General features: G+C 65.9%; 54 protein-coding genes (1 of these 54 cut by a window edge). 44 read left to right on the plus strand and 10 right to left on the minus strand.

From position 1 onward, the window contains the following. Positions 1-71 precede the first annotated feature (71 nt). The 3 genes from F8O07_RS04825 to F8O07_RS04835 are packed head-to-tail and all read right to left on the minus strand — an operon-like array spanning position 72 to position 2,459. Positions 72-725 (minus strand): trimeric intracellular cation channel family protein, encoded by a 654-nt coding sequence (locus F8O07_RS04825; protein ID WP_158030985.1) that lies wholly within the window; start codon positions 723-725, stop codon positions 72-74. A gap of 1 nt (position 726) precedes the next feature. Next, positions 727-1,173 (minus strand): Fe-S cluster assembly sulfur transfer protein SufU, encoded by a 447-nt coding sequence (gene sufU / locus F8O07_RS04830; protein ID WP_158030986.1) that lies wholly within the window; start codon positions 1,171-1,173, stop codon positions 727-729. Then, positions 1,170-2,459 (minus strand): aminotransferase class V-fold PLP-dependent enzyme, encoded by a 1,290-nt coding sequence (locus tag F8O07_RS04835; protein ID WP_158030987.1) that lies wholly within the window; start codon positions 2,457-2,459, stop codon positions 1,170-1,172. Before F8O07_RS04835 ends, sufU begins: the two co-directional genes overlap by 4 nt. Before the next feature lie 177 nt (positions 2,460-2,636). Between F8O07_RS04835 and F8O07_RS04840 the strand changes: the two genes are divergently transcribed. The 3 genes from F8O07_RS04840 (at position 2,637) to F8O07_RS04850 (ending at position 5,384) form a co-directional block, all read left to right on the plus strand. After that, positions 2,637-3,536 carry a MetQ/NlpA family ABC transporter substrate-binding protein gene (locus F8O07_RS04840; protein ID WP_225732843.1) on the plus strand — a complete coding sequence of 300 codons (900 nt, stop codon included), beginning with the start codon at positions 2,637-2,639 and terminating at the stop codon, positions 3,534-3,536. 149 nt (positions 3,537-3,685) lie between these two features. Beyond that, complete coding sequence (locus tag F8O07_RS04845; RefSeq protein ID WP_158030989.1) at positions 3,686-4,717, plus strand: methionine ABC transporter ATP-binding protein; 1,032 nt, start codon at positions 3,686-3,688, stop codon at positions 4,715-4,717. A 1-nt stretch (position 4,718) separates the two neighbouring features. Next, positions 4,719-5,384 (plus strand): methionine ABC transporter permease, encoded by a 666-nt coding sequence (locus F8O07_RS04850; RefSeq protein WP_158030990.1) that lies wholly within the window; start codon positions 4,719-4,721, stop codon positions 5,382-5,384. 93 nt (positions 5,385-5,477) lie between these two features. Here F8O07_RS04850 and F8O07_RS04855 read toward each other — a convergent pair whose 3' ends face one another. Continuing rightward, positions 5,478-5,936, minus strand: a complete 459-nt coding sequence (locus F8O07_RS04855; protein ID WP_192496641.1) for a Rho termination factor N-terminal domain-containing protein — start codon at positions 5,934-5,936, stop codon at positions 5,478-5,480. A 44-nt stretch (positions 5,937-5,980) separates the two neighbouring features. On the opposite strand from F8O07_RS04855, the gene F8O07_RS04860 reads away from it, so the two are divergent. The 3 genes from F8O07_RS04860 (at position 5,981) to F8O07_RS04870 (ending at position 9,237) form a co-directional block, all read left to right on the plus strand. Continuing rightward, entirely contained in the window at positions 5,981-6,289 is a 309-nt protein-coding gene (locus F8O07_RS04860; protein ID WP_158030992.1) for a chorismate mutase, read from the plus strand. Between the two features lie 10 nt (positions 6,290-6,299). Further along, a complete protein-coding gene (gene cls, locus F8O07_RS04865; protein WP_225733185.1) occupies positions 6,300-7,775 on the plus strand; it encodes a cardiolipin synthase in 1,476 nt (491 codons plus the stop codon). Between the two features lie 127 nt (positions 7,776-7,902). Continuing rightward, positions 7,903-9,237 (plus strand): cation:dicarboxylate symporter family transporter, encoded by a 1,335-nt coding sequence (locus F8O07_RS04870; protein ID WP_158030993.1) that lies wholly within the window; start codon positions 7,903-7,905, stop codon positions 9,235-9,237. Positions 9,238-9,402: 165 nt separating this feature from the next. Here the strand turns inward: F8O07_RS04870 and poxB are convergent, their stop codons facing one another. Next, positions 9,403-11,130, minus strand: a complete 1,728-nt coding sequence (poxB, locus tag F8O07_RS04875) for a ubiquinone-dependent pyruvate dehydrogenase (protein WP_158030994.1) — start codon at positions 11,128-11,130, stop codon at positions 9,403-9,405. 251 nt (positions 11,131-11,381) lie between these two features. On the opposite strand from poxB, the gene F8O07_RS04880 reads away from it, so the two are divergent. The 6 genes from F8O07_RS04880 (at position 11,382) to F8O07_RS04905 (ending at position 17,541) form a co-directional block, all read left to right on the plus strand. Continuing rightward, positions 11,382-12,401 carry a TerC/Alx family metal homeostasis membrane protein gene (locus tag F8O07_RS04880; RefSeq protein ID WP_158030995.1) on the plus strand — a complete coding sequence of 340 codons (1,020 nt, stop codon included), beginning with the start codon at positions 11,382-11,384 and terminating at the stop codon, positions 12,399-12,401. A 171-nt stretch (positions 12,402-12,572) separates the two neighbouring features. After that, the gene (gene leuC, locus F8O07_RS04885) at positions 12,573-14,117 is read left to right on the plus strand and encodes a 3-isopropylmalate dehydratase large subunit (RefSeq protein WP_158030996.1); all 1,545 of its coding nucleotides are present in this window, start codon (positions 12,573-12,575) and stop codon (positions 14,115-14,117) included. Position 14,118: 1 nt separating this feature from the next. Continuing rightward, positions 14,119-14,718: a 3-isopropylmalate dehydratase small subunit gene (leuD, locus tag F8O07_RS04890; protein ID WP_158030997.1), complete on the plus strand. Its 600-nt coding sequence runs from the start codon at positions 14,119-14,121 to the stop codon at positions 14,716-14,718. Beyond that, a complete protein-coding gene (locus tag F8O07_RS04895; RefSeq protein ID WP_192496642.1) occupies positions 14,715-15,419 on the plus strand; it encodes a lysophospholipid acyltransferase family protein in 705 nt (234 codons plus the stop codon). The genes leuD and F8O07_RS04895 overlap by 4 nt, the downstream gene beginning before the upstream one ends. Next, positions 15,416-16,444: an NAD(P)H-dependent glycerol-3-phosphate dehydrogenase gene (locus F8O07_RS04900; RefSeq protein WP_192496643.1), complete on the plus strand. Its 1,029-nt coding sequence runs from the start codon at positions 15,416-15,418 to the stop codon at positions 16,442-16,444. Before F8O07_RS04895 ends, F8O07_RS04900 begins: the two co-directional genes overlap by 4 nt. Next, positions 16,441-17,541, plus strand: coding sequence for a D-alanine--D-alanine ligase family protein (locus F8O07_RS04905; protein ID WP_192496644.1), 1,101 nt, complete (start codon positions 16,441-16,443; stop codon positions 17,539-17,541). The genes F8O07_RS04900 and F8O07_RS04905 overlap by 4 nt, the downstream gene beginning before the upstream one ends. Positions 17,542-17,545: 4 nt before the next feature. Here F8O07_RS04905 and F8O07_RS04910 read toward each other — a convergent pair whose 3' ends face one another. Both F8O07_RS04910 and F8O07_RS04915 read right to left on the minus strand, forming a co-directional pair. Then, positions 17,546-17,989 (minus strand): DUF3515 family protein, encoded by a 444-nt coding sequence (locus tag F8O07_RS04910; protein ID WP_158031000.1) that lies wholly within the window; start codon positions 17,987-17,989, stop codon positions 17,546-17,548. 106 nt (positions 17,990-18,095) lie between these two features. Continuing rightward, complete coding sequence (locus F8O07_RS04915; RefSeq protein ID WP_158031001.1) at positions 18,096-18,686, minus strand: RsmD family RNA methyltransferase; 591 nt, start codon at positions 18,684-18,686, stop codon at positions 18,096-18,098. A 50-nt stretch (positions 18,687-18,736) separates the two neighbouring features. Between F8O07_RS04915 and F8O07_RS04920 the strand changes: the two genes are divergently transcribed. The 12 genes from F8O07_RS04920 to ftsY all read left to right on the plus strand — a co-directional run bounded on the left by F8O07_RS04920 (position 18,737) and on the right by ftsY (position 37,849). Next, a complete protein-coding gene (locus F8O07_RS04920) occupies positions 18,737-20,983 on the plus strand; it encodes an ATP-dependent DNA helicase RecG (protein ID WP_158031002.1) in 2,247 nt (748 codons plus the stop codon). 100 nt (positions 20,984-21,083) lie between these two features. Continuing rightward, on the plus strand, positions 21,084-21,575 hold the full coding sequence (gene coaD / locus F8O07_RS04925) for a pantetheine-phosphate adenylyltransferase (RefSeq protein WP_158031003.1): 492 nt from the start codon (positions 21,084-21,086) through the stop codon (positions 21,573-21,575). A 67-nt stretch (positions 21,576-21,642) separates the two neighbouring features. Next, positions 21,643-22,896 carry a DNA polymerase IV gene (gene dinB / locus F8O07_RS04930; protein WP_158031004.1) on the plus strand — a complete coding sequence of 418 codons (1,254 nt, stop codon included), beginning with the start codon at positions 21,643-21,645 and terminating at the stop codon, positions 22,894-22,896. A 239-nt stretch (positions 22,897-23,135) separates the two neighbouring features. After that, positions 23,136-25,157 carry an acetate--CoA ligase gene (gene acs, locus F8O07_RS04935; RefSeq protein ID WP_158031005.1) on the plus strand — a complete coding sequence of 674 codons (2,022 nt, stop codon included), beginning with the start codon at positions 23,136-23,138 and terminating at the stop codon, positions 25,155-25,157. Positions 25,158-25,201: 44 nt separating this feature from the next. Continuing rightward, complete coding sequence (locus F8O07_RS04940) at positions 25,202-25,762, plus strand: YceD family protein (protein WP_158031006.1); 561 nt, start codon at positions 25,202-25,204, stop codon at positions 25,760-25,762. Between the two features lie 6 nt (positions 25,763-25,768). Continuing rightward, positions 25,769-25,972 (plus strand): 50S ribosomal protein L32, encoded by a 204-nt coding sequence (gene rpmF / locus F8O07_RS04945; protein ID WP_158031007.1) that lies wholly within the window; start codon positions 25,769-25,771, stop codon positions 25,970-25,972. A gap of 18 nt (positions 25,973-25,990) precedes the next feature. Beyond that, positions 25,991-26,698, plus strand: coding sequence for a ribonuclease III (gene rnc / locus F8O07_RS04950; protein ID WP_158031008.1), 708 nt, complete (start codon positions 25,991-25,993; stop codon positions 26,696-26,698). Then, the gene (gene mutM, locus F8O07_RS04955; protein ID WP_158031009.1) at positions 26,691-27,596 is read left to right on the plus strand and encodes a bifunctional DNA-formamidopyrimidine glycosylase/DNA-(apurinic or apyrimidinic site) lyase; all 906 of its coding nucleotides are present in this window, start codon (positions 26,691-26,693) and stop codon (positions 27,594-27,596) included. Before rnc ends, mutM begins: the two co-directional genes overlap by 8 nt. A 136-nt stretch (positions 27,597-27,732) precedes the next feature. Continuing rightward, entirely contained in the window at positions 27,733-28,203 is a 471-nt protein-coding gene (locus F8O07_RS04960) for an NUDIX hydrolase (RefSeq protein ID WP_158031010.1), read from the plus strand. Between the two features lie 164 nt (positions 28,204-28,367). Further along, positions 28,368-33,143, plus strand: a complete 4,776-nt coding sequence (locus F8O07_RS04965; RefSeq protein WP_158031011.1) for an FtsK/SpoIIIE domain-containing protein — start codon at positions 28,368-28,370, stop codon at positions 33,141-33,143. Positions 33,144-33,278: 135 nt separating this feature from the next. Then, a complete protein-coding gene (smc, locus tag F8O07_RS04970; protein ID WP_158031012.1) occupies positions 33,279-36,956 on the plus strand; it encodes a chromosome segregation protein SMC in 3,678 nt (1,225 codons plus the stop codon). After that, positions 36,953-37,849: a signal recognition particle-docking protein FtsY gene (gene ftsY / locus F8O07_RS04975; RefSeq protein WP_158031013.1), complete on the plus strand. Its 897-nt coding sequence runs from the start codon at positions 36,953-36,955 to the stop codon at positions 37,847-37,849. Before smc ends, ftsY begins: the two co-directional genes overlap by 4 nt. Positions 37,850-37,894: 45 nt before the next feature. On the opposite strand, the gene F8O07_RS04980 is transcribed toward ftsY, so the two are convergent. Further along, on the minus strand, positions 37,895-38,779 hold the full coding sequence (locus F8O07_RS04980) for an A/G-specific adenine glycosylase (RefSeq protein WP_158031014.1): 885 nt from the start codon (positions 38,777-38,779) through the stop codon (positions 37,895-37,897). A gap of 204 nt (positions 38,780-38,983) precedes the next feature. On the opposite strand from F8O07_RS04980, the gene F8O07_RS04985 reads away from it, so the two are divergent. The 3 genes from F8O07_RS04985 (at position 38,984) to ffh (ending at position 42,867) form a co-directional block, all read left to right on the plus strand. Further along, positions 38,984-39,955 (plus strand): bile acid:sodium symporter family protein, encoded by a 972-nt coding sequence (locus tag F8O07_RS04985; RefSeq protein WP_158042676.1) that lies wholly within the window; start codon positions 38,984-38,986, stop codon positions 39,953-39,955. A 93-nt stretch (positions 39,956-40,048) separates the two neighbouring features. Next, entirely contained in the window at positions 40,049-41,116 is a 1,068-nt protein-coding gene (locus F8O07_RS04990) for a 6-phosphofructokinase (RefSeq protein WP_225732841.1), read from the plus strand. Between the two features lie 116 nt (positions 41,117-41,232). Next, on the plus strand, positions 41,233-42,867 hold the full coding sequence (gene ffh, locus F8O07_RS04995) for a signal recognition particle protein (protein WP_158031016.1): 1,635 nt from the start codon (positions 41,233-41,235) through the stop codon (positions 42,865-42,867). A gap of 66 nt (positions 42,868-42,933) precedes the next feature. On the opposite strand, the gene F8O07_RS05000 is transcribed toward ffh, so the two are convergent. Continuing rightward, the gene (locus tag F8O07_RS05000) at positions 42,934-44,070 is read right to left on the minus strand and encodes a glutamate--cysteine ligase (RefSeq protein WP_158031017.1); all 1,137 of its coding nucleotides are present in this window, start codon (positions 44,068-44,070) and stop codon (positions 42,934-42,936) included. Between the two features lie 217 nt (positions 44,071-44,287). On the opposite strand from F8O07_RS05000, the gene rpsP reads away from it, so the two are divergent. From rpsP to F8O07_RS05060, 12 genes are all read left to right on the plus strand, one after another. After that, positions 44,288-44,704, plus strand: coding sequence for a 30S ribosomal protein S16 (gene rpsP / locus F8O07_RS05005; RefSeq protein ID WP_158031018.1), 417 nt, complete (start codon positions 44,288-44,290; stop codon positions 44,702-44,704). Positions 44,705-44,706: 2 nt separating this feature from the next. After that, entirely contained in the window at positions 44,707-44,943 is a 237-nt protein-coding gene (locus tag F8O07_RS05010; protein ID WP_158031019.1) for an RNA-binding protein, read from the plus strand. A 3-nt stretch (positions 44,944-44,946) separates the two neighbouring features. Then, positions 44,947-45,657, plus strand: coding sequence for a ribosome maturation factor RimM (rimM, locus tag F8O07_RS05015; RefSeq protein WP_158031020.1), 711 nt, complete (start codon positions 44,947-44,949; stop codon positions 45,655-45,657). 20 nt (positions 45,658-45,677) lie between these two features. Continuing rightward, positions 45,678-46,361, plus strand: a complete 684-nt coding sequence (gene trmD, locus F8O07_RS05020) for a tRNA (guanosine(37)-N1)-methyltransferase TrmD (protein WP_158031801.1) — start codon at positions 45,678-45,680, stop codon at positions 46,359-46,361. A 228-nt stretch (positions 46,362-46,589) separates the two neighbouring features. Continuing rightward, positions 46,590-46,934, plus strand: a complete 345-nt coding sequence (gene rplS / locus F8O07_RS05025) for a 50S ribosomal protein L19 (RefSeq protein WP_158031021.1) — start codon at positions 46,590-46,592, stop codon at positions 46,932-46,934. A gap of 113 nt (positions 46,935-47,047) precedes the next feature. After that, positions 47,048-47,803, plus strand: coding sequence for a signal peptidase I (gene lepB / locus F8O07_RS05030; RefSeq protein ID WP_225732840.1), 756 nt, complete (start codon positions 47,048-47,050; stop codon positions 47,801-47,803). Further along, complete coding sequence (locus F8O07_RS05035; protein WP_158031022.1) at positions 47,803-48,483, plus strand: ribonuclease HII; 681 nt, start codon at positions 47,803-47,805, stop codon at positions 48,481-48,483. Before lepB ends, F8O07_RS05035 begins: the two co-directional genes overlap by 1 nt. Positions 48,484-48,496: 13 nt before the next feature. Next, positions 48,497-48,823 carry a DUF2469 family protein gene (locus tag F8O07_RS05040; RefSeq protein ID WP_158031023.1) on the plus strand — a complete coding sequence of 109 codons (327 nt, stop codon included), beginning with the start codon at positions 48,497-48,499 and terminating at the stop codon, positions 48,821-48,823. A gap of 159 nt (positions 48,824-48,982) precedes the next feature. Continuing rightward, positions 48,983-49,393, plus strand: a complete 411-nt coding sequence (locus tag F8O07_RS05045; RefSeq protein WP_158031024.1) for a YraN family protein — start codon at positions 48,983-48,985, stop codon at positions 49,391-49,393. Continuing rightward, positions 49,390-50,973, plus strand: a complete 1,584-nt coding sequence (locus tag F8O07_RS05050) for a YifB family Mg chelatase-like AAA ATPase (protein ID WP_158031025.1) — start codon at positions 49,390-49,392, stop codon at positions 50,971-50,973. Before F8O07_RS05045 ends, F8O07_RS05050 begins: the two co-directional genes overlap by 4 nt. After that, the gene (gene dprA, locus F8O07_RS05055; protein WP_158031026.1) at positions 50,963-52,198 is read left to right on the plus strand and encodes a DNA-processing protein DprA; all 1,236 of its coding nucleotides are present in this window, start codon (positions 50,963-50,965) and stop codon (positions 52,196-52,198) included. Before F8O07_RS05050 ends, dprA begins: the two co-directional genes overlap by 11 nt. A 20-nt stretch (positions 52,199-52,218) precedes the next feature. Continuing rightward, positions 52,219-53,145, plus strand: a complete 927-nt coding sequence (locus F8O07_RS05060) for a tyrosine recombinase XerC (protein WP_158031027.1) — start codon at positions 52,219-52,221, stop codon at positions 53,143-53,145. 99 nt (positions 53,146-53,244) lie between these two features. On the opposite strand, the gene F8O07_RS05065 is transcribed toward F8O07_RS05060, so the two are convergent. Further along, on the minus strand, positions 53,245-53,793 hold the full coding sequence (locus F8O07_RS05065) for a M23 family metallopeptidase (RefSeq protein ID WP_192496645.1): 549 nt from the start codon (positions 53,791-53,793) through the stop codon (positions 53,245-53,247). A gap of 411 nt (positions 53,794-54,204) precedes the next feature. Here F8O07_RS05065 and rpsB point away from each other — a divergent pair, with 411 nt between their 5' ends. From rpsB to F8O07_RS05090, 5 genes are all read left to right on the plus strand, one after another. After that, complete coding sequence (gene rpsB, locus F8O07_RS05070) at positions 54,205-55,047, plus strand: 30S ribosomal protein S2 (RefSeq protein WP_158031029.1); 843 nt, start codon at positions 54,205-54,207, stop codon at positions 55,045-55,047. Between the two features lie 44 nt (positions 55,048-55,091). Then, positions 55,092-55,919, plus strand: coding sequence for a translation elongation factor Ts (tsf, locus tag F8O07_RS05075; RefSeq protein WP_158031030.1), 828 nt, complete (start codon positions 55,092-55,094; stop codon positions 55,917-55,919). A gap of 200 nt (positions 55,920-56,119) precedes the next feature. Next, entirely contained in the window at positions 56,120-56,833 is a 714-nt protein-coding gene (gene pyrH / locus F8O07_RS05080; protein WP_158031031.1) for a UMP kinase, read from the plus strand. 40 nt (positions 56,834-56,873) lie between these two features. Next, positions 56,874-57,428, plus strand: a complete 555-nt coding sequence (gene frr, locus F8O07_RS05085; RefSeq protein WP_158031032.1) for a ribosome recycling factor — start codon at positions 56,874-56,876, stop codon at positions 57,426-57,428. Between the two features lie 28 nt (positions 57,429-57,456). Then, positions 57,457-57,671, plus strand: partial view of a phosphatidate cytidylyltransferase gene (locus F8O07_RS05090; RefSeq protein WP_192496646.1) — the start only. It continues 688 nt past the right edge of the window; the window shows 215 of its 903 coding nt (coding positions 1-215); it begins with the start codon at positions 57,457-57,459; its stop codon lies beyond the right edge, outside the window.

Consider the following 57,671-nt stretch of genomic DNA (forward strand, 5'->3'; position numbering starts at 1 on the left):
CCCCCCCCCGGCCCCGCGGGGTGTGCCGGGGGCGGCCCGTTTTTTTCCCCCGGGGCCCCCGCCTCTCTGCGTCAGAGCTCGTCGGCGATACCGGAGTTCGGCTGCACGCGCAGGCGTGCCTTGGGCAGGTGCCAGCCACGCCAGATCGCGAGCACACGGATCGTGGCGATGGTCAGCACGGCGACCACCGTCGCAGTGAGGTCTCCGATGCCAGCCACGTGCAGCACCCAGTACATAACCGCACCGGCGAACGAGGCGGCTGCGTAGATCTCTCGCACGAGCAGCGTCGGGGGAGACTGCGCGACCAGCAGATCTCGAATGATCTCGCCCGTCACCCCGGTGAGCACAGCCAGGATGAAGACGGCCAGCGGCGTCGCATCCGCCGCGATCGCGGCCTTGGCCCCGATGACCGACACGATCGCCAGACCGGCGATGTCGGTCAGTTCGAGCAGCCAGCGGGGAATGACGACGAAGCGGACGAGGACGAATGCCGCGATGGCGACGGAGAGCACCGTGGCCAGAATGACGGGATCGTGCATCCAGTAGACCGGAGTGTTGCCGAGCAGCGTCTCACGGAGCGTGCCGCCACCGACGGCGCAGAGCAGCCCGACCAGCAGTGCACCGAAGAAGTCGAGGTGCGCACGCGCAGCAGCGAGCACGCCGCTGACTGCAAACGAGCTGATGCCGATCAGATAGACGATGCGAATGATCGCGTCCGCATCCATCTCAGTGCTCCGACTTGCGCAGGGCGTCCTCCAACGCGACCCAGCTGAGCATCGCGCACTTCACACGCATCACATATCGGCTGACGCCGCCGAGAGCGACCGCGTCTCCGAAACGCTCGACATCCGGTTCACGCTGACCACGAGAGTGCATGACGTCGCGGAACTCGCCGATCAGCTCGAGGGCCTCGGCGCGCGACTTGCCCTGCAGCAGATCGGTCAGCAGCGATGCGCTCGCCATCGAGATGGAGCAGCCGTCACCCTGCCAGCCGATCGACTCGATGCGGTCGTCGGCGTCTAACCGCACGCCGAGTGTGATCTCGTCGCCGCATGTGGGGTTGACCTGGTGGGAATGCCCCGTCCAAGTGCCGTCGGCATATGTGCCGTCTCCTCGGCGCTCCCGCGACTCCTCGATGATGACGGTCTGGTAGAGATCCTGCAGGCCGCTCAACGGTCTGCTCCGAAGAAACCGCGAACGTCTGAGAGCCCGTTGAGGAAGGCGTCGACTTCGGCCTCGGTGGTGTACAGGTAGACGCTCGCCCGCGTGGAGGCGGTGACGCCGTAGCGTCGATGCACCGGCTGGGCGCAGTGATGGCCCACGCGAACGGCGATCCCGCGATCGTCGAGGAACTGCCCGACATCGTGTGCGTGCACACCGTCGACATCGACCGACACCATGCCTGCACGGTTGATGCCGGCGGCAGGACCGAGCAGACGCACGCCCGGAATCTGCGAGACGCCTTCGGCGAGACGCTGACCGAGCGCATGCTCATGCGCGGCGATGCGGTCGAGACCGATGTGCGACAGGTAGTCAGCGGCGGCACCGAAGCCGACGGCTTGGGCGACCATCTGCGTTCCCGCTTCGAAGCGCGTCGGCGCAGGCATGAAATCGGTATGCTCCATGGTCACCGTCGTGATCATCGACCCGCCGGTGATGAACGGCGGCAGCGCGTTGAGCAGCTCGCTGCGACCGTACAGCGCGCCGACTCCTGTCGGCCCGAGCATCTTGTGCCCGCTGAAGGCGGCGAAGTCGACGCCGAGTGTGTGCAGATCGAGGGGAAGGTGCGGCACCGACTGGCAGGCGTCGAGCACGGTATAGGCGCCGGCGGCCTGTGCCAGCTCGACGAGGCGGCCGACCTGGTTGATGGTGCCGAGCACGTTGGAGACGTGAGTGAACGCCAGCACCCGGGTGTGCTCTCCGATCAGGCTCTCGGCTGCATCCATGTCGAGTGCGCCGTTGTCTGACAACGGGATGTAGCGCAGCGTGGCGCCGGTGTGCGCGGCCACCTCCTGCCAAGGCACCAGATTGGCATGATGCTCCATCTCAGTGACGACGATCTCGTCACCGGGCCGCAGCACGAACCGCTGCGCGGCCTGGCCTCCGCGACCCGCCGTGGCATTGACGAACCCGTAGGCGACGGCGTTCAACGCCTCTGTGGCGTTCTTCGTCCATGCGATCTCGTCGTCGTCTGCACCGACGAACGACGCAACCTTGTGCCGCGCCTCTTCGAAGAGCTCGGTGGCCTCGCCGGCGAGAGTGTGCGCCGCACGGTGCACTGCGGCATTGCGCATCTCATCGAACTCCTGCACGGCGTCGAGCACGCTGATCGGCCGCTGCGCTGTGGCGCCCGAGTCGAGATAGATCAGCTGGTGATCGCCGATGCGTCGCTCGAGCAGGGGAAAATCGTTGCGAATTCTCTCAACCTCGTCTGGGGGGAGAGTCTCGACTGATGACATGCAGAATCCTTCGCTTCAAGTGCTCATCCAAGGATAAGACGGTCGTCAGCCAGACGAAAGGGCACGCGCGACTGCCCGCACGGTGACGAATTGTTTCACAAATCGTCACCGGAATTTTGACCCCTCCAGACCGCCCGCCACACTTGAGGCGTTGTACTCACGATGAAAGGCAGCACCTTGAGAATCTCGAAGAAGAAACTGTTCGGACTGGCTGTGACCATTCCCCTGGTCGGGGCACTGCTCACCGGCTGCGCGGGCGGCTCGGATGCTGCGAAGGGCAGCGAGTCGAACCCGGTGAAGATCGGCGTGGTCGGCAAGAGCGACCCGCAATGGGCGGCCTTCGAGAAGGCTGCCAGCAGCGAAGGCATCCACGTCGACATCGTCGACTTCACCGAGTACACCCAGCCGAACCCGGCACTCGCGGAGAAAGAGCTCGACCTCAACGAGTTCCAGCACATCATCTACCTGGCCAACTACAACGTGAAGAACGACCAAGACCTGACACCGATCGGCGCGACGGCGATCTACCCGCTCGGGCTCTACTCGAAGACGCACGAAAGCATCGACCAGATCCCAGAAGGCGGCACTGTCGCTGTGCCGAACGACGAGACCAACCGTGCTCGTGCTTTGGGCGTGCTGGTCGATGCAGGCTTGATCAAGTTGAAAGGGGAGTGGACTGCCGTCACCGATACCCGCGATGTCGACACCGACGCGTCGAAGGTGAAAGTGACCGAACTCTCCGCAGACCAGACGGCGAACGGTCTGCAGGATCTCGACGGTGCGGTCGTCAACAACGACTTCTTGAAGAACGCCGATCTCGTCGGCAAAGAGCCCCTCGCGCAGTCGAAGCCAGATGCCGAGAGCGCCAAGCCGTACATCAACATCTTCGTCTCCCGTGCCGAAGACAAAGACAACGAGACCTACCTGAAGCTCGTGAGGATCTTCCAGGAGAACACCGACGTGCAGGCTGCACTGCAGGAGGCATCCGGCAACACCGCGACGCCGCTGACCACCTCGGCACCCGAACTGCAGGATCTGCTCAAGACCACGCAGGATCAGATCACGAACAAGGCCTGATCTGCACCAGTCGGCGAAGACCGGAAGGGGCGGAACTCGGTTCCGACCTTCCGGTCTTTCCGAGCTCGGCGACTCCCGAACGACGGGACGAGCACACAGCACATCGGGTATCTCGGGAGGAGAACCCAAATGCCGGAAGGACAGCAAGCATGGCACTGATCACTCTGAACGGGGTGTCGAAGGCCTACCCGGCGCCGAAGCGTGGCGCCGAACCGATTCTGGCCGTCGACGATGTGAGTCTCGAGGTCGAAGAGGGCAGCATCACCGCCGTCATCGGCTACTCCGGCGCCGGCAAGAGCACGCTCGCTCGCCTGATCAACGCGCTCGAACCGGCCACGTCGGGCCGTATCGTGGTCGACGGACGCGAGATCACGGCACTGAGCGAGCGAGATCTCAGACGGGCCCGGCTCGACATCGGCATGATCTTCCAGCAGTTCAACCTGCTCGAATCGAAGACCGTCGCGAAGAACGTGGAGTTTCCGCTGCGAGTCGCCGGGCGTGATCGTGGCGAACGTCGGGCACGGGTCCAGGAGCTGCTCGACTTCGTCGGTCTGAGCGATCGCAGCCGCAACTATCCCGAGCAGCTCTCCGGCGGGCAGAAGCAGCGCGTCGGCATCGCCCGTGCGCTCGCGACCTCACCCCGCATCCTGCTCGCCGACGAGGCGACGAGCGCGCTCGACCCCGAGACGACCCAAGAGGTGCTCGCCCTGCTGAGCCGGGTCAATCGCGAGTTCGGCGTCACGATCGTCATCATCACGCATGAGATGGACGTCGTGCGCAGCATCGCCGACCACGTGGTCGTGATGGAGCACGGGCGCGTCGTCGAGCAGGGCGAGGTCTACGACACGTTCTCGAACCCGAAGCAGAACGTCACGCGCAGATTCGTGCGCACCCTGGTGAGCCCGACCCCGCCCGAGACAGAGATGCAGGAGCTCCGCGCTCTGCACCCCGGCCGCCTGCTCAGCGTACGGGTGCTCGACGGCGACACCGCTCAGAAGGGTCTCGAACATGCCGCAGCAGACCGCGACGGCCTCGATCTCGAGCTGATCTACGGCGGGGTCAGCACGATCCAGGGCCGAGGCTTCGGCTACCTGCTCTATGAGGTCACCGGCTCGACGCCGGTGGTCGCCGAATTCATCGCCGCTGCCGTCGACGACGCCAACATCGAAGAGGTTGCCTGACATGAAGCCCATCGACTGGAACCAGACCATTCCAGATCTCATCGCGGCGACCGGCGAGACGCTCTACATGGTCGTCATCGCCGTCGGGCTCGGCGGCGTCTTCGGCCTGGTGCTCGGCCTCGTGCTGTACCTGACACGCAAAGGCAACCTGCTGGCCAACCGGTTCGTGTTTCAGATCATCAACGTGCTGGTGAACTTCTTCCGCCCGATTCCATTCGTCATCTTCATCGCCGCGGTGCAGCCGCTCGCCCGCTCGGTCGTGGGCATCGGCATCGGCATCCAAGCGGCGACGTTCACCATGGTGCTCGCGGCGACCTTCGGCATCGCGCGTCTGGTCGAGCAGAACCTGGTCACCGTCAACCCCGGTGTGATCGAAGCTGCCCGGGCGATGGGGGCCGGCCTGCCGCGCATCATCTTCCAAGTGCTGATCCCCGAGGGGCTGGGCGCTCTGATCCTCGGTTACACCTTCGCCTTCGTTGCGATCATCGACATGTCTGCGGTGGCCGGCGTCGTGGGGGCCGGCGGCCTCGGGAACTATGCGATCCAGTACGGGTACCGACAGGCGAACCCCGTGATCACCTGGACGACCGTCGTGATCATTGTGATCATCGTGCAGGTGGTGCAGGGGCTGGGCAACTGGCTCTCACGGCGACGACTTCGGCGTTAAACGGCAAGGCCACCCGGGCGCCGGTGGGCGTGCCCGGGTGGCCTTGCAGACGCACCCGTGCCAGAAATGGCGGATGCCGTGCTGCTGCCGCGATCAGCGCTGCAGCAGTGCGATCAGATCGGCCTTGGTCAGACGAGAGTAGCCGCTCAGACCGCGCTTGCGGGCAAGCGCGCGCAGCTCGACGACCGTCTTCTCGCTGAGATCAGACTGAGCAGGTCGCTTCGCGGCGGCTGCCTTCGACTTCGACGCGCCCTTCTGAGCGGGGTTCGCCGCCTTGTCCGCAGCTTCGGCCTTCTTCGGAGCCTTCGGCACGGCCACCTCAGGGGTCGTGACCGTCGAACGCTCCACCAGGCGCTCCTGTGCGCGTTTGGCGAGCTTCTCGAGCGTCGACTCCAGCTGTTTGGCCTGCTTCTTGGCCTTCTTGCCGGCCTTGTCGGCGAGGCGGCGAGCCTCTTTCACTGCCTTCGCAGCCTTCTCAAAGGCCTCTTCGGCAGCCTTCTCGGCCTTCTTGCTCTTCGACATCGTGATCCAGCCTTCCCAATAGAACTGCACTGGCCTGCTGATCGTATCAACTGCGCGTTAACTAGGATGGAGACATGGTGCAATACGAACAACAGATTCCGGCGCGACTGAGCGAGATCAGAGAGAGCATCGACAACTTCGACGCCGCGCTGATTCACATTCTGGCCGAACGTTTCAAATGCACCAAAGAGGTCGGCGTGCTCAAAGCGCGACACGGCCTGCCGGCGACTGACAGCGACCGCGAGCATCAGCAGATCGCGCGGTTGAAAGCGCTCGCCGTCGACTCCAACCTTGACCCGGAGTTCGCCGAGAAGTTCCTCAACTTCATCATCGCCGAAGTGATCCATCACCACACCGAGGCGTCGAACCGTCTGAAGCCCTGAGCGTCTGCTCGTGGAATTCCCGACCGTGCTCACTTGGGTGCTTGGCATCCTGATCGTCATCGACCTGGCCCTGCGACTCGTGGCGCTGTTCATCGTGCCGCGCAACCGCACCCCCGCATCGGGCACTGCATGGCTGATGACGGTCACGTTCTTTCCGCTGATCGGCTTTCTGCTCTTTCTGGCCATCGGCACGAACCACCTGCCGAAGCAGCGCCGCGAGAAGCAGCGTGAGGCCGCCCTGCGCATCAACGGCAAGTCGCCGACGCTGCACGTCGAGACGGCTCTGGGCAATGCGCCCGACTGGTTCGTCGAAGTCATCGACCTCAACCAGCGGCTGGGCGGCATGCCGCTCGTCGGCGGCAATCAGGTGCACATCATGCACGAGACCCTTGAGTCGTATGACGCGATGATCGCAGAGATCGACCGTGCGCAGCAACGGGTGCACGTGCAGTTCTACATCCTCGCCTACGACGAGACGACCGCGCCGTTCTTCGCCGCGCTGCGACGAGCCGTGCAGCGCGGCGTGACCGTACGCATCCTCATCGACTATTGGGCCTCACGCCGCACCCGCGGCTTCGCCCAGACCCGGCGCGAGCTCGATGCCATCGGCGCGACGTGGGCTTACACGCTGCCGTTCAAACCGATGCGAGGGCACATGCAGCGGCCCGACCTGCGCAACCATCGAAAGATCGTCACCGTCGACGGCGAGGTGGGCTTCACCGGGTCGCTCAATCTGGTGCACCCCAGCTACCACAAACCGAAGGCGATCAGACGAGGGATGCGCTGGATCGACCTGATGGCCCGTTTCGAGGGGCCGGTGGTCGCCGAGCTCGACGCGGTATTCGCGACCGACTGGTTCATCGAGATCGGCGAAGAGATCATCGAGGAGTCGCTTCAGAGGCGTTTCGCCCGCAACGTCCACGAGCTGCGCGGGCCGGTGCAGTGTCAGGTGGTTCCCAGCGGGCCGGGCTACGCCAGCGAGTCGAATCTGCAGATGTTTCTGGCTCTGCTCTATCACGCTCGCCACAGCGTCGAGATCGTCAGCCCCTACTTCGTGCCCAACGACGCCATGCTGTACGCCATGTCGAATATTCGCGCACGAGGAATCAACGTCGACCTCTATGTCTCAGAGATGGCAGACCAGTTTCTCGTGCATCATGCGCAGTGCTCCTACTACGAACAGCTGCTGCGAATGGGAGTGCGCATCTGGCGCTATCGATCGCCGGCGCTGCTGCACACGAAGTACGTCATCGTCGACGATCAGGTCTCGGCTCTCGGGTCGAGCAACATGGACATGCGTTCGTTCACGCTGAACATGGAGGTCACCGTGCTGCTCTACGGCGAAGCCACGGCGAACGTGCTGGGCGACATCGCGCGACTCTATCGCAGCAGCAGCGTTCAGCTGACTCTGGCCGAGTGGAGCACTCGCCCGTGGTACAAGCGCATGGCCGACAACATCTGTCGTCTGACATCGGCATTGCAGTAGCAGTCGGCACAGGTGCTCGACAGGTGTATCGTGTATACGTTCGTCGTTGGCCTGACCACCGACGTCAGCACACGGTCACCGCGATCGTGCGTCGCTTCAATGGGGAAGAGTGAAAGAGCGATCAGTCATGAACACACAGATTGACAAGTCCAAGGGCGGCGTCGACCGGCCCAAACAGAAAAAGCCGAAGACCACGTGGCTCTACGTGCTGGTGATCGTCGCAGCGGTCCTGGGCATCGTGTTCGGGTTCGTGGCGCCGCATGCCGCCGTGGCGATGAAGCCGCTGGCCACCGGGTTCGTCTCGCTGATCAAGATGATGATCGTTCCGATCATCTTCTGCACGATCGTGCTCGGCATCGGTTCGATCGCCAAAGCCGCCACCGTCGGCAAGATCGGCGGGCTGGCCCTCGGGTATTTCATCATCATGTCAGTCGTCGCCCTCGCGATCGGTCTCGTGGTGGGCAACATCATCAAGCCGGGCACCGGCCTGGACGTCTCCGAGCTGCTTGCCAACCCGGCCAAGATCCCCGGTGCCAGCGGTGAGGCAACCAATCTCACAGACTTCATACTGAGCATCATTCCGGCGAGCCTCGTCGAGCCGTTCGCCAGCGGCAACGTGCTGCCCGGGCTGTTCGTCGCGCTGCTCACTGGGTTCGCCCTGCAGGGCATGGGGTCGGCCGCCGAACCCATTCTCAAGGCCATCGGTGCGATTCAGAAAGTGGTCTTCCGCATTCTGAGCATGATCATGTGGGTGGCGCCGATCGGTGCGTTCGGCGGTCTGGCCGCCCTGATCGGAGCGACCGGCTGGGGTGGTCTCGGCAGTCTGGTCTCGGTCATGGTGGGCTTCTACGTCACCTGTGCGCTGTTCGTCTTCGTCATTCTGGGAGCGATCCTCTGGCTCGTCGCACGGGTGAACGTCTTCTCGTTCCTGAAGTACCTGGGCAAGGAGTTCCTGCTGATTCTGGCCACCTCGTCATCAGAGAGCGCGCTGCCGCGTCTGATCGGCAAGATGGAGCACCTGGGCGTCGACAAAGCGGTCGTCGGCATCACCGTGCCGACCGGCTACTCCTTCAACCTGGACGGCACGGCCATCTACCTGACGATGTCGTCGCTGTTCATCGCTGACGCCATGGGCAACCCGATGTCGATTCAGGAGCAGATCGGTCTGCTGCTGTTCATGATGATCGCCTCGAAGGGAGCTGCGGGCGTCAGCGGCGCTGGCATCGCCACGCTGGCCGGCGGCCTGCAGGCGGCTCGTCCCGACTTGGTCAACGGCGTCAGCATCGTCGTCGGCATCGACCGCTTCATGTCTGAGGCTCGCGCTCTGACGAACTTCGCGGGCAACGCGATCGCGACCGTGCTCGTCGGCACCTGGACGAAAGAGATCGATCACGAGCAGGTCAAGAAGGTGCTGAGCGGCAAGGATCCGTTCGACGAGGCCAACTTCGACGGCGGTCACTGATCGCTACTGACGGGTCGGGCCTGCGGCAGCAGGTGTGCCTCGTCAGTCTGTGGACACAGTTCAGTCTGTAGACGCAGAAGGGGCTCGCCCCGGAATCTCCATTCCGGGGCGAGCCCCTTCGTCATGCACCAAAGAGAATCGCCGGCGCGTCGCCGTCTCAGTGCGTCAGAACAGCTGACGCCAGTTGGTCTGCGCGAGGTCGAGCAGCTCGTCGCCGCGTCCTGACATCACCGTGCGGATGGCGTACAGCGCGAAGCCCTTCATCTGCTCCGCCTTCACCGTCGGAGGCATTGAGAGCTCCTGCCGGTTGGTGACCACGTCGATCAGCGCAGGCCCGTCGTGGGCGAATGCCGCCTCAAGGGCGGGCTTGAGCTCGCTCGGACGCTCGACGCGCTGGCCGAAGATGCCGGCGCCATTGGCGAGGTCGGCGAAGTTCGGGTTCTCTAGGCCGGTGCCGTAGTTCACGAAGCCAGCGGCCTTCATCTCAAGCTCGACGAAGTTGAGCGACGAGTTGTTGAAGACGACCATCTTGACCGGCAGCTTCGACTGCGTCAGCGTCAGCAGGTCGCCGAGCATCATGGTGAGTCCGCCGTCACCGCTGAACGTGACGACCTGGCGATCTGGGTACGCCATCTGCGCGCCGATCGCCTGTGGCACAGAGTTGGCCATCGACCCGTGCGTGAACGAGCCGAGCAGACGGCGTTGGCCGTTCATGGTCAGATAGCGTGCGGCCCAAACCACAGGAGAGCCGACGTCGGCCAGGAACACGGCGTCGTCTGACGCGAGTTCGTCGACGACTTTCGCGACGTACTGCGGATGCAGCGGGCCGTGATCGCGGCGGCCCGGGGTCGCGAGTTCGTCGAGCTTCGCGCGAGTCGACTTGTAGTGTTTGAGCGCGTCTTTGACATGCTCGCGGTTCTGCTTGCGGTCAAGCAGAGGCAGCAGAGCCCGCACAGTGTCGCCGACATCGCCGACCAGACCGATGTCGAGCGGTGTGCGATGCCCGAGCTGCTCACCACGAATGTCGACCTGGATGACCGTCGCATTCTCGGGGTAGAACTGTGGGTACGGAAAATCGGTGCCCAGCATGAGCAGCACGTCAGCCGCATCAATGGCCCGATACCCTGACGCGAAGCCGAGCAGCCCGGTCATGCCGACGCTGAAGGGGTTGTCGTACTCGACGAACTCCTTGCCTCTCAGCGCGTGCACGACCGGCGCGCCGAGCGTGTCTGCGATCTGCACCAGCTCGTCATGCGAGCCCTGAACGCCGGCACCGGCCAGGATGGTCACTTTGTCGGCTCCGTTGAGCACGTTCGCGAGATTCTGCAGCTCGTCGTCGCTGGGGCGCACCACGGGATGCGTCGGTGTGATCTTCGTCACACGGCTGTCGAGAGCTTCGGTGAGTGCGACGTCTCCGGGGATGACGAGAACGGCGACACCACGACGCTCGATCGCCGTGCGCATGGCGATCTCGAGCAGTCGAGGCATCTGCTTCGCGTTCGAGACCAGCTCGGCGTAGACGCTGCACTCGCGGAAGAGATCCTGCGGGTGGGTCTCTTGGAAGTAGCCGGTGCCGACCTCTTCGCTGGGGATGTGCGCCGCGATGGCGAGCACTGGAGTGCGAGAGCGGTTGGCGTCGAAGAGTCCGTTGATCAAGTGCAGGTTGCCCGGGCCACACGAGCCGGCGCAGACGGCGATCTCTCCGGTCAGCTGTGACTCCGCGCCTGCGGCGAAGGCCGCTGACTCCTCGTGACGCACCTGCACCCAGTCGATGCTGTCGCTGGTGCGGATGGCATCGGTGATGCCGTTGAGGGAGTCACCTGCGACTCCGTAGATTCGTGAGACACCGTTCTGTTCAAGGGTGTCGATGAGATTCTGAGCGATCGTCGTCATGGTGCTCTCCTCTGACAAGGTCTAGTGGGGTTAACGCGACGCTGCCGACTATACCGCTGTGGCTCTCGGCGAGACATGCTAGAGTTGCCACCTGCGAAGGGGAGTATCCCGATATCGTTTGGTCGTCAATACGCCAGATGCCATCATCTGACCGGCCGGCGGGCGTCCGAGCGACGTGGGAGAGACTTTCGGCCATACCAGTGCACCATCGGTCGGTGCATCTGACCGGCCTCGAGAGGAAACCTCCGTCTATGGAACCCGTTTTGCCCGTCTCGTTCGAAATCGGCTCGACGATCGTCATGCTGCTGATTCTGGTAGCCGATCTGCTGTTGGTCGTCAAACGACCACACGTGCCATCGATGAAAGAGGCGAGCCTCTGGGTTGGCTTCTATGTGCTGCTGGCGCTGATCTTCGCCGGCACGCTGTTCGTCATCGGCGATGCCCAGCACGGCAGCGAGTTCATCGCCGGCTGGCTCACTGAGTATTCGCTGAGCATCGACAACCTCTTCGTCTTCGTGATCATCATGTCTCGCTTCGGTGTGCCGAAGAAGTACCAGCAGGAGGTGCTCATGGTGGGCATCATCGTGGCGCTGGTGCTGCGTGGCGTGTTCATTCTGCTCGGCGCGCAGCTGATCGAGAGCTTCAGCTTCGTCTTCTACCTCTTCGGCGCGTACCTCGTCTACACCGCATGGAAGCAGGCATTCGGCAAGGAGAACGACAACGAGGGGCAGGAAGACAACCTGCTCATTCGCACGCTTCGCAAGCGTGTGGCCATCACCGATGAGTTCGATGGCTCCAAGCTGCGCACGACCATCGACGGCAAGCGCTTCTGGACGCCGATGGTCATCGTCTTCCTGGCGATCGGCAGCACTGATCTTCTCTTCGCACTCGACTCGATTCCCGCGATCTTCGGCATCACACAGAACGCCTTCTTGGTCTTCGCCACCAACGTCTTCGCCCTGATGGGCCTGCGCCAGCTGTACTTCCTGCTCGGCGGACTCCTCGAGAAGCTGGAGTATCTCAAGTACGGCATCGCATTCATCCTGGCGTTCATCGGCGTGAAGCTCGTCTTCCACGCGATGCACGTGAACGAGCTGTCGTTCGTCAACGGCGGTCAGCCGATCACTTGGGCCCCTGAGATCAGCACATGGACGTCACTCTCTGTCATCTTGGTGTCGATGGTCACCGCCACCGTGGCGAGCCTGATGAAAGCTCGTCGAGACGCACGGCGAAGCGGGGAACGAGGGCCGATGCCGGGCGTGCGTCTCTGAGCTTCCTCCCGCAGTCGGACGCAGGCTGCCGCCGACCTGCGTGGTAAAATCTCGGCCATGCAGTTCCAGCGGCTTCTTCTTGGGTGCCGCGACGAGATCGAGTTCTGACAGATCCACTCGTCGCGGAGTCTCACCGTGGTCTGAAGCCGAATGGAGAAGAGTATGACCAACATGTCAGAGACACAGCACTCAGCATCTCGCCCTCGCACACTGGCCGAGAAGATCTGGGACGCCCACATCGTCACAGCGGGTGAGAACGGGGCACCAGACCTGCTCTACATCGACCTGCATCTGCTGCACGAGGTGACGAGTCCGCAGGCGTTCGACGGCCTGCGCCAGGCTGGCCGTCCTGTGCGTCGGCCTGATCTGACCATCGCAACCGAAGACCACAACACACCGACGATCGATATCGACCGCCCGATCGCCGATCCGGTCAGTCGCGTGCAGATCGACACGCTGCGCAAGAACGTCAAAGAGTTCGGCGTGCGACTGCATCAGCTCGGCGACGACGACCAGGGCATCGTGCACGTCGTCGGCCCACAGCTCGGGCTCACCATGCCCGGCATCACCGTGGTCTGTGGCGATTCGCACACCTCGACGCATGGCGCGTTCGGCGCCATCGGTCTGGGCATCGGCACCAGCGAGGTCGAGCACGTGCTGGCGACGCAGACGCTGCCGCTCAAGCGGTTCAAGACCATGGCGATCAACGTCGAAGGCAGGCTTCGCCCCGGAGTGACGCCCAAAGACATCATCCTCGCCGTCATCGCGAAGATCGGCACCGGCGGAGGCCAGGGATACATCCTCGAGTACCGCGGATCAGCCATCCGGGCGCTGTCGATGGAGGGTCGCATGACGATCTGCAACATGTCGATCGAAGCTGGAGCCCGAGCCGGCATGGTCGCTCCCGACGAGACCACCTTCGCCTATGTCAAAGGACGCCCACACGCTCCTCAGGGGCAGGAGTGGGACGACGCAGTCGCCTACTGGAGCACGCTGCAGAGCGATCCCGAAGCCGTCTTCGATCGTGAGGTCGACATCGACGTCGACACGCTCGAGCCCTTCGTGACGTGGGGAACGAACCCCGGCCAGGGCGTGGCGCTGTCGTCATCGGTGCCCGATCCGGCATCCTACGACGACGAGAACGACCAGCGCGAAGCCCGCCGTGCGATCGAGTACATGGGGCTCCAAGCCGGCACCCCGATGCGCGACATCGCGGTCGACACCGTGTTCATCGGCTCATGCACCAACGGGCGAATCGAAGACCTGAGACAGGCCGCCTCGGTGATGGACGGACGGCGCAAGGCCGAGGGGCTGCGCGTGATGGTCGTGCCGGGATCGGCACGAGTGCGCATGCAGGCAGAGGCCGAGGGGCTCGACCGCATCTTCACATCGTTCGGCGCCGAGTGGCGCTTCGCGGGCTGCTCGATGTGTCTGGGCATGAACCCCGACCAGCTCTCACCCGGACAGCGGGCGGCGTCGACGTCGAACCGCAACTTCGAAGGCCGACAGGGCAAGGGTGGGCGCACTCATTTGGTGTCGCCTCTGGTCGCCGCCGCCACCGCTGTTCGCGGCACGCTGTCGTCACCGAGCGATCTGGGCATCTCGAACGAGCAGCTGCGGCGCAGCAGGCACTTCGCTCCGCTCGGAGAGCATCCGGAGAGCGCACGACCGATGCCCGAACCACAGACCCGGCTGCTGCCGTTGGAGGTGCGCTGACATGGAGAAGTTCACCACGCTGACCGCCGTCGTCGCGCCGCTCAAGCTCTCGAACGTCGACACCGACCAGATTCTGCCTGCGGTCTATCTGAAACGTGTGACCAAGACCGGCTTCGAAGACGCGCTGTTCCACCGCTGGCGGCAGAACCCGGACTTCATGCTGAACGACCCCGCGTTCGCACCGGCGCGCATTCTGGTCGCCGGCCCGGACTTCGCCACCGGTTCGTCGCGCGAACATGCCGTCTGGGCGCTGCACGACTATGGATTCCGCGCCGTCTTCTCACCGCGATTCGGCGACATCTTCCGCGGCAACGCCGGGAAACAAGGGCTGGTCGCCGGAGTGCTCAGCGAGGCGGACACCGAACGGGTCTGGGCGCTGATCGACGAAGCCCCAGGGCTTGAGGCGACGGTCGACCTTGTCGCCCGCACGCTGCGCGTCGGCGACGAGGAGTTCTCGTTCGGCATCGACGACGACGTACGATGGAGGCTGCTCGAAGGTCTCGACGACATCTCGTTGACCCTGCGAGACGAAGAGGCGATCAGCCGCTTCGAGGACAAGCGCGCCTCTTGGCGCCCGAAGACACTACCGGCGAGGTCATGACGAGAAAACGACGGCGCAAGACCGAGTACCCCATGATCGCGTACGTCGTGGCGCTGATCATCGTGCCGGTGTCGAAGATCCTTGCGCGCTGTGAGTTCCGCGGACTCGACCGTCTGCCCGATGGGCCCTACATCCTCGTTGCGAACCACGTGACCAAGCTCGACCCGCTGCTGATGATCCGCTTCGTCTGGGAGGCGCGTCGCATGCCGCATTTCATGGCGAAGGCCTCGCTGTTCAAACTGCCGATCGTCGGCTGGGTGCTGAGCGACTCCGGTCAGATCCCCGTCGACCGTCACGGCCACGGAGGTGCGTCGGTCGAATCGGCGGCCAAGTGGCTGGCGAAAGGACAGACCGTGCAGATCTACCCGGAGGGCACGCTGACGCGTGACCCCGACCTCTGGCCGATGAAGGGCAAGAGTGGTGCGGTGCGCCTGGCCCAAGAGGCGAACGTGCCGATCGTGCCGGTGGGGCAGTGGGGCGCTCAAGAGATCCTGCCGCCGTATGGCAAAGGGCTGCACATCTTTCCCCGCAAACACTTCACCGTGCAGATCGGCGAACCGATCCCCGCGGAGCGCTTCGCGAACCTGCGCACCGGTGCCGAGTTCGCCGAGGCGACGGCGGATGTAATGGCTGCGATCACCGCCGAAGTCGAGACCCTGCGTGGGCCCAAACCGATCGAGCCCGCCGGAGACGCCAAGTGATCCGCGCAGCGGTCGTCGGCGCCGGTTCCTGGGGCACCACTTTCGCGAAGGTGCTCGCTGACGCGGGCTGCGAGACCACAGTGCTCGCCCGGCGCAACGAGGTCGCTGCGCAGATCAACGAGCAGCACCGCAACGAGCAGTACCTTCCCGATGTGACGCTGCCCGAGACGCTGCACGCGACGACAGATCCGTCAGCCGCACTGTCACGAAGCGACCTGGTCTTTCTCTCAGTGCCCTCGCAGCAGCTGCGGGCGAGTCTCTCGGCGATCGGAGAGCACCTGCCCAGTGATGCTGTGCTGGTCAGCCTGATCAAAGGGCTGGAGCGCGGCACCATGCTGCGGATGAGCGAGGTGCTCGTCAACGAGATCGACTGGGACATCGAACGGCTCGGCGTGCTGAGCGGCCCCAACATCGCCGGTGAGATCGCCTCAGAGCAGCCGGCGGCCGCGGCCGTGGCGTCGACCGATCTGGCCTTGGCCGAGTGGGTCGCGCAGCACGTCACGAATCCGTATTTCTCGGCATTCGCCAATGACGATGTGGTCGGCACGGAGTACGGCGGGGTGCTGAAGAACCTGATCGCGCTGGCCGTCGGCATCGTCGCGGGCGTCGGGTACGGCGAGAACACGAAGGCCGCGATCATCACCCGCGGGCTCGAAGAGATCAGTCGGTTCGCCGTGGCCTTCGGTGGTCGACCTGAGACGTTGGTCGGGCTCGCCGGACTCGGCGATCTGATCGCCACCTGCGAGTCGCCGCTGTCACGCAACCACACCGCCGGGCGTCTGCTCGGCCAAGGGCATCCGCTCGACGAAGTCGTGCATCGCATGCAGCAGACGGCCGAAGGCATCGGATCTGTGCGGCCCGTGCTCGATCTGGCCCGTGAGCACGGCGTCGAGATGCCGATCGTCAGCCAAGTGGCTCAGGTGCTCGACGGGCGCATGAACCCGGCCGACCTCACCGTGCACATCACACCCCGCAACGAAGAGGCCCTGGCCGATGCCACGGCCGGAGGAGACAAGATCCGATGACGAAGCAGAGAGTCGCGGTCGTGTTCGGCGGTCGCTCGAGCGAGCATGCGATCAGCGTCGCGACGGCAGGCGGCGTGCTCGGTGCGATCGACCGCGAGCGCTTCGACGTGGTGCCGGTGGGCATCACTGCCTCAGGGCGTTTCGTGCTGCAGCCCGACGACGCCGAGCGTTTTCAGCTCGTCGACGGCCGGCTGCCCGAACTGGCCCCTTCTGACACGACCGTGATCTGGCCCAGCGGCACAGAGGATCACCATCTGCGTGCCATCGCCCATGACGGCACCGTCAGCGACCTCGGCGAGATCGATGTGGTGCTGCCGCTGCTGCATGGCCCGTTCGGCGAAGACGGCACGATTCAGGGGCTGCTCGCGATGGCCGATCTGCCCTATGTCGGGTCGGGGGTGCTCGCATCTGCCGTCGGCACAGACAAGGAGTACACGAAGATCGTGCTCGAGGCCGCCGGCATCGACGTCGGCCGCTACGTGACAGTGCGCCCCGACGAATTTCGCGTCGCACCTGCCGAGGTGCACGGTCGAGCGGCCGGGCTCGGCCTGCCGCTCTTCGTCAAGCCTGCCCGTGCGGGCTCGAGCGTCGGCGTCTCGAAGGTGACCAGCGACACCGAGCTGGATGCGGCGCTTGAGATCGCGTTCGCCGAAGACGACAAAGCGCTGATCGAAGCAGGGGTCACCGGTCGCGAGATCGAACTGGGCGTGCTGGGCTCACTGCACGGCTCCGGCACCCGCGTCAGCGCGGTGGCCGGCGAGATCGTCGTCTCAGGCGAGGGGTTCTACGACTTCGAGGCCAAGTACCTGGCCGACAGCCCGGCACGTACGGTGTGCCCGGCAGACGTCACCGACGCCGAGCTCGCCGAGCTGCGTCGAGTCGCCAAAGCGGCGTTCGAGGCTCTGGACTGCCATGGTCTGTGTCGTGTCGACGTGTTCCTGACCTCTGACGGGGTCGTGGTCAACGAGGTGAACACCATCCCGGGGTTCACTCCGATCTCGATGTTCCCCCAGCTGTGGCACGCATCTGGCCTCGATTACGGAGATCTGATCACCGATCTCATCGATCAGGCGCTCGAACACGAGCCGCTGCGCTAGAACCTCAGTGGCAGCGCTTCGTCGCAGGAATGCGCTGCACCGCCGGCGAGATTTCGGCGAGCACGCTGTTGCCTGACACCGCAGTCGAGTCGATGACCAGTTCAGTGGCCGGGCTGCGGCCATAGGTGGTGAACCGGTAGGTCGGGTCGTCTGTGTCGTCGACGAGCCAGTCGACGTCGTTCACGGTCACACAGCTCTGGCTGCTGACCTCTGGCTCGACGACCCCGCAGGTCAGCAGAATCGTCGCCGGCTTGCCCCAAGCCCCGGTCGCCTGCGCATTGGTGCGGCGCTTCTGCTGCTCGCCCAGCGTTGGAGGCAGACGAACGATGATCTCTGCGCATGCCGGGTCATCGGCTTTGGGCGCAGGCTCCATCGGAACGGTACCGGTGCATCCGCTCAGCGCGGGCGCGAGCGCAGCGACTGCGCCGATCGACGCCAGCGCAGTCATCAAGCGCCGACGACGAGAGCGAGCGTCGGTCACTGTCGGTGCGCCGCGCACGGCTGAACGCTCGCAAGCGGCAACGGATGGGTTCTCTCGACGGGCAGACACCCTGTCAGCCTACCCGTGCATCCTCGGACTCGCCGAACCACAGCACCGTCTCGCCATAGCGGCGTGGCGGCTGCCCGACATACCCGGCAGGCCAGCGCAGATCGGGCGTTCGCGAGCTGCGTTCGATCACGACGTCGGCCAGCGGCGAGAGCGCCGGCAGCAGGTCGACGAGCAGCGTCTCGAGCGCGGCGGTGCTGACGTCGTAGGGCGGGTCTACGAAGACGAGATCGAAGTGTGCGGCCGGTGCACCTGACAGCCAGCTCTGCACTCGCTGCTCGACCACGGTGATGCGGGCCGGTCGCGCCGAGGCCTGGTCGAGCGCGTCGCCGACGGCCTGTGCGTTGCGGCGGGCGACGGATGCGGCGGTGCGGCCCGCCTCGACGGCGACGAGCTCTTCGGCTCCGCGTGAGATCGCTTCGAGGCCCAGCGCCGCAGACCCGGCGTAGAGGTCGAGCACGCGCAGGTCGGTGAAATCGAGCCTCGCGTCGAGACGCGAGAAGAGCGCCTCTCTGGTACGACCTGTGGTGGGGCGGGTGCGCGAATCCGGAGTCGCGAGAGAGAGGCCTCCGGCGACGCCGGCGATCAGACGAGTCATGCGGTCATTGTGCCACGGCGAGTGTCACAGCGTGCCTCTACACTGAGAGCATGCCTGCAGACGCGCTCGAGACCCCGCTTGAGCGGGTACTCGGCGCAAAGACCGCGCGAGCGCTCACGCGTGCATACGAGGTGCGCACCGTCGGCGATCTGCTGAGCCTCTTTCCCCGTCGGTACGCGCATCGCGGAGAGCTCACCCCGATTCGGTTTCTGCACCCCAGCGAGCAGGTCACCATCGTGGCCGAGGTGGTCGAAACGCGCGAACGTGAGATGCGGGCACGCCACGGCAAGATCACTGAGGCGCGAATCACCGACGGCCAGGGCTTTCTCACCCTGACCTTCTTCAACCAGCCATGGCGTGCTGCCGAGCTGCAGCCCGGCGCGCGCGGCGTGTTCTCGGGGCGCATCGGAGAATACCGCGGGTCACTGCAGCTTGCGCACCCCGACTACGAGCTGTTCGCCGCTGAACCGGCCGCTGACACGGATCGACGGCGGGACACGGCCGATCGCGATGACGGAGACGCCTCAGACGCACCAGTCGCCGACGAAGCCGCCGACGACCAGGCCGACGCGTGGGCACGTCAGCCGCTGCCGATCTATCCCGCCACGTCGACCCTGCCCAGCTGGAAGACCGCGAACAGCATCGGCATCGTGCTCGACGGTCTCGCAGATCTGCCCGAGCTGCTGCCCGAGGCCGTGCGGCGCCGACATCGTCTGCTCGACCGACGCGCCGCATTCGAAGCGGTGCACCGACCGAAAGACGATGCGCAGCTGCGCGTCGGGCTGCGCTCAGCGCGCTTCGAAGAGGCCTATGTGCTGCAGACCGCACTGCTGCGTCAGCGCGCCGAGCTCGAAGCACAGCATGCCGAGACGTTTCCGCACGTGCCGGGCGGCATGCTCGACGAGCTCGACCGCCGCCTGCCGTTCGATCTCACCGCCGGTCAGCGGGCCGTCGGCGAGACCATCAGCGCAGAGCTGTCACAGGGATCGCCCATGAATCGGCTGCTGCAGGGCGAGGTGGGCTCGGGCAAGACCCTCGTCGCACTGCGGGCCATGCTGCAGGCGGCTGACGGCGCCGGGCAGGCGGTGCTCATCGCGCCCACCGAAGTGCTCGCCACTCAGCATTTGGCGAGCCTGCACGGCATGCTCGGGCATGAGCTCTGGCAGCGACTGATGCCGCAGCTGATCACCGGCAGTCTGCCCACGGCCCAACGTCGTCACGCGGCTCTGGCAGTGGCCTCTGGCCGCTCACGACTGATCGTCGGCACGCACGCGCTGCTGAGCGACACCACGCAGTTCGAGAATCTCGCGCTGGTCGTCGTCGACGAGCAGCATCGCTTCGGCGTCGAGCAGCGCGAGGCGTTGAAGGCCAAGGGCGTGCATCATCCGCATGTGCTGATGCTCACTGCCACGCCGATTCCGCGCACGGTCGCCATGACCGTCTTCGGCGACCTCGACATCTCGTCGCTGCACGAGCTGCCGGCCGGGCGCCGCCCGGTGGCCAGCTTCGTCGTGCCGCTCGCTGAGAAGCCCGCCTGGATCGAGCGCGTCTGGCAGCGTCTGGCCGAAGAAGTGGAGAAGGGCAGACAGGGCTACATCGTCGCGCCCCTCATCGACGACGCCGAATCCGGTGCGGCGGAGGCAGTCGGGGCATCCAGCACCGCGGTCGGGGCGTCCCAGGCTCCGACCCCGCGCTGGAGCGTCGATCGCGTGCTGCACGTGCTGGCGGAGCACCCGGCGACCAGGCACCTGCGCGTCGCCGCGCTGCACGGCCGAATGAAGGTCGAAGAACGCGAACAGGTCATGCGCGACTACGTCGAGCGTCGCCTCGACGTGCTGGTGGCCACGACGGTGATCGAAGTCGGCGTGAACGTGCCGAACGCCAGCGCGATGGTCGTCTTCGACGCCGACCGCTTCGGCGTGGCCCAGCTGCACCAGCTGCGTGGCCGTGTCGGCCGAGGCGAGCATCCGTCATTGGCGCTCTTCGTCACGACGGCCGCCGAGGGCACACCGACGCGGGCGCGCATCGATGCGGTCGCGAACACGACAGACGGGTTCGAGCTCGCCGAGCTCGACCTGAGTCTGCGACGAGAAGGCGACGTGCTGGGCGCCACACAGTCTGGCTCTCGCTCGCAGCTGCGCGCACTGCAGGTCACTCGCGACGCCAAGATCATCGAGCAGGCACGTGAAGCCGCCGAAGAGCAGCTGCAGACAGGCGAGCCGATGCCCGAGGCCCTCGAGCGTGCGATCCGAGCTGCGGTGGCCGAAACCGACGAGCACTATCTGAGCGCGTCGTAGAGTTCGGTCGGCAGGGCGTCGCGCCGCGGGTCTGCGCAGAGCGCCGCGAGCTGTAGAGACCGAGACCACGCATGTCGGTGGTGCAGCGTACGCTGTTGCCATGACTTCGACTGCTGTATGCCCGGGCTCGTTCGATCCGGTGACCCTCGGCCACCTTGACGTGTTCGCGAAGGCAGCGCGCATCTTCGACGATGTCATCGCGCTCGTGGTGCACAACCCGAAGAAGACCCCCGCTTTCTCATTGCGTCAGCGTGTCGAGTTTCTGCGCGCCGCACTCGACGATGCCGGCCTGACGCAGGTACGGGTCGACACCCTCTCTGAAGGGCTGCTCGTCGAATACTGCCATCAGCAGCAGGCCAATGTTCTGGTCAAGGGCATTCGCGGCGACCTCGACGTCAGCTACGAGACGCCGATGGCCATCGTGAACCGCAACCTCGGTGCGGTCGAGACGGTCTTTCTGCTGCCCGAGCCCGAGCACTCGCACGTCTCGAGCTCGTTGGTGCGCACACTCGCCGACTTCGGCGGTGACGTCTCTCCGTACGTGCCCGAGCCGGTCGCGCGGCACTATCGCGAGCATTCGAGGCAGCAGTGAGCCGGTTCGAGGGCGCTCGCAGAGACCATCGGCCCAGACGAACGAGTCTGCCTGACCAAGGCCGTCGGTGAGCAGACAGGACGGCTCGCACCGTCGCGTCTCAGACGCGTCGGTCGACGACGGCACCGCACACATTCTGCACATCGACATGGACGCCTTCTTCGCGAGCGTCGAACTGCTCGAACGACCCGATCTGCACGGCCTTCCGGTGATCGTCGCCCACGATGGGCCGCGATCCATCATCACGACGGCGACCTACGAGGCCCGCCGCTACGGCATCCACTCGGCGATGCCGCTGGCCCGTGCGCGACAGCTCTGTCCACGCGCCGTGCTGATCGAACCCCACTTCGAGAGGTACCGCACTGCGTCGGCCACGGTTATGCAGGTGCTGCAGCGCTTCACCCCGTTGGTCGAGCAGGTCAGCGTCGACGAGGCCTATCTTGACGTGCGAGGTGCTCAGCGGCTGTTCGGGTCGGCCGGCCAGATCGCCGAGCGCATTCGCGGCGAAGTGTTCGCGGCCACCGGGCTGCACTGTTCGGTCGGCGTCGCCACATCGAAGTTCGTCGCGAAGCTCGCCTCTGGCATGGCGAAGCCCGACGGCATGCTCATCGTGCCCGCTGGCCAGACGCTGGCCTTTCTCGCACCGCTCGAGGTCGGCGCGCTGCCCGGAGTGGGCGGTCGCACCGCCGAGAAGCTGCAGCGTCTCGGGCTGATGACGGTCGCCGATCTGGCGCAGGCCCCCGAACAGGTGCTCCTGCGCGCGGTCGGCGTCGCCCAAGGCACGCGTCTGCGCGAGCTCGCCCACGGTCGAGACGGGCGACCGGTCAGTCCCGGCCGAGTCGAGAAGTCGATCGGGCACGAACGCACCTTCGACGACGACATCGACGCGGCGACGAACGAGGGCCGCGACCGGCTGCGGTCAGCCGTGCTCGATCTGGCCGAACGCACCTGCGCCCGAGCGCGCAGGCATCACACCGTGGCGCGCACCGTGGCGATCAAGGTGCGTGATGCCGCGTTTCATACGGTGACCCGTTCGCAGACGCTGCGCGAGCCCACGCAGACCAGTCGCACGGTGTTCGAGACCGCCTGGCGTCTCTTCGACGAGTCTGGCATGGCCAACAGCGCCATTCGACTGATCGGCGTGCGGCTCGAACAGCTGGCGCCGGCCGGAGCCGACGGCGCCGAGACCGCGTTGTGGAGCGACGACGACCAGTGGCGTGTCACCGATCAGGCGGTAGACGCCGTGGTCGACCGGTTCGGCCCCGGCGCGGTGCGTCCGGCTCGCCTGATGCGTCGTGACGGGCCGACAGCCGATCACTGAGCGAGCCGGTCGGCAGAACCTCGGTTCTTCGCCAGGCGTGCAGGAATGCATTTCTTCTTGTGGTGACATCGTTCTCACGGGTGGTGTGCCCGGGGCGCTGCGTTAGTCTGACAGCTACCCATCACGGTGTGGTGTCGCGAACCGGATTCGTCTCTGACGGCAATGGGGCCGTTCGAGTTGAGAGACGAACCGACTTCGGGCACCGCTCGGCACCGTGGAGCGCTCAACGAGGAGGGCCCATGAACGAACCAGCACCAGCGACGGCTCAGATCAACCGCATCTTCATCACCGATCAGCACGGCGTCATCGAAAGCCACCACCTCGATCTCGTCGATCGGTTTCCGCCCAGTCAGGAGTTCGCTGCACAGGCGAACTGCACCGCAGACGTCTACCGGCAGGCCGAGGCCGACCCAGAGGCGTTCTGGGCCGACCGCGCTCGTGCGCTGCACTGGCACAAGCCGTTCACCCGCACGCTCGACTGGAGCAGCCCGCCCTTTGCGAAATGGTTCGACGACGGCGAGATCAACGCCTCGTACAACGCGCTCGACCGGCACGTGATCGCAGGCGACGGCGACCGAGTCGCGCTGCACTGGGAGGGAGAGCCGGGCGATCGACGAACGATCACCTATGCCCAGCTGCTCGATGAGGTGAAGCGCGCCGCGAACGTGCTCACCGCGCTCGGCATCGGGCAGGGCGATCGGGTCGCAGTGTATCTGCCGATGATTCCCGAGACCGTCGCGACGCTGCTGGCCATCGCCCGCGTCGGCGCCATCCACTCCGTCATCTTCGGCGGGTTCAGCGCCGACAGTCTGCGGGCTCGAATCGACGACTGCGAGGCGCGCCTGGTGGTCACCGCCGACGGCGGCTGGCGCAAGGGGCGGGTCTCGCCGCTGAAACCGACGGTGGATGCCGCGCTCGGCCTGCACCCGGAGCGGCGGCACAGCGTCGAGCACGTGCTCGTCGTGCGTCGAGGCGAGAACGACGTCGACTGGACCGACGGGCGGGATCTCTGGTGGCATGAGACCGTCGCCACAGCATCCGCCGAACACGAGGCACAGGGCTTTCCCGCCGAGAACCCGCTCTTCATTCTCTACACGAGCGGCACCACTGGACGTCCCAAAGGCATTCTGCACACCACGGGCGGCTACCTCACACAGACCTCGTTCACGCATCGGGTCGTCTTCGACCTGAAGCCTGAGACCGACGTGTTCTGGTGTACGGCCGACGTGGGCTGGATCACCGGGCACAGCTATCTCGTCTACGGCCCGCTGGTCAACGGGGCCACCCAGGTGATGTACGAGGGCACGCCCGAGACGCCGACCTGGGGTCGCTGGTGGCAGATCGTCGAGCGGTACGGTGTGACCACGCTGTACACCGCGCCGACGGCGATTCGCGCATTCATGCGGGTCGGGCGGCAGGTGGTGCTCGATCATGACCTCAGCAGCATCCGTCTGCTGGGCAGCGTGGGCGAGCCGATCAACCCCGAAGCCTGGCTCTGGTATCGCGAGGTCGTGGGCTCGAACGCGGCACCGATCGTCGACACCTGGTGGCAGACCGAGACGGGCGCGATCATGGCGTCGCCGCTGCCCGGCGTCACGACCATGAAGCCGGGCAGTGCGCAGAAGGCGGTGCCCGGCGTCAGTCTCGGCGTGGTCGACGACAGCGGCGCCCCGGTGGGCAACGGCAACGGCGGGCTGCTCGTCGCCAATCGGCCGTGGCCCTCGATGCTGCGCGGCATCTGGGGTGACGACCGACGCTACGTCGACACCTACTGGGCGACGTTCGGCGACCGGTACTTCGCCGGAGACGGCGCCCGGTACGACGACGACGGCGACATCTGGCTGCTCGGTCGGGTCGACGACGTGATGAACGTCTCAGGACACCGCCTGTCGACGGCCGAGATCGAGTCAGCGCTGGTGGGTCATCATGCGGTCGCCGAGGCCGGCGTGGTCGGGGTGGCCGACGAGAACACCGGTGAGGCCGTGATCGCCTTCGTGGTGCTCAAACGCAACCAGCAGCTGGTCTCGACGGCGGATGCTCCGGCTGAGCTGCGGCAGCACGTCGCGCAGCAGATCGGCGCGATCGCCCGGCCCAAGCGGGTCTACATCGTGAACGACCTGCCGAAGACGAGGTCTGGCAAGATCATCAGACGAGTGCTGCGAGATCTGGCCGAGGGCCGGCCGATCGGCGACACCACGACCGTGGCCGACCCCAAGGTGATCACCTCGATCGCCGAACAGGTGCAGGCGACGAACGGGTGAACGTCGCAGAACGGCTGCCTCGCGCTGGTCTAGACTTGGGCACCATGGCGAACCCCTATCTCATCAACGTTCATGACTTGGTCGGCAAACCCGGCGCGATGCGCAGCCTGCAGGTGACGGTGCCTGCAGAGGCCGATCTGGGCGTGGGCCTGGCACGGGTGACCGAAGGGTCGCCCATCGAGGCAGATCTGCGACTCGAGTCGGTGCACGAGGGCATTCTGGTCACCGCCACGATCGATTTCGAGGTGGTGGGGGAGTCTTCGCGCACGCTCGAGCCGCTGTCTTGGCGTGACGAAGTCGAATTCCGTGACCTTTTCGCGTATCCTGATTCAGAAGCAGCTTTAACACGCGATGACGGCGACGGCGAGATCCAGGTTCTGCAGAACGAACATGTCGACCTCAGCCAGAGCATCCGCGATGCGATCGTTCTGAATCTTCCTCTGAAACCAGTGGGAGACGAGCCTGCTGCCGAGATCTACTCCATCGGAGACCCGATCGAGCCTGCTGTCGCAGACGAAATCGATCCACGATGGGCAGATCTGGGTAAACTGGCTCAGTTACCGAACGACGCGTCGTCGTCGCGTGCCGATTCAGAGAAGGAATGATCGATCATGGCAGTGCCAAAGCGCAAGCTCTCACGCAGCAACACCCGTAGCCGCCGCTCACAGTGGAAGGCCGAGGTGCCCAACCTCGTCAAGACCGTCGAGAACGGCAAGGTCGTCTACAGCCTGCCGCACCGCGCGAAGGTCGTCGAAGACTCCGCCGGCACCCCGCTCTACTTCGAGTACAAGGGTCGCAAGGTCGCTGACGCGTAGTCATACGCGGAGCAAGCGGTGAACGAGAGTGACAAAGTCGAGCTGCTGGAGCGGCTCGATGTGCAGATCGACGAGCCTTATCTCACGCGCGCACTGACCCATCGGTCGTACGCATTCGAGAACGGCGGTTTGCCGACCAATGAGCGCTTGGAGTTTCTCGGCGACTCCGTGCTGCAGCTGGTTGCGACAGACCTGCTGTTCCACGAGTTCCCAGACCTCTCTGAGGGCGAGCTCTCGCGGCGTCGTGCTGCGATCGTCAGCACGAATGCGCTCTCGTTCATCGCAGAAGACCGCGGCATCGGCGGCTACCTGCTGTTGGGTCGCGGCGAAGAGCTGACCGGCGGTCACCACAAGGCCTCTCTGCTGGCCGACATGGTCGAGTCGCTGATCGGCGCAACCTACCTGACCGGTGGGCTCGAGAAGGCACGGCCGTTCGTGCTCTGCCTGCTCTCACCGCTGCTGCCGCGCATCGAGACGCTGGCGGCACGCATGGATCCCAAGACCACTCTGCAGGAATCCGCATCAGAGCACGGTCTGCCGTTTCCCGTCTACACCGTCTCGTCGACGGGCCCCGACCATGAGCGTCGCTGGGCCGCGAGCGTGCACTGCGGCGACACGGTGAAGGGCGACGGCGAAGGCACCAGCAAGAAGCAGGCCGAGATGGCCGCGGCGTTCAACGCTTGGAAGTGCATCACCGACACCGAGCTCAAGAAAGCGGATGCCTGAGCTTCCAGAAGTCGAGACGGTTCGCCTCGGCATCGAGCATCTCTTCGCCGGCCATCGAATCGACGCGGTTCGCGTCTTCGACGAGCGTTCGCTGAAACGCCATCCCGGCGACAGCCAAGACTTCACCCAGACCTTGATCGGCGCGCACCTCGGGCAGCCGCAGCGACGTGGCAAATTCCTCTGGATTCCGCTGGAACTCGCTGGCGCATCCTCAGTCGAATCGGTCGCGCCGCCCGCGCTGCTGGCGCACTTGGGCATGAGCGGGCAGCTGCTCGCCCACGATCTGTCTGCTGACGCGCCGCCGCTGCGGCATGAGCGCATCCGCATCGACACGGTCGATGAGTCGGGCCGGCACCGCGAGCTGAGCTTTCACGATCAGCGTCTCTTCGGGTCGCTGGCAGTCGATACCCTCGTCGCCGACCGGTTCGCGCTGCGAGATCTCGTCCCACAGCAGGCCGCGCATATCGCACCCGACCCGCTCGAAGCCGGTTTCGATCGTGCACGGCTGGCGCGCAGCATCCGTCGTCACCGGTCGGCTGTGAAACGCGTGCTGCTCGACCAGACCACCGTCTCGGGAATCGGCAACATCTATGCCGACGAATCGCTCTGGGCGGCGCGGGTGCACCCCGAACAGCCGGCCGACTCGCTGAGTCAGGCGCGTGCGCTGCGTCTGGTGGATGCGGTGGTCGCGGTGCTGCGTCGGGCGGTCGCCGTCGGCGGCACGAGCTTCGACGAGCAGTACAAGCATGTGAATGGGGAGTCGGGGTACTTCGCCATCGAGCTGAGCGCCTATGGTCAGTCCGGGCAGCCGTGCCCGCGGTGCGGGAGGCCGATCAAGCGCGTGGCGTTCATGAATCGGCATTCGCATCTGTGCACGTACTGCCAGCGGATGCGGTGAGACCGAGCGTGGGAGCGCCAGCACCCTCGGGTTTCAGCGCTAGAGTGCCAGTGGCTGGCACTGCTGCGCAAGATCAGTCACTTTTACGCTGCTGTATGTGACTCCGCTGCAGCATCTTCACACCACGAGGAACGTTATGAGCGACAACGCTGAGAACCACGACCGGGAACACGTGCTGCGCATCGCTGCGATCGTGCTTAATGACAGCGCTGGCCGCACACTGCTCGTGCGCAAACGAGGCACGAGCGGGTTCATGCAGTGCGGCGGCAAACTCGAACCGGGCGAGACGCCACTGCAGGCAGTCGTGCGCGAAGTCGGGGAGGAGCTGGGCCTGACCCTCGACCCGAGCGATCTCGAACATCTCGGGCGATTCGATGCTCCCGCGCTGAACGAGGATCACACGCGTGTCGACGCTGACGCCTACTTCGTTCGAACGCCGTTCGTCGAGGCTGAAGCTCTCTGCGCGTATCGAGAGATCGCCGAGGTCGTCTGGGCCGATCCGGCACGGCCAAGGGTGGAGGTAGCTCCGTTGAGCCGAGATGTGCTGCTGCCGATCGCAGCCGAGCGCGCTGGACAGCGACCACGGGCCAGGACGAGCACGTATTGATCTGAGGGTCTGCGTCCACGGTCTCTCTCAGCAAGGTGGCACCTCTCAGACAGCGTGCGGCCAGTCAGTCTGGCAGTTATCCACACCCCCGAAAACCGACGCTTCGCCTCGTCGATAGAGTTGCGAACAGACTGCAGATCGACATCGAGCGGCGCTGAGGCATCGTGCCCGAGACCGTCGGAACTGCGAAGGGGGAGGGGCCGTCTGTGCGCATCGCATGCACTCTCGATACCGGCACGCAACGCACCGATATCGTCATCACCACCGATACCGCGACACTCATCGGCGAGATCGCCGATCGACTGCGCGGGTATCTTCCCCCGTCACATCCACTGCGCACCGTTGGGCCGACAGCCCAGGCGCAGGCGACGCTGCGGGTCAGAATCGCCAGCCAGCCGATGCCGCTGATTCTCGACCGGCATCGCACACTGGGCGAGTCTGCGCTGCAGCCCGGTTGCGTCGTCTCAGTCGTCGACGACGCAGCGCCCAACAGCGATGCACGGCGCCAGTATCCGCTGGCGGGTCATCTCATCGAGCTCATACCACCCGGGCAGGCGGGCGCGCCGTCGCGCCGCCGTCGCTCTGACACCCCGGGCACACCACGTGCCTACGGGCTGGTCGTGGGTGAGAATCTGATCGGTCGTGACCCCGCCACGAGGGTTCATCTGACCACGCGCGATGTGTCGCGCCGCCATGCTCAGATCATCATTGCCGATGACGGCACCGCCTCTGTGCACGATCTCGGCAGTGCCAACGGCATCGAGGTGAATGACGAGATCGTCACAGATGCGCCCCTGCGCGACGGCGACCGGCTGACGCTTGGCACCAGACTGTTTCGTTACGACGCGCTGGTACCGGGGCTCACACAGATGCAGAGCGAGACCGCTCTTGCACCTCGGGTCGCGGTGATTCCGGCACCCGAGATCGTGCCACGGTTCGAGCCCAGAGATCTTGCGCTGCCAGCGCAGCCGCACCGGCAGCACTCGTCGCGCATGCCCGTGCTCGCGGCGTTGGCACCGCTGCTCGGCGGCATCGCGATGTTCGCGCTCACGAAGTCGCCGTACAGCCTGATTCTTGTCGTGCTCTCTCCGCTGACACTGGCTGCGACCTGGCTCGACAGTCGCTTCGTCTCGGGGCGTGAGTATCGGCGGGAACTCACCGAATACCGGCAGTCGGTGCGCAAACTCGCAGACGAACTCGCCGAGCAGCAGCAGCGTGAGCGAGCGGTGCGTCAACAGGCGAATCCGGGTTCGAGCACGGTTCTCTGGAACCGACGGCCCGAACACCAGACGTTTCTCGAACTTCGCTTCGGGGCGGGTACTGATCTGAGCCTCACCGCGATTCCGGCCGCTGAACGAGGCGAGCTGCCCGATGACATCTGGGCGCAGATCGTCGATCTGCATGACCGTTTCGAGACGATCAGCGACGTGCCCGTGCTCGAGAAGCTGTCGAGCGCCGGTGCGATCGGTGTGACGGGGTCTGCCGGTGTCGCAGAAGAGGCTCTGCGTGCCCTGATCGTTCAGGTCGCCACGTCGCATTCGCCTGCGGATGTCGTGGTGGCGGCGTTCTGCGAGCCACATCAGCTGTCGGGCTGGAGCTGGCTCAAGTGGCTGCCGCACACCGCCTCGCCACATTCGCCGATCTCGGGAGACCATCTGGCCAGCACCGCCGATGGTGCTCAGCAGCTGACGACGCGACTTGAAGAGGTGCTCGGCGAACGCAGCAAGTCGCCGACGCACGGCCAGGCCCGCTCACACCTGCCTGCGGGGGAGCGCCCGATTCGGCATCATCACGAAGCTGCCGCGCCTCCTGAGCATTCGCCTGTGGTGATCGCCGTCGTGATCGGCAACCCCGGCGTCGACCCCGCCAGGCTCGTGCACATCGCCGAGGCGGGGCCTGATGCCGACATGCATGTGCTCTGGCTGGGCGAATCGGCGCAGGCGCTGCCAGCGGCATGCCGCACCTGGCTGCACATTGACGACGACCTCACCGCTGCGCTGCACCGCGTGCGCTCGGCCAGCAGCATTCCCGTCACCAGACTCGACAGACTCGACGCGCACCGCGCCACTCAGATCGCTCGTGCCCTTGCTCCGCTGGTCGACAGCGGTGCGCTCGTCGTCGACGAGACCGATCTGCCTGCTCGCGTGCGGCTCAGCGAGATCGGCGACACCGATCTTTCAGAGCCGCTGGCGATCGAAAGGCGCTGGAAGGCCAACAACTCGCTGATGTCCGGGTGGGGCACTGGCGGCACTCGGTCGCAGGCTCTGAACGCCGACTCCGGGCTGAACACATGTCTCGGCGTCGACACAAACGGCCCCTTCGCCCTCGACCTGCGCGAACAGGGGCCGCACGCTTTAGTGGGTGGAACGACGGGGAGTGGCAAAAGCGAATTCCTGCAGACGTGGATCATGGCCATGGCCGCTGAATACGCACCTGATCGTCTGACGTTTCTGCTCGTCGACTACAAGGGCGGGGCGGCATTCGCCGAGTGCGTCGGTCTGCCGCACACCGTCGGCTTGGTCACCGACCTCGACCCGCACCTTGTACAGCGCACTCTGATATCGCTGCGTGCAGAGCTCACCCGACGCGAGCACCTGTTCAACGCCGTCGGAGCCAAAGACCTGCGCGGCATGGAGCGTCTGCGCGACCCGCGCACCCCGCCCACGCTCGTGATCGTGGTCGACGAGTTCGCCGCGCTCGTGGCTGACGTGCCCGAGTTCGTCACCGGCATCGTCGACATCGCGGCCCGCGGACGCTCGCTCGGGGTGCAGCTGATTCTCGCGACCCAGCGCCCCTCGGGCGTCGTCAACGACAATCTTCGAGCCAATGCGAACCTGCGAGTCGCCCTGCGCATGGCCGACGAGCAGGACAGCACCGATGTGCTGGGCATTCCCGATGCAGCGCACTTCTCGGCGACCAGCCCAGGTCGAGCCGCAGTGCGCGTCGGGCCTGGGCGCGTGCAGCACTTTCAGACGGCGTATCTGGGCGCACCGATGATCCTCGGCCGCGAAGCCGCACAGATCACGATCGCCGAGCTGCCCTTTCAGACGGCTCGACAATGGCTGCAGCCCGCGACGCGCGACCGCACCGGTGCACAGGCGCAGCGTGAGATCGAGGCCATGCGCGACGCGATGCTCGCCGCCGCCGAGGGACTGCGGCTCGATGCACCGCGTCGCCCGTGGCTCGACGCGCTGCCCAGTCGGCTCGCGCTGCCACTGCATGAGTCGTCAGTGTGTGAGTCGTTTGGGCTGTCCAGGCGGTTTGGGCCGTCTGGGCGGCCTGGGTCGTCTGCGAGCACTGAGACCGCCCAGCAGCCGCAGAGTGCCGACGAGATCGTGTTGGGGCTGGCTGACGACCCGCAGCATCAGCGGCAGCAGATCTATGCGTGGTCGCCTGCGGCAGACGGGCACCTTCGCGTGGTCGGCAGCGCCGGCTCGGGCCGCACGCAGGTGCTGCGCACCCTCGCCTGGCAGCTGAGTGATCGGCCGAGCGGCACTGCGGCCACACACATCTACGTCATCGATGCCGCTGGAGCCGGGCTCGAACAGCTCGACACGCTGCCGACGGTCGGCGCGGTCATCGCCGCAGATGATCGCGAACGCATCCAACGCCTGCTGCGTCAGCTCGACGCCACTGCCGCCGAGCGCATCGCGCTGCTGCGACGAGCCAAAGCCTCGGCCGTCGACGAACTGCCGACGGCGGCAGCCGACGGCCTGCCCCGGGTCTACATGCTGATCGACGACCTGGCGGCCATGCAGGAGCAGTACGAGTTCGCGCGAGGCTTCGACGTGATCGGCTCGCTCGCCGCGCTGTTCGCGTCCGGGCGCGACGTGGGCATCCACTTCGCATTCACCACGAGTCGACCCAGCGGGCTGCCTGCGACCATCGCGTCGAGCCTTGGGCAGACCCTCGCGCTCAGGATGACGGATGCCGCCCTCGGCGGCCTGCTCGACATCGACACCAGCGTGCTCGATGATGCGCCTCCAGGCCGCGGCATCGTCATCGGCGGCATCTGCGGCGGGCTCGAAACGCAGATCGGGGTGCCACATGGCGCCGTCACCGTGACCGAACAGGCCGCGGTGCTCGCCGAAGTGGCCGCGCGTCTGGCCGACATGGGGTCGGAGCCGACACCGAGCATCCGTCGTCTGCCCGAGACGGTCGCGCTCGATTCGCTGCCGGCCTTCGACATCGATCATGCGCCAGTCTTCGCAGTGGCTGACGACACCCTCGCGCCGGTCGGTCTGCCGGCGCACGAGCCGTTTCTGGTGCAGGGGCGCTCGAGCGACGAGAACTCCGCGGTGCTCGGTGTGCTCACACGAGCACTCGCGACAACCCGGCCCGCGGCACAGAGCATCCTCATCACGCCGAAGACGTCACCCCTCGACGCGGCGATCTCATGGTCGCGCGTCGCGAACGACGAAGCCCAGGTGATCACCGTGATCGACGAGATACTGGGTGCGGCCGAGCCCCCGGCGGAACGTCCGAGTCTGGCGCAGTTCGACACCGCGGGCTGGCTCGCCGACGACGACTGGCTGTCGGCCGCTCCCAGACGCACCGACCTGCAGCCGAAGCAGTCGGCCCAGACTTCAGAGCCCACACGGCCAGCGCCCGACGGCGATCAGCTGATGATCGTGATCGACCACACCGCCGACTTCGTGGGCACCCCTGCCGAGTCCCGTCTCGCTGCACTGGTCGCACACTGCCGACGTGCGGGCATCACCTGCCTGGTCGACGTCGACCCAGCCACGCTGCCCGCAGCCTGGGAGCTGCACGGGGCCGTGCGAACCATCAGATGCGGTCTGCTGCTGCGCCCCGAAACCGGTGACAGCGACCGCTACCTCAGGGCGAACGTGCCTGCCGACGACACGTCTCGGTGGCCAGCAGGGCGCGGCTATCTCGTTGCCGGCGGGCAGACCCGCCTGGTGCAGGTGGCGAAATAGGGCGGGCGCGCGAGACGGTGAGCGGATGCCATGGTGCAGTCGCCGGGAGCGCACCCGGTAGCCTGTATGCAGCGAGGAAGACCGCCGACCGACCAGGCTGACGGCAGGTGGCCCCAGAGAAAGCGAGCCTTCGACGTGTATGTGAAGAGACTGACCTTGAAAGGGTTCAAGTCGTTCGCGCACGCGACCACGTTCGAGTTCGAGCCGGGTGTCACCGCGGTCGTCGGCCCCAACGGGTCGGGCAAGTCGAACATCGTCGACGCCCTGGCATGGGTCATGGGCGAGCAGGGTGCGAAGACGCTGCGCGGCGGAAAGATGGAAGACGTCATCTTCGCAGGCACTGCCAAGAAGGGGCCGCTCGGCCGCGCACAGGTCGAACTCACCATCGACAACACCGACGGCGCGCTGCCGATTGAGTACACCGAGGTCACGATCTCGCGAACGCTGTTTCGCAACGGCGGCAGCGAGTACGCGATCAACGGGCAGTCGTCCCGACTGCTCGACGTGCAGGAGCTGCTGAGCGATTCGGGCCTCGGCCGCGAGATGCACGTCATCGTCAGCCAGGGGCAGCTCGATCAGGTGCTGCGCGCGTCGCCGGAAGAGCGCCGCGGCTTCATCGAAGAGGCCGCCGGCATTCTCAAACACCGCCGCCGCAAAGAGCGCACGGTGCGCAAACTCGATGCCATGGAGGCCAACCTGCAGCGGGTGAGCGACCTCACCGCCGAGCTGCGACGCCAGCTGAAGCCCCTTGGTCGCCAGGCCGAGATCGCACGTTCGGCACAGCAGATCCAGGCCGAGGTGCGTGACGCGACCTCACGGCTGCTCGCCGCCGAGATCGTGGAGCTCGACACCGATCTGGGCACTCTCGCAACCCAGCGAGAGGCTCTTGAGAACGAGCAGGGTGTGCTGCGCGAGACCGTCGCGGCGAGCCGCAGCCGTCAGACCGAGCTCGAGGCGACCACGGTCTCAGACGAGCTGGAGCGTTCGCGTGCAGTCGTGCACCGCCTGGAGTCGGCGGCCGAACGCTTTCGCTCGCTGCGATCGATCGCCGAGCAGCGGGTCGCGCTGCTCTCGGTGCGGCCGCAGACCTTCGACCTCGACGTCGCCGCGAAATTCGATCAGGCCGACAGCGCTCGGAGCGCCGCACGAGAGCTCGCCGACCGTGCGACCGAGCTGTCGACAGCTCTTGACGAGCAGCGGGCGGCCACCCGCGAGGCCTTCGACGCGCTGCAGGCCGTCGACGCACAGATCGCCGAGCAGGCCGCTCTGATCAGCCGCCACGAACTGCGTCGATCGGCGCTCGCGAACGCCGTCGAAATCGCCGCAGGCAAGGTCGAGGCCGCCGAACGACAGGTCGAGTCGCAGGGCTCGGCGGTGCAGCAGGCGACCGAGCGCCGCGACCAGCGGGCACAGGCGCTCGCCGAGGCCACTGCCGCCGAACAGACGGCAGAGCCGACGCCTGACGGGTCAGACACATCGGGCAGCTCGACCACGGGCCTCGACGCCGCATACCGTGCCGCGACCGACCGGCTCGAAGCCGCCGAACGCGCATTGACGGCAGCACGCGATCTGCAGGCGAAGGCGACCTCTGAGGCAGACTCGCAGCAGGCCCGTGCCGCGGCGCTCGCCATGGCCCTCGAATCGCGCGACGGCTCGGCACAGATCATCCATGCCGAGACCATCGGCGTGCGCGGGCGCGTCGCCGACGCGCTGCAGGTGCAGGCAGGCTTCGAGGCGGCCGTCGCCGCGGCGCTCGGTGCGTTGACCGATGCGCTGCTGGTCGACTCCAGCGCAGCTGGCGCAGCCGTTCTGGGCGATGCCCGCGCGGGTGATCTGGGACAGGTCACCGGCGTCGTCGCCGAACCCGCGGCGCCTGAGACCGCAGGCGAACTGAGCGACCGTCCGACGCTGCCGCCCGGGGTGGCATGGGCGCCCGATGCCGCTCAGGGGCCGTCCGGAGTGCTCGCGCGCCTCGCCCACACTGTGATCGTTCGAGAGACAGAGGTCACCGACAGCGCTGCGACAGTGGTCGACCCGGTCGCCGTGCTCGACGCACTGCCCGCCGGAGACTGGCAGGTCGTCACACCCGAGGGCGACGTGATCGGCCGTGCGCTGGTGCGCGGCGGCGGCGATGCCGGGCAGTCACGACTGCAGCTGCTGGCGCAGCGTGACGAAGCTCTGCGCGCCGCCGATGAGGCCCGTGCCTCGGTCGCGTCGGCGAGCGCGCGCATCGACGTCGCCCGCGACGAGCGGGATGCCCGGCGCGCCGAACGCGATCAGGCGCTCGCCGAGCTGCGTGCGGCGGATGCGCGCGCGGCCGAGACGGCCAAACGGCTCGGATCGCTGCGTGCTCAGGTCGACAGCGCTGAGGCGGAACTCGCGCGTCTCACGACACAGGCCGAGCAGGCGCGAACGCGACTCGACGAGGCGACCGACGCGAGTGAGCAGGCGCACGCAGCGTTGGCATCCTTCGACGCCGAGCCGCAGCCGCTGAGCGAACCCATCGACCGCCAGCCTGCCTTCGACGCACTCGAGGCGGCTCGAGCGCACGAGATGGAGGTGCGCGTCTCGGTCGAGACCGCCCGCGAACGCGCGAAGGCCGAACAGCGTCGCGCCGAGACGCTGCAGCGCGACGCCGAGCAGTCGAAGGCGCAGGCCGAGGCACAGGCTCGGGAGCAGGCGATCCGCAGCATCCAGCTGGAGCGCGCCGAGCACGTGCAGGCGCTGCTGCCCGACATCATGGCGCACATCGGCACGTCGCTGCAGCAGGCGAGACTCACCGTCGCCGAACACGAGGTGGCCCGCAACCAGCAGCACGGACAGCTGCGCGAGCTGCGCGAACGCATCACCGAGCAGCAGCATCAGCTCGAACTGCTCGCCGAACGCTCGCACGGCATCGAGCTGCGCGAGCACGAGCAGCGGGTGCGCCGCGACTCGGCCGCAGAACGCGTGCGCACCGAACTGAACATCGACGTCGACGTGCTGATCGCCGAGAGCGGGCCGCACCTGCCGATTCCGGTGACGGGCGAGTGGGCCGACGCCGACGAGACGGTCGAGACCGTGCCCTACGACCATGAGCAGCAGCGGCTGCGGCTGGTGAAGGCCCAGCGTGCGCTGAGCCGGTTGGGGCGGGTGAACCCGCTCGCGCTCGAAGAGTTCGCCGCGCTCGAAGAGCGGTACAACTACATGAACGACCAGCTCGTCGATCTGCGCAAGACACGAGCCGATCTGATCGCCATCAGCGACGAGCTCGACGAGAAGATGCAGTCGATCTTCACAGAGGCGTTCGACGACACGCAGCGGGCCTTCGACGAGATCTTCCCGGTGCTGTTTCCCGGTGGGCGCGGGTCGCTGACGCTGACCGACCCAGAGCATCCGCTGACCACCGGCATCGCCGTGCACATCAGGCCGGCAGGCAAGAAGATCGACCGGCTCTCGCTGCTCTCGGGCGGTGAGCGGTCGCTGGCGGCGGTCGCTCTGCTGGTCGCGATCTTCATCGCCCGACCAAGCCCGTTCTACATCATGGACGAAGTCGAGGCCGCGCTCGACGACGCGAACCTGGGGCGTCTGCTCTCGGTGTTCGAACGACTGCGGCGAGACTCCCAGCTCATCGTCATCACCCACCAGAAGCGCACGATGGAGATCGCCGACGCACTGTATGGTGTGTCGATGCGGCAGGATGGTGTGTCGGCCGTGGTGGGGCAGCGCATGGAGCACGACGAACGCGATGCCGACCGCACTGCGGGCGAGGGCGACCGGGCGGCAGACGACAGACGCGATGAGCAAGACGGTCATGACAGGAGCGGGAAATGAGCAAATGGTCACTGCGAGGCAGTCTGCGCAACCTCTTTCAGGGCACGCGGCCCATCGACGAGAGCAGCTGGGAAGACCTCGAAGACAGCCTCATTCTCGGCGACTTCGGCGCTGAGGCGTCAGAGTCGATCGTCGAGGCGGTGCGTTCGAACGTGGAGCGACTGGCGATCGCCGACGAACGCGAGCTGCGCAACGTGCTGCGTGACGAGCTGGCCGAGCGGCTGAGTGCGAACGACCCGACGTTGCGTCTGACCCGCCCGCAGGATGCCGCCACCGGCCGCCTGCTGCCTGCGGTCGTGCTGGTGGTCGGGGTGAACGGCGTCGGCAAGACGACGACGATCGGCAAGCTCGCACGATTCATCACGCGGGCGAACAAGCGTGTGGTGATCGGTGCGGCCGATACGTTCCGCGCGGCCGCCGTCGAACAGGTGGCCACCTGGGGCCAGCGGGCCGGCGCCGAGGTGGTGCGGCCGCAGCAGCAGGGGCAGGATCCAGCCTCGGTCGCGTACCAGGCGGTGCAGCACGGCATCGACGTCGACGCTGACGTGGTCATCATCGACACCGCCGGCCGCCTGCAGACCAAAGCCGGTCTGATGGACGAACTCTCCAAGATTCGCCGGGTCGTCGAGAAGCTCGCACCGATCGCCGAGGTGCTGCTGGTGCTCGACGCCACGACCGGGCAGAACGGGCTGAGCCAGGCCCAGGCGTTCATCGACCATGCCGGCGTCACCGGCATCGTGCTCTCGAAGATCGATGGCTCGGCCAAGGGCGGTTTCGTCGTGGGCGTGCAGCAGACCACCGGGATCTCGGTCAAACTGATCGGCTTCGGTGAGGGCATCGACGACATCGCAGCCTTCAACGCGAACACCTTCGCCGCCGAGCTGGTGGGGTAGCCGCCGAAGACAGCCTGCCGTCGGCGGCCGCGTGCCGTCGGCGACTCAGGGCAGCTGGAACCCGCCATCGTGCGTGCTCTCGACGGCGAGACCGTCGGCGACCAGAGAGGCGAGCGCGCGTTCGGCCTGCGAGCGATCCGGAGCATCCTGCAGCAGTGCACTGACCGCCACCGGCTCGCGGGCGGCCCGCAGCAGCGCCATGATGCGGCCGCGCGCCTGCCGGTCGCTGCCCTCGAATCGCGCCTGTGTGCGACGCTTCGGCGCCGCTGACGGCGGTGACCCGGCTGCGACCCATGCACACCGCGAACGAATCGGGCAGACTTCGCAGCGCGGTGTTCGGGCGGTGCAGACGAGCGCTCCGAGCTCCATGAACGCATAGGTGGCCAGGCGCGCGCGCTCGGCGTCCTGCGGCAGCTGCGCCGACATCGCCGGCAGGTCGTGCGCCGGTCTTGGGGCGCCCGGTTCCGCCTCGCCGTCGACGCCTCGGGCGAGCACACGACGAATGTTCGTGTCGACGACGGGATGCCGCTGATGAAACGCGAAGACCAGCACGGCGCGGGCGGTGTAGTCGCCGACGCCCTTCAGTGAGAGCAGTGTGTCGAGGTCGTCTGGCACTTCGCCCGCGTGCTCGGCGCAGATCTGCTGGGCCGCAGCGTGCAGCCAGCCCGCCCGACGCGGATACCCGAGCCGATCCCACGCACGAATCGCATCGCCGGCGCTCGCAGCCGCAAGGTCGCAGGGCGTCGGCCACGCCTGCATCCACTCGTGCCAGCGCGGCAGCACACGGTCGACCTGCGTCTGCTGCAGCATGAACTCGCTGACCAGCACGCCCCATGGCGTCGCCTCCTCGGCGCGCCAGGGAAGATCGCGGCGTTCGTCGAGATACCAGGCGATCAGGTCGTCGGCGAGGAGAGAAGAGCTGGGGAGCATCGACACCACTGTAGCGTTGACCGGATGCTCTGGTCGTCACGCGCGCAAGCCTCGGTTCCCCTCCCTGCCCTCCGCCGTCGCAGGGCGAGGCACCAACGCTCTGCGAGAGCCCCGAGTGCGGCAGACGGGGCACACGAACCGCGGAGAGTAGCATTGTGCGCCGTGAAGAAGACCGACCAGACCGAACCATCACCTGACGCACCTCTGCAGCGCTCCGGCAGCGGAGCATCCGCACAACGGCCGAAGCGTGATCGCAACGCGATTCTCGCCGTGACGGTGTTCCCAGCGATCGTGATCGTCGCTGCAGTGCTGGGCTTCTGCCTGCCTGCGACGTTCACCCCGATCACCCCGATCGTGCCGTATCTGCTGGGGTTGATCATGTTTCTGATGGGCATCACCCTCACCGGCGCCGACTTCAAACGCATCGCCAAACGGCCGCTGGTCGTGCTGCTCGGACTGGTCGCGCACTATGTCATCATGCCGTTGGCCGGCCTGCTCGTGGTGTGGGCGCTGCAGCTGCCCGCCGAACTGGCCGTCGGCGTCATCCTGGTCGGCTGTGCGCCCAGCGGCACCGCCTCGAACGTGATGACGTACCTTGCGAAGGGCGACGTGGCGTTCTCGGTGTCTGTGGCGACCGTCTCGACCCTGGTCGCACCTCTGCTGATGCCGCTGTTGACGCTTGCCTTCGCGGGGCAGTACATGTCGATTCCGGTCGAGGCGATGTTTCTCGACATCCTGAAGACGGTGCTGCTGCCGGTGATCGCCGGTGTCATCGTGCGCAGCCTGTTCGGGCGCATCATCGACTACATCAAGCCGGTGCTGCCCTGGCTGTCGGCGATCGCGATCGCGACGATCGTCACTGCGGTGATGGGCAAAAGCGCGGCCGCGTTCGCGCAGGCAGGGCTGCTGATCATTCTCGCAGTCGTGCTGCACAACGGCATCGGGCTGCTGCTCGGCTATCTCGCCGGGCGAGCGGTGCACCTCGATCATGCCGCGCGCCGTGCGCTGGCGTTCGAGGTGGGAATGCAGAACTCGGGGCTGGCAGCCTCGCTGGCCACGGTGCACTTCAACCCCGCTGCCGCGCTCGCACCTGCGGTCTTCTCCGTCTGGCACAACATCAGCGGAGCGCTCGTCGCGGCATGGCTCGCGCGCAAGCCGATTCCGACGGAGAGGTGAGCACTCCGTTCACAGTGTCGTCATTCCGTGCCGATACGCTGGGTGGTGCACGTCGCAGCAGCCGACGACAGCCGCCGTTCGAAGGGGAGCCACATGGAGACACTGACCGACCCGACCGCTCTGGAACAGATGCCGCGACGCATCGGCATCCTCACTTCTGGCGGTGACTGCCCCGGGCTCAACGCAGTGATCCGTGGTGCGGTGCTCAAAGGCACCGAGGTCTACGGGCAGGAGTTCGTCGGCTTTCTCGACGGCTGGCGCGGAATGATCGAAGGCGACTACATCACGCTCGATCGCGCTCGGGTGCGCGGGCTCGCCAAAGAGGGCGGCACCATTCTCGGCACCTCGCGCATCGGCCCGTATCGAACCGAGGCGGGCCGACCCGAGAACATTCTGCGTACCCTGGCCGAGCATGGTGTGGATGCGGTGATCGCGATCGGCGGAGACGGCACGATGCGAGCGGCGAACCTGCTGCGCAACGACGGCATTCCGATCGTCGGGGTGCCGAAGACGATCGACAACGATCTCGACGGCACGGATTACAGCTTCGGGTTCGACACTGCGGTGTCGATCGCCACCGAGTCGATCGACCGGCTGCGCACGACCGGCAACGCGCACAAGCGCTGCATGGTGCTCGAGGTGATGGGCCGCCACGCCGGATGGATCGCGCTGCACGCGGGCACGGCCGGCGGCGCACATGCGATTCTGATTCCCGAGCAGGCCGAGAGCCTCGACCAGATCTGCGCGTGGGTGACCTCGGTGCGCGACCGCGGTCGTTCGCCGATGGTCGTCGTCGCCGAGGGATTCACCCTGCCCGACATGGATGAGGCGTTCTCTGACAAGGGCCTCGACGGATTCGGACGTGCCCGGCTCGGCGGCATCGGGGAGGTTCTCGCCCCGCTGATCGAGGAGCGCACGGGCATCGAGAGCCGGGCGACGGTTCTCGGCCACATTCAGCGCGGGGGAGTGCCCACCGCGTTCGACCGCGTGCTGGCCACGCGACTGGGCATCGAAGTCGTGGAGCTTGTCGCTCGTCGCCAGTGGGGGCGCATGGTGGCACTGCGCGGCACCGACATCGTCAGCGTGCCTTTCGACGAGCTGGCTGAGACGAAGCAGGTGCCGGCTGAGCGCTACCGCGAGGTGCGTGCGATCTTCGGGTGAGCACCCTGGGCTCGGTGCGCTCCGGGCCCTGTCGAATCTGAGATTCCGGGCGTCCCGAGCACGCGCTGAGAGCCGACCCCGCGTGATGCGCCCGCGTCGGCTAGAATCGACCCGATATGGCTACTTTCTCGAACCTCTCTGAACGGCTGGTCCAGACCTTTGCGCACCTGCGCACCAAGGGCAAGCTCTCTCCTGCCGATGTCGACGCCACCGTGCGCGAGATCCGCCGCGCCCTGCTCGACGCCGATGTCGCGCTCACAGTGGTCAAGGGCTTCACCGCCAAAGTGCGCGAGCGTGCGCTCTCAGACGAAGTCAACCAGGCGCTGAACCCCGCCCAGCAGGTCGTCAAGATCGTCGACGAAGAGCTCACCAACATCCTCGGTGGCGAGACCCGACGGCTGCAGCTGGCGAAGCAGCCGCCGACGGTCATCATGCTCGCCGGTCTTCAGGGTGCCGGCAAGACGACTTTCGCGGGCAAGCTTGCCAAGTTCCTGGTGAAAGACGGCCATACGCCGATTCTCGTCGCCGCCGACCTGCAGCGTCCCAACGCCGTCGGTCAGCTGCAGGTGGTCGGCGAGCAGGCCGGCGTGCCGGTCTACGCCCCCGAACCCGGCAACGGCGTCGGCAACCCGGTCAAAGTCGCCAAGCATTCGATCTCGTACGCTCGCGACAAGCAGTACGACGTGGTCATCGTCGACACGGCCGGTCGAACCGGCGTCGACGCCGAGATGATGAAGCAGGCCAGCGACATCCGTCGGGCGATCGACCCCGACGAAGTGCTCTTCGTGATCGACGCCATGATCGGCCAGGATGCCGTCGCCACGGCTCAGGCCTTCAACGAGGGCGTCGACTTCACCGGTGTCGTGCTCTCGAAGCTCGACGGAGACACCCGCGGCGGCGCCGCACTCTCGGTCGTGAGCGTCACGGGCAAGCCGATTCTCTTCGCCTCGACCGGTGAGCGTCTCGACGACCTGGAGATCTTCCACCCCGATCGCCAGGCCAAACGCATTCTCGACATGGGCGACGTGCTCACGCTCATCGAAGAGGCTCAGCGCACCTTCGACGAAGAAGAGGCGCGCAAAGTCGCCGAGAAGATCGCCAAAGAGGCGTTCACTCTCGATGACTTTCTGCAGCAGATGCAGCAGATCAAGAAGATGGGCTCGATGAAGAAGCTGCTCGGCATGATGCCGGGAGCAGCGGGCATGCGCCAGCAGCTCGAGCAGTTCGACGAGTCGCAGCTGACCCGCACCGAGGCGATCATCCAGTCGATGACCAAGGCCGAGCGCGAGAATCCCAAGCTGCTCAACGGCTCACGTCGTCTGCGCATCGCGAAGGGCTCGGGCACCACGGTCAGCGAAGTGAACAGCCTCGTGCAGCGCTTCGAACAGGCGGCCAAGATGATGAAGTCGGTGGCCCGCGGCGGTGTGCCGAACCTGCCCGGCATGGGAGCCATGGGGCACGGAGGCTCCAAACGCAAGAACGTCAAAGGCAAAGGCAAGAAGGGCAAGGCCAAGAGCGGCAACCCGGCGAAGCGCGCTCAGCAGGAGGCCGAGCTTCGCGACCAGCAGGCCAAGGCGACCGAACGCTCGCTCACGCAGGCAGCCTCCGCATTCGGAGCCGGCGCTGCGGGCTCGGCATTTGGCGCGGCTGGAGGTTCGGCCGGTGGCGAGGGCACGGGAGACGCCGCAGGAGCGCCGCCTCGCATCGATCCGAACGAGGTGCCCGGCCTCGGCGGCCTCTTCAAGCGCTGATCGAGCCCTCTGGCCCTGAGTCGTGGTGCTGCGCGAACTGCCGGAGAGCCGGCGCGCAGCGGCCGGTCAGCGGTCGAGCGGCCGCCCGGCCTCGAACTCGGCCATCAGCGCATCGACGACGGCATTCAGATCATCGCCGTGCCGTGATGCGACGCGCAGCTGTCTCTGGTAGCTGGCACCGCCGCGAATGAGGGACTCGACATCCGCGAGCTGTTCGGCGCAGCCCAGCCGCTGTGCGCGAGGCTGCCAGCGGTCGAGGAGCTCCAGCGTGTCGTCGATGACGCTGCGCTCGTTGAGATCGTGGTCGGCGATGAACACCGCAGGCAGGCCATAGCGCGCCGCGCGCCACTTGTTCTCTGCGATCGCCCAGTCTGGAATGCGATCGAGTGCCACGCCTGCCCCGATCTGCTCGCTGAGCTCGTCGACGGCGCACTGGATGAACGCGGTGAGCGCCCCGACCTCGAACAGTGTCGGCAGCCCGTCGCACACACGGTTCTCGACGGTGCCGAACTTTGGCGCGGGCCGTATGTCCCAGCGAATCTCGTTGAGCTGGTCGATCACTCCGGTCTGCAGGGCGCCGGCCACGAAGGCCTCGAAGTCTTGCCACGTCTCGACATGCGGCGGCAGCCCGGCGGTGGGAAGCTGACGAAACATCATCGCGCGATTCGATGCGTAGCCGGTGTTGACCCCCTCCCACCACGGGCTCGAGGCGCTCAACGCCTGCAGGTGCGGCAGGTAGCCGAGCAGGCCGTTGACCAGCGGCACGGCCTTGCGGCGGTCGTCGACGCCGACGTGCACGTGCACACCGTAGATCGCCATCATGCGACCCCACCACTGCGTGCGGTCGATCAGTTTCTGGTAGCGCTCGTTCGAGGTGTACGGCTGCTGCGTCGCCTTGGCGAACGGGTGCACACCGGCACAGAGGATTCCCAGGCCCAGCTCGTCGGCAGTCTCGGAGAGCGACGTGCTCACCTGCTCGATCTCGCCTAAGGCCGAAGGCACGGTGTCGTGCACGCCGGTGACGATCTCGACGGTGTTCTCGAGCAGCTCTTGGTCGAGGCGCTCGGCGACCGGCGTGCCCTGCAGCGCGTCGTGGACCTCGGCAGCTCGAGAGGCGGGCTGCCGAGTGCCTCGGTCAATCAGCACGACCTCCCACTCGACGCCGAGCGTCGATGGGCGGGACTGAGCGAAGTCGATGCGCATGGGTAAAGCGTAGTGGTCTGCGCTGTGCGCGCGAAGTCATAGCGCGTCACAACGTCATGTGACACACAAACGGCGCGGAGTGTGGCACAATAGACAGTCGGTAACCCGTGGGCGCGCAGACCCTCTCATCTGCATGCCCTCGATCATCCAGAGCTTTCCGTCGTGAGGCCCCACACCCACGACTGGGTTCGAATCGAATCTGAATTACAGGAGCATTGTGTCTGTCAAAATCCGTCTGAAGCGCTTCGGCAAGGTCCACGCACCCGAGTTTCGCGTCGTGGTCACCGATTCACGAGCCAAGCGCGATGGTCGCGTCATCGAGGAGATCGGCCGTTACGTGCCGACCCGTCACCCTTCGCTGATCGAGATCGACTCAGATCGCGCACAGTACTGGCTTTCAGTTGGCGCACAGCCCTCTGACCAGATGTTCAAGCTGCTCACCCTGACCGGTGACTGGGCGAAGTTCAAGGGCGACAAAGATGCCAAGAGCACGGTGAAGGCTCCCGAGCCCAAGGCGAAGTTCGAGCGGGACGCCAGCAAGAAGTCGGTGCTGCTGCCCAAGACCGAGAAGAAGGCCGCTCCTGCCGCAGAGGCCGCAGCCGAGCCTGCCGCTGACGCAGCCGACGAGGCGTGAGCATGCTGCAGCAGACCGTTGACCATCTGGTGCGTGGCATCGTCAGCAGCCCTGACGACGTCACCGTCGACGAGCGGCACACCCCTCGGGCCGAAGTCATCGACGTGCGTGTCGCACCCGATGACCTCGGCCGCGTGATCGGTCGTTCAGGGCGCACGGCACAGGCACTTCGCACTGTGGTCGACGCTCTGGCCGACGGCCGTCACGTGCGGGTCAACATCGTCGACACCGACGCTTAGGTCATGCTGCAGCTTCGCATCGCCCGTCTGACCAAGCCGCACGGGCTCAAAGGTGGCCTCAAGGTAGAGCTGTACACCGATGAGCCCGAGCGGCGACTGGTCCCGGGCGCCACATTCAATCTTCAGGTGCCTGCCGATTCCTCATGGCACGGCCGCACCATCACTCTGCGCGAGCTGCGCTGGTACAACACGAGCCCGGTCGCGTTCTTCGCCGAGATTCCCGATCGCACAGCGGCAGAGAGCATCGCCAAGGCCATTCTGACCATCGATCAGGATGAGACCAAGCTGCCTGATGAGACCGATGCCTGGTATGACCACCAGCTCGTCGATCTCGTCGTCATGCGCAACGGCGAGGCCATCGGCACGGTCTCGCGAGTCGACCACCTGCCCGGCCAGGACATCCTCGCGATTCAGACTGAGAGCGACGAGGTGCTGCTGCCCTTCGTCAAACACTTCGTGAGCGGCGTCGATCTCGACGAGCGCACCGTCACCATCACCCCGCCCGGCGGCCTGTTCGAGCCCGCCGACGACGGCGAAGACGAGGCCGACGAGGTGCCGGCCCAAGAGGTGGCGGATGTCGTGGCAGAGCTGACGGCCCAGTCTGCGCCCGTCTCTGACACGGCTGTGTCTGACGTCAAAGCCGCAGAGAAGGCGCAGAACCCCACATCGAATGATGCCGCTGCGCCTGAAGCCGACCGCACCAACCACGTATGAGCGCCGCTGAGCCTGCGCGTCTGCGCATCGACGTCATCACGATCTTTCCCGAATACCTTGACGCGCTGAAACTGTCGCTGGTCGGCAAATCGGTCGATCGAGGCATCATCGATCTGCGCGTGCACAGTCTGCGCGAATACACCCACGACGTGCACCGCACGGTCGACGACACGCCATATGGCGGGGGAGCGGGCATGGTCATGCGCCCCGAGCCCTGGGGTGAGGCCTTCGACGACGTGCTGGCCGACGCCGACGATCCCCTGGTGCTGTTCACCACTCCGGCCGGTGCGGTGTTCACGCAGCAGCGTGCGGTCGAGCTTTCTCACGAACGGCACATCGTCTTCTGCTGCGGCCGCTACGAAGGCATCGATCAGCGGGTCGTCGACTACGCCGCAGCGCACTGGCGCACCGGCGAGATCAGCATCGGCGACTACGTGCTCAACGGCGGCGAGGTCGCCGTGCTCGTCGTCGTCGAAGCCGTCGCCCGCCTGCTGCCCGGCGTGATCGGCAATCCCGAGTCGCTGGTCGAAGAGTCGCACAATCGCGGCCTGCTCGAGCACCCGAGCTACACGAAGCCTGCTGAATGGCGCGGCTTTGAAGTGCCCCCGGTTCTGCTCAGCGGCAACCACCGTCTCGTCGCCGAGTGGCAGCACGAACAGAGTGTGACGCGCACTCGACGCATGAGACCCGACCTGCTGCCCTGACGGGGCGGCCGAGCACAGTCTTGGCGCTTGGGCTGAGACGCAGAGGCGGGCGCGAGCGGTGCATCCGGCGCAGTGCGGACAGACGTTTGCGGCTCACCCCGGCATGTGGCAAGATGAGAGATTGTGTCATCGGCTTGTCTCTGCCGCAGGGGAGCGATCGTCGACACAATCCGAATCGTTACGTATTCACGCTCCTGACCTGCGGCAGGTGCAGAGAGCGAAGAACTCATGAGCAACACGCTGGACAAAGTCGACGCAGCATCGCTGAAGAGCGACATCCCAGACTTCCGCGCCGGTGACACCGTCAAGGTGCACGTCAACATCATCGAGGGCAACCGCAGCCGTATCCAGGTGTTCCAGGGCGTCGTGCTCAAGCGCCAGGGTGCCGGTGTGCGCGAGACCTTCACCGTGCGCAAGATCTCGTTCCAGGTCGGCGTCGAGCGTACCTTCCCGGTGCACTCGCCGGTGATCGACAAGATCGAGCTCGTGTCGCGCGGCGACGTTCGTCGTGCCAAGCTGTACTACCTGCGCTCACTGCGCGGCAAGGCAGCCAAGATCCGCGAGAAGCGCTGATCCAATCACGTTCAACGGCCAGCGGATGCGTCGCAGTGCGGCGCCCGCTGGCCGTTGTCGTCATCATGCCGGTCTCGGTCGGCAAATGCAGAGAATGAGAGAGAGGCGAACCGGTGAGCGGCGAAGAGGTGCTTGACTCAGAAGAGTCGCAGACCCCGGGCGACGGGCAGTCGGGCGCATCGCGCACGCTGCTCATGCTGCGCGACATCGTCGTGATCATCGTCGTGGCGCTCATTCTCTCGACCCTGCTGCGCACGTTCCTGGTGCGCACGTTCTCGATTCCCTCGGGATCGATGGAGCAGACGTTGCAGGTCGGCGACCGTGTGCTGGTCAACCGACTCCAGCCGAAGCCCTTCGGCGTCTCGCGTGGCGACGTCGTGGTCTTTCAGGATCCGGGCGGCTGGCTGGCAGCCCCGTCGGCTGCGGCACAGGGCTGGAGCCTGGGCAGAGGCATCCAGGACGCCCTGACCTTCGTCGGCCTCGGTGACTCTGACAGCCACCAGTATCTGGTCAAGCGCATCATCGGCGTCGAAGGAGACCACCTGGTGTGCGAGCACGTCGGCGGACCGTTGAGCGTCAATGGAGTGCAGCTCGACGAGTCGTCGTATCTGGCTCCGGGAAATGCCTCGTGCGCGCGCACCTTCGACGTGACGGTGCCCGCCAACTCGCTCTGGATGATGGGCGACAACCGAGGCAACTCGCGTGATTCGAGCGCACACATAGACGAACCTGGCAGAGGAATGGTCGCGGTCGATCAGGTCGTCGGTCGTGCGTTCGTGATCTCATGGCCGTCGTCGCGCTGGCAGGGCATCGACGCGCACCATGAGGTGTTCTCAGACGTTCCCGATCAGTCTTCGTCGGCTGAGTGATGGCGGCGGTCGACCCCACTCTCGAACTCGAGACAAGGCTCTTCGCCGACGGTGCGACGCTCGTGATCGGCTGTGACGAGGTCGGTCGCGGTGCGCTCGCCGGCCCGGTCACGGTGGGCGCGGTCGCGATACGTGCGGATGCCGGAGCCTGGCCCGAAGGTCTGCGTGACTCCAAGGCGCTCACCGACCGTCGCCGCCATGCCCTGGTCGAGCCGATTCGGGAGTGGGCGGCCGGCTGGACGGTCGCCTCGGTCGACAACACTCGCATCGACGGCGACGGCATCGTGAGCTGTCTGCGCGAGGCAGCGTCGAGCGCCGTCGGCGCGCTGCTGGCGGAGCAGCCCCTCGAGGCGCAGGCGGTGGTCATTCTTGACGGCTCGTCTGACTGGCTGACCGCAGGGCTGCAGGCGCCGTGTCAGGTGCGCGTGGTGATTCGAGCCAAAGCAGACCGCGACTGCGCGTCCGTGGCGGCCGCGAGTGTGCTCGCCAAGGTCGATCGCGATGATCGCATGGCAGTGTACGCCGAGCAGTACCCCCAGTATTCATGGCAGACCAATCGCGGCTACGGCAGCGCCGTGCACATGGCTGCGATCGCCGAGCACGGACCTTCTGTGCTGCACCGCATGACCTGGCTGCACCAGCCTGGCGGCAGAGGCGACAAGAGCAAGAAGGGCAGCTAGAGTGAGAGACGATATGGATCCTCAGGATTTCGACGACTACGAGCGCGAGGCAGAGCTCTCGCTCTACCGCGAGTACCGCGACGTCGTGCACATGTTCAAGTACGTGGTCGAGACCGAACGGCGCTTCTACCTGGCAAATGACGTCAAGCTTGAGCGGCGCGAGGTCGGGCCAGATTTCTACATCGAGCTGAACCTGACCGACGTCTGGGTCTGGGACATCTACCGGTCTGATCGCTTCGCCAAACAGGTGCGGGTGCTCACGTACAAAGATGTGAACGTGGAAGAGCTCGCCGCTCATGATCTCGAGCTGCCGAGCGAACTCTCGCTCGACGAACAGTGATCTCAGTCTTCTGAACGTCTTTCGAGTGCGCGCATGAGCACAGCGCACGACGTTCTGACGCTTCGACGCTCTCTGCACAGGCTGGTGTGCTGCGGGGATCTCTGCACAGTGTTGTGACAGCTCTGGCCGGGGTGATCGCCGCATGCCGAGACTGGTGGCATGACAGCACGCGAGACCACCGAAGACGCGGCGGAACGACCCGGCAAGGTCATTGACTCACCCCGTCTGCCGCTCGGCAGACGGGGTGAGTCAATTGCCGCGCATTTTCTGACCGATCTGGGCTACACGATCGTCGACCGCAACTGGCGCTTCGGCCGTGCGGGAGAGATCGACATCATCGCTCGTGACGGTGAGGCGCTCGTCTTCATCGAGGTGAAGACGCGTTCCGGAGATCAGCACGGCACACCGTTCGAAGCGATCGACGCCCGCAAGATGCGTCAGCTGCGCGCTCTGGTCGGGCGCTGGCTGCAGAGCAACGAGGGATGGCCCGGGCCTGTGCGCATCGACGCCATCGGCGTGCGGATGCGCCGAGACGGTCTGCAGCTGGAGCATCGACGAGGTGTGCGATGACCCTCGGCATGTGCAGAGCGGTGTCGCTGACCGGCATCGAGGGCAGTCTCATCGACATCGAGGCCGACGTGAGCGCGGGACTTCCCGCGACCCGCATTGTCGGCCTGGCCGACACCGCCGTCGCACAGGCAGAGCACCGGGTGCGTGTCGCGTTGGGCAATACCGGCCAGCCGTATCCGGATACGCGGCTGACCGTCAACCTGGTGCCGGCCGGCGCGCCCAAACACGGCACCGCCTTCGACGCGGCGATCGCCGTGGCGGTCTTGATCGCGCAGGGCATCGTACCCCCGCATCCCTCGCGCGACACCGTGGTGCTCGGCGAGCTGACTCTCGAAGGCCGCATCCGTCCGATTCCCGGGGTGCTGCCGGCACTGCTCGGCGCCGTGCGAGGCGGTGTGACGAAAGCGGTCGTACCGCGCGAGAATCTGCCCGAGGCACGGTTCGTCGACGACATCCATGTCGTGGGCGTCGACGATCTGATCGAGTTGATTCGGCTCTTGGGCGCCCAGCCGCACCCACGGGATCGGCCGCCTGTGCCCCCGTCAGGGCGATCGCGACGCGGCGAGCCTGCTGACGAGGCTGATGAGCTGACACCCTCGAACGCCGAGCGTGTGCATACGCCACCCGACCTCAGCGAGATCGTGGGTCAGCATGATGCCGTCGAAGCGCTGATCGTCGCTGCGACCGGCAGGCATCATCTGATGCTCACCGGCAGCCCGGGAGCAGGCAAGTCGATGCTGGCGAACAGTCTGGCGACGCTGCTGCCACCGCTGAGCAGGCGCGAGCAGCTCGAGGTGACCGCCGTGCGCTCACTCACTTCGAGAACCGGCGTGTGCGAACTGCCGACTCAGCCGCCGTTCGAGGCGCCGCATCACAGCCTCACCATGGCTGGGCTGATCGGGGGAGGCAGCTCGCTCAGACCCGGGCTCGTCTCACTCAGCGCTCACGGAGTGCTTTTTCTCGACGAAGCGCCGGAGTTCCGAACTCATGTGCTCGACTCTTTGCGGCAATGTCTCGAGACGGGCACGCTGACGCTGCACAGGGCCGGGGTCGTGGGCCGCCTGCCGGCCGACTTTCAGCTGGTGATGGCGGCGAACCCCTGCCCGTGTGGGTATGCCACAGAGCCAGAGAGCACGTGCACCTGCACGCCGTCTCAGCGCAGACGGTATCTGGCCAGGCTGAGCGGCCCGCTGCTCGATCGAGTCGATCTCAGAGTCGGCGTCGGTCGGGTGCGCAGCCATCGCGCTCTGATCGACGACGCCGAGACGCTGACCAGCGCTCAGGCTCGGGAGCAGGTCGCACGTGCCAGAGCGGCGAGTGCCGAGCGGCTTCGGCCGTTCGGGCACGAGCTGAACAGTCAGGTGTCGGGCGAGACACTCCGCGGTCGACTGCGGCTCACGCCACAGGCGACTGCAACGCTCGACCGGGCACTCGATCTCGGCACCATCACGCTGCGCGGTTATTTCCGGCTGCTGCGCATCGCCTGGACGCTCTGCGATCTCGCCGGCGACCAGTCACCCGACAGCGAGCACATAGCCAGGGCGATGTCGTGGCGGGGAGGAGGAGAACATGATCGGTAACGGGTCACTCGTCGACATCATGGCCGACGTACATGGGCTCACGTCGTCAGAAGCAGCAGCGGTGACGGCCCAGCTGCACGCGCTGCACGAGCCGGGTTGTGCGGAGTCGATCGAACCGGCCCTGGCTGTGGCCTGGTGGTCATATCTGATCGAGCCGGGAGACGGCGTCGCCGGGAGTCTGGTGCGCCAGCACGGGGCGGTCGATGCGCTGCGTCAGGTCGTCGTCGACATTCGAACGCAGCATGACCCGAGCCGACCAGGCGCGCAGACTTCGCAGTATCGAGAAGCGCTGCAGCGTTGGAGCCCTCGGCTTGGCGACCGCAGATTTCTCGACTCGATTTCTTCGGCGACGAGTCTGCATGCGACGCTGCTGATTCCAGGCGACGAGTCGTGGCCCGCACGGTTCTCAGATCTCGCCGAACACGCGCCGATGTGTCTGTGGGTGCTTGGCCGGCCGGCTCTGTTGACCCGGCCTCGCACCATCTCGATCGTCGGTGCCCGATCAGCCAGCAGCTACGGGTTGGAGGCCTGCGCCGAACTCGTGCAGGGGTGTGTGCGACACGGCTTCAGCGTGGTCTCAGGCGGCGCATACGGCATCGATCGGCAGGCGCATCGCGCGGCGCTCAGTCTGCAGGGCGACACTGTGGCGGTGCTCGCCGGGGGCATCGATCGACTGTACCCGGCCGGAAACGAAGAGCTGCTGCGCGAGATCGCCGACCGTGGCTGCCTGATTGCCGAGCAGGCTCCGGGTACGCCGCCGACGCGGTGGAGGTTTCTGCAACGCAACCGCAACATCGCTGCGCTCGGGGCGATGTCGGTGGTGATCGAGGCCGGGCGCAGGTCTGGGGCGATCAACACGGTACATCATGCGGCACAGCTTGGGCGTCATGTCGCAGCCGTGCCCGGGTCGATCTTCTCTGCGACGTCCGCAGGAACGAATCACCTCATCCGCGACGGCCTCGCCTCGCTGGTGACTGGAGTCGACGACTGTCTGACGATGCTCACCGCACAGCCGGAGCTTGAGATGGCGCAGGTGCAGACAGAGGGTCTGCGCCCTGAACTGGTGCGTGTGCATGACGCGCTGCACCCGAGACAGGCGCAGGACGTCTTGGGCATCGCACAGCTCTCCGGCATGCCGCTGACGACCGTGAGATCGTGTCTGAACGAGCTGGAGCTGCTGCAGCTGGCCTGCCATCGTGGCGGCGGTGCGTGGCTGCGCAGCTGATCGCGTGGCATTCTGGTGGCATGACTGCTGAGATCTCTGTCGCCGCGGCGATCGACCGCTACCTGAGCGAACTCCGGGTGGTCAGAGGACTTTCAGCGAACACGGTGAAGGCCTATGGCAACGATTTAAAAGACCTCGCTGCCGACCTCACCGACACGCGGGTGACCCTTATCGGCCAGTTGCGCCTCGATCACCTCAGAGACTGGCTGTGGCACAGTTCGCAGCGCGGTCTCGCCGAGACGAGCCTGGCGCGACGATCCACCGTCGCACGATCGTTCGGACGTTGGGCGTTCGAACAGGGCATCGTCGACGCCGACCCCGCCGCGCGGCTTCAGGTGCCGAAGACCGGTCGCACCCTGCCGGTCGTCCACAGTCGCCAGACCATGCGGGCGCTGCTCGACCATGCCCACGAGGCGGCAGCATCCGGCGACTCAGTGAAAGCACGCGATTGGGCCATGCTCGAAGTGCTCTATGCCTCAGCGCTGCGCGTCTCCGAGCTGGTCGGCCTCACCTTGGACGACATCGACCGCGACAACCGGCTGATCACCGTCGTTGGCAAGGGAGACAAGCAGCGTGTCGTACCGATCGGCGACATCGCGCTCGCGGCGATCGACCACTACCTTGAGACGGCGCGAGGTTCACTCTTAGCGCGCGCAGCGCATCCTGATGCGGGGCATCATCTTTTTCTCGGCGCGCGAGGCGGCCAGATCAACGCACGCACGGTGCACGGCGTCGTCACGCAGGCGCTCACAGCGGTCGGCGCGCGCAATGCCGGCCCGCACTCGTTTCGTCACACCGCCGCGACGCACATGCTCGACGGGGGAGCCGACCTGCGCGCCGTGCAGACCCTGCTCGGGCACTCCAGCATCGGCACGACACAGATCTACACGCACGTCTCTGTCGAGCAGCTCGCCTCGTCGTACCTGCAGGCGCATCCCCGCGCCTGATCGCAGCCAAATCCATCGCAGCCGACCCATCGATGCCACCCTCGTCGCAGTCGAAGTGCTCGGAACGAAGCCGCGTGAGACGCTCATGCGACCCGAATGTCATGGCAGCGGCAGCAGCACCGACGGATCGGATCCTTCAATCAGCAGAAGGGGAGAGTAGTAGTCATCCACGTGACGGGCCCCAAGGTGCAGGCACCCGACACAGTGACCTCCTGAGGCGACGTGCCCGATGACCTGCCCACGTACGACGTGGTCACCCTGTGCCACGGCGGGCAGCACTGGCTCGTGACTCGAACGCCAGGAATGGTCGTGCGCGACCGTCACGACCGGACGATCGACCACCTGGCCGGCGAACGACACCGTGCCGTCGTCGACGGCGAGCACCTCTGTGCCTTCGGCTGCGGCGACGTCGATGCCGCGATGGCCCGCTCCGTATGGATGCGGTGGTGCGCGAAATGGGTTGACCACTGTTCTCGGAGCAGGCAGAGGCCATGACCAGCACGGCAGATCGCTGCAGGGAGTGTGCACGGGCATCGCTGCGCCAGGCCGCAGATCGGCGGCTGCCGGCGTCGAAAGGACGACGCCGACGGTGAACAGCAGACACAGCGTCATGAGCGTGCCGCGACGACCAGCAGAGCGCAGCCGCATCGACGAGTTCCGAAGGGTTCGGCGAAGTGAGGATCGTCTTCGAAGAAGGGCTCTGCCGTGTGTGCTTGCTCCTGTCGTCATAGAGCGATTCAAACGCTGCCAGCGTAGGCGAAGAAGCACACCAGTCACCGCTGTGCAGAACAGGAGAGTGCGACGACAGGTGTGCGTACTCGCAAAGGCAGGTCTCGCCCTGAGGACGCGCTCACCGAGCAGGCGCGGAAAGGAACGTTCGTGGGCTATGATTGTCGACAGCAGTAGAGCAATCTGCTGACTTCGCGTGCTCGCACAGATGACACAGCCTCAACGGTCCACTTCGGTGGTGGGGTGAGTCATGAGCACCAGGGGCCACCAACCCGGTGACCGCTCAACCGCAAGAGGCGTGTGAACACACGCAGAACAGGAGACACGGCAATGGCCGTCGTTACCATCCGCCAGCTGCTCGACAGCGGCGTGCACTTCGGGCACCAGACCCGCCGCTGGAACCCGAAAGTCAAGCGCTTCATCTTCACCGAGCGCTCGGGCATCTACATCATCGACCTGCAGAAGTCGCTCGGCTACATCGACAAGGCCTACGACTTCGTGAAGCAGACGGTCGCTCACGGCGGCACGATCCTCTTCGTCGGCACCAAGAAGCAGGCTCAGGAGGCCATCGCCGAGCAGGCGACGCGCGTCGGCCAGCCGTACATCAACCACCGCTGGCTCGGTGGTCTGCTGACCAACTTCTCGACCGTACACAAGCGCCTGCAGCGTCTGAAAGAGCTCGAAGAGATCGACTTCGACGACGTGGCCGGCTCGGGTCGCACCAAGAAAGAGCTGCTCATTCTCAAGCGTGAGAAAGACAAGCTCGAGAAGACCCTGGGTGGCATCCGCAACCTGGACAAGACGCCTTCGGCCCTCTGGATCGTCGACGCCAACAAAGAGCACCTCGCCGTGCAGGAGGCGAAGAAGCTGGGTATCCCGGTCGTCGCCATCCTCGACACCAACATCGACCCCGATGACATCGCCTACCCGATCCCGGGCAACGACGACGCCATCCGGTCGGTCTCACTGCTCACCAAGATCATCGCCGACGCTGCTGCTGCCGGCCTGGTCGCTCGTCACAGCAAAGACGAAGAGGCCGGCGAAGCCGAGCCTCTGGCCGAGTGGGAGCGCGAGCTGCTGAAGCAGGACGAGCAGAAGCCCGCCGAGGCAGCTGCTGAGAAGCCGGCCGAGGCCGCTGAGCAGCCTGCCGCCGAGACCCCTGCTGACAAGTAAGTCTTCGAGACAACCCAACGCGAGAGAGCGAGAGAAACAGGAACATGGCGAATTACACTGCCGCTGATGTGAAAGCCCTGCGCGAGCGCACCGGATCGGGCATGCTCGACTGCAAGAAGGCGCTCGACGAGGCCGAAGGCGACGTCGAGAAGGCTATTGAGCTGCTGCGCGTGAAGGGCCTGAAGGGCGTCGCAAAGCGCGAAGGTCGTACCACGACCAACGGGCTCATCGCCGCCAAGGTCGACGGGCGCCGCGCGTACCTGATCGAGCTGGCCTGCGAGACCGACTTCGTGGCGAAGAACGAGCGTTTCATCGAGCTCGCCGAGCAGGTGCTCGCCGCGATCGCCGAGGTCGGCGCCGCCGACCTCACCGCTGCGCTTGCCGCTCCGGTCGAGGGCAAGAACGTCGAAGAGCTCATCACCGACACCAGCGCCATCATCGGCGAGAAGGTGGAGCTGCGTCGTCTGACTCAGCTCGAGGGCGAGCACTTCGCGGTCTACCTGCACCGCACGAACCCCGATCTGCCTCCGCAGCTCGGCGTGATCGTCGCGTACGACGGTGACGACAGCGAGACCGCGCACTCGATTGCGCAGCACATCTCGTTCGCCGATCCGAAGTACATGACTCGCGAAGAGGTTCCGGCAGAAGACGTCGAGAACGAGCGTCGCATCGCCGAAGAGACCTCGCGCAACGAGGGCAAGCCTGAGAAGGCTCTGCCGCGCATCGTCGAGGGGCGCCTCAACGGCTTCTTCAAGACGATCGTGCTGCCCGATCAGGATTACGCACGCGATCACAAGCTGAGCATTGCTCAGGTGCTGAAGGATGCCGGGCTGACGGTCAACTCGTTCGTCCGCTTCCGCGTCGGAGCCTGACGCTTCAAAGGTGGCCCGGCCGAGTGCCGGGCCACCTTCATGTATGCCCCCGCTGACTGGTCTCGGCGGCGTGGGCATCCGCTGCGAGACAGCATCGCCGCCCTTGACAGCGGCAAAACCGGGACCGCCCCCTAGACTTACAGAGCACAGTGACGCGGCCGCCATGACCGGCGTCTCAGTATGAAGGAGCGCATGTGGTGATGGAACGACGTCGACGAGTTCTGCTGAAACTCTCTGGAGAGGCGTTCGGAGCGGGCGCTCTGGGCGTGAACCCCGACGTGGTCGGCTCCATCGCCCACCAGGTCGCCATTGCGTCGCGCACCGTCGAGGTCGCGATCGTCGTCGGCGGCGGCAACTTCTTCCGTGGCGCAGAGCTGTCGCTCAGCGGCATGGAGCGTGCCCGCGCCGACTACATGGGCATGCTCGGCACCGTGATGAACGCCTTGGCCCTGCAGGACTTCTTGCAGCAGGCAGGCGTCGACACCCGAGTGCAGTCTGCGATCCAGATGACACAGGTTGCTGAGTCGTACATCCCTCTTCGTGCCATCCGTCACCTTGAGAAAGGCCGTGTCGTCGTCTTCGGCGCCGGAGCCGGTCTGCCGTATTTCTCGACCGACACCGTCTCTGCGCAGCGTGCGCTCGAGATTAAGTGCGACGAGGTGCTCTTCGCCAAGAACGGCGTTGACGGTGTCTACACCGCTGACCCCAAGACTCATCCCGAAGCCGAGAAGATCGAGGCGATCACCTACACTGACGCGCTGGTGCGGGGTCTGAAGGTCGTAGACTCGACCGCGTTCAGCCTGTGCATGGACAACGCCATGCCGATGCGCATCTTCGGCATGGACGACCATGAAAACATCGCACGGGCCATTCAGGGCGTCGAAATCGGCACTCTGGTCAGCGCTGACGCCTGAGCGACTGCACACCCACGAGCATCGGCACAGAGGAGACATCATGATCAAAGACATCATTGACGAGACCAAGCAGCGCATGGCCAAAGCGGTCGAGGTCGCACGAGACGAGTTCGCACAGGTGCGCACGGGGCGCGCGAACCCCGCCCTCTTCGCCAGCATCCCGGTCGACTACTACGGCACGCCCACGCCACTGCAGCAGCTCGCCTCGCTGCAGAACCCCGAGGCGCGCACTCTGATCATCACGCCGTATGACAAGTCTGCTCTGCACGAGATCGAGAAGGCGATTCGCAACGAGCCCAACCTCGGCGTGAACCCCACCAACGACGGCGATCTCATTCGCGTCGTGCTGCCCGAGCTCACCGAAGAGCGACGCAAAGAGTACGTCAAGCTGGTTCGGCAGAAGGCAGAAGAGGCGCGCGTGGTCGTGCGCAACCTGCGCCGCAAGGCGAAAGACGACTTCGACGCGCTGAAAGGCGAAGTCGGCGATGACGAGATCGCTCGCGGTGAGAAAGACCTCGAAACTGTGACGAAGCAGCATGTCGAGCAGATCGATCAGTCACTCGAGCGCAAAGAGAACGAGCTGCTCGAGGTCTGACCTCGGAGCACAACTGGCAGACACCACAGTGAGCACCAACAGAGACCGTCATCAGGCCCAGGCGAGGGCCTTGGTCGAACAGCTCGAGCAGGCGAACCAGCGCCTCGAGCAGAAGGCAGGACGCAACCTGCCGTTGGCGATCGGCGTTGCTCTGCTCATCGGCGCAGTAGTGCTGGGCAGTCTGCTGCTCAGTCAGCATGCGTTCGTCGTAGTGCTGATGGCCGCGACCGGTCTCGCCGTCGC

Origin of the sequence: Pseudoclavibacter sp. CFCC 13796, assembly GCF_008831185.1 — a bacterium.
GTDB lineage: Bacteria > Actinomycetota > Actinomycetes > Actinomycetales > Microbacteriaceae > Pseudoclavibacter_A.

Coding starts and splice junctions, on each gene's coding strand:
- leuD (WP_158030997.1), top strand. CDS start 14,119: ATGGAGAAGTTCACCACGCTGACCGCCGTCGTCGCGCCGCTCAAGCTC.
- ffh (WP_158031016.1), top strand. CDS start 41,233: ATGGCTACTTTCTCGAACCTCTCTGAACGGCTGGTCCAGACCTTTGCG.
- leuC (WP_158030996.1), top strand. CDS start 12,573: ATGTCAGAGACACAGCACTCAGCATCTCGCCCTCGCACACTGGCCGAG.
- F8O07_RS04915 (WP_158031001.1), bottom strand. CDS start 18,686: ATGACTCGTCTGATCGCCGGCGTCGCCGGAGGCCTCTCTCTCGCGACT.
- F8O07_RS04990 (WP_225732841.1), top strand. CDS start 40,049: ATGGAGACACTGACCGACCCGACCGCTCTGGAACAGATGCCGCGACGC.
- tsf (WP_158031030.1), top strand. CDS start 55,092: ATGGCGAATTACACTGCCGCTGATGTGAAAGCCCTGCGCGAGCGCACC.
- F8O07_RS04860 (WP_158030992.1), top strand. CDS start 5,981: ATGGTGCAATACGAACAACAGATTCCGGCGCGACTGAGCGAGATCAGA.
- acs (WP_158031005.1), top strand. CDS start 23,136: ATGAACGAACCAGCACCAGCGACGGCTCAGATCAACCGCATCTTCATC.
- F8O07_RS04980 (WP_158031014.1), bottom strand. CDS start 38,779: ATGCTCCCCAGCTCTTCTCTCCTCGCCGACGACCTGATCGCCTGGTAT.
- F8O07_RS05060 (WP_158031027.1), top strand. CDS start 52,219: ATGACTGCTGAGATCTCTGTCGCCGCGGCGATCGACCGCTACCTGAGC.
- F8O07_RS05010 (WP_158031019.1), top strand. CDS start 44,707: ATGCTGCAGCAGACCGTTGACCATCTGGTGCGTGGCATCGTCAGCAGC.
- poxB (WP_158030994.1), bottom strand. CDS start 11,130: ATGACGACGATCGCTCAGAATCTCATCGACACCCTTGAACAGAACGGT.
- rplS (WP_158031021.1), top strand. CDS start 46,590: ATGAGCAACACGCTGGACAAAGTCGACGCAGCATCGCTGAAGAGCGAC.
- F8O07_RS04845 (WP_158030989.1), top strand. CDS start 3,686: ATGGCACTGATCACTCTGAACGGGGTGTCGAAGGCCTACCCGGCGCCG.
- rpsB (WP_158031029.1), top strand. CDS start 54,205: ATGGCCGTCGTTACCATCCGCCAGCTGCTCGACAGCGGCGTGCACTTC.
- frr (WP_158031032.1), top strand. CDS start 56,874: ATGATCAAAGACATCATTGACGAGACCAAGCAGCGCATGGCCAAAGCG.
- rpmF (WP_158031007.1), top strand. CDS start 25,769: ATGGCAGTGCCAAAGCGCAAGCTCTCACGCAGCAACACCCGTAGCCGC.
- coaD (WP_158031003.1), top strand. CDS start 21,084: ATGACTTCGACTGCTGTATGCCCGGGCTCGTTCGATCCGGTGACCCTC.
- rimM (WP_158031020.1), top strand. CDS start 44,947: ATGCTGCAGCTTCGCATCGCCCGTCTGACCAAGCCGCACGGGCTCAAA.
- F8O07_RS05050 (WP_158031025.1), top strand. CDS start 49,390: ATGACCCTCGGCATGTGCAGAGCGGTGTCGCTGACCGGCATCGAGGGC.
- F8O07_RS05045 (WP_158031024.1), top strand. CDS start 48,983: ATGACAGCACGCGAGACCACCGAAGACGCGGCGGAACGACCCGGCAAG.
- F8O07_RS04960 (WP_158031010.1), top strand. CDS start 27,733: ATGAGCGACAACGCTGAGAACCACGACCGGGAACACGTGCTGCGCATC.
- F8O07_RS04850 (WP_158030990.1), top strand. CDS start 4,719: ATGAAGCCCATCGACTGGAACCAGACCATTCCAGATCTCATCGCGGCG.
- F8O07_RS04920 (WP_158031002.1), top strand. CDS start 18,737: ATGCCTGCAGACGCGCTCGAGACCCCGCTTGAGCGGGTACTCGGCGCA.
- F8O07_RS05035 (WP_158031022.1), top strand. CDS start 47,803: ATGGCGGCGGTCGACCCCACTCTCGAACTCGAGACAAGGCTCTTCGCC.
- F8O07_RS04870 (WP_158030993.1), top strand. CDS start 7,903: ATGAACACACAGATTGACAAGTCCAAGGGCGGCGTCGACCGGCCCAAA.
- F8O07_RS04905 (WP_192496644.1), top strand. CDS start 16,441: ATGACGAAGCAGAGAGTCGCGGTCGTGTTCGGCGGTCGCTCGAGCGAG.
- F8O07_RS04880 (WP_158030995.1), top strand. CDS start 11,382: ATGGAACCCGTTTTGCCCGTCTCGTTCGAAATCGGCTCGACGATCGTC.
- F8O07_RS04835 (WP_158030987.1), bottom strand. CDS start 2,459: ATGTCATCAGTCGAGACTCTCCCCCCAGACGAGGTTGAGAGAATTCGC.
- F8O07_RS04825 (WP_158030985.1), bottom strand. CDS start 725: ATGGATGCGGACGCGATCATTCGCATCGTCTATCTGATCGGCATCAGC.
- F8O07_RS04910 (WP_158031000.1), bottom strand. CDS start 17,989: ATGACTGCGCTGGCGTCGATCGGCGCAGTCGCTGCGCTCGCGCCCGCG.
- ftsY (WP_158031013.1), top strand. CDS start 36,953: ATGAGCAAATGGTCACTGCGAGGCAGTCTGCGCAACCTCTTTCAGGGC.
- F8O07_RS04940 (WP_158031006.1), top strand. CDS start 25,202: ATGGCGAACCCCTATCTCATCAACGTTCATGACTTGGTCGGCAAACCC.
- F8O07_RS04895 (WP_192496642.1), top strand. CDS start 14,715: ATGACGAGAAAACGACGGCGCAAGACCGAGTACCCCATGATCGCGTAC.
- F8O07_RS05040 (WP_158031023.1), top strand. CDS start 48,497: ATGGATCCTCAGGATTTCGACGACTACGAGCGCGAGGCAGAGCTCTCG.
- pyrH (WP_158031031.1), top strand. CDS start 56,120: ATGGAACGACGTCGACGAGTTCTGCTGAAACTCTCTGGAGAGGCGTTC.
- F8O07_RS05065 (WP_192496645.1), bottom strand. CDS start 53,793: ATGCGGCTGCGCTCTGCTGGTCGTCGCGGCACGCTCATGACGCTGTGT.
- mutM (WP_158031009.1), top strand. CDS start 26,691: ATGCCTGAGCTTCCAGAAGTCGAGACGGTTCGCCTCGGCATCGAGCAT.
- dprA (WP_158031026.1), top strand. CDS start 50,963: ATGATCGGTAACGGGTCACTCGTCGACATCATGGCCGACGTACATGGG.
- F8O07_RS05000 (WP_158031017.1), bottom strand. CDS start 44,070: ATGCGCATCGACTTCGCTCAGTCCCGCCCATCGACGCTCGGCGTCGAG.